This window comes from Microbispora sp. NPDC049633 (genome assembly GCF_040675265.1).
In the GTDB taxonomy this organism is placed as follows: domain Bacteria; phylum Actinomycetota; class Actinomycetes; order Streptosporangiales; family Streptosporangiaceae; genus Microbispora; species Microbispora maris.
Genome location: NZ_JBFAOO010000050.1, coordinates 1 through 44,812 on the forward strand (window position 1 = coordinate 1; position 44,812 = coordinate 44,812).

At 71.1% G+C, this 44,812-nt stretch carries 46 protein-coding genes; 21 read left to right on the top strand and 25 right to left on the bottom strand.

Going from position 1 to position 44,812, the window contains the following annotated elements; all coding sequences use genetic code 11:
• Positions 1-589 precede the first annotated feature (589 nt).
• Complete coding sequence (locus AB0J39_RS15700) at positions 590-1,450, top strand: aminoglycoside phosphotransferase family protein (protein ID WP_363464712.1); 861 nt, start codon at positions 590-592, stop codon at positions 1,448-1,450.
• 156 nt (positions 1,451-1,606) lie between these two features.
• Here the strand turns inward: AB0J39_RS15700 and AB0J39_RS15705 are convergent, their stop codons facing one another.
• From AB0J39_RS15705 to pstS, 5 genes are read right to left on the bottom strand one after another with little or no spacing between them, the layout of a single operon-like run.
• On the bottom strand, positions 1,607-2,311 hold the full coding sequence (locus AB0J39_RS15705; protein ID WP_363464714.1) for a response regulator transcription factor: 705 nt from the start codon (positions 2,309-2,311) through the stop codon (positions 1,607-1,609).
• A 35-nt stretch (positions 2,312-2,346) separates the two neighbouring features.
• Entirely contained in the window at positions 2,347-3,123 is a 777-nt protein-coding gene (pstB, locus tag AB0J39_RS15710; RefSeq protein ID WP_346229642.1) for a phosphate ABC transporter ATP-binding protein PstB, read from the bottom strand.
• 3 nt (positions 3,124-3,126) lie between these two features.
• A complete protein-coding gene (gene pstA / locus AB0J39_RS15715) occupies positions 3,127-4,005 on the bottom strand; it encodes a phosphate ABC transporter permease PstA (RefSeq protein WP_363464718.1) in 879 nt (292 codons plus the stop codon).
• A gap of 20 nt (positions 4,006-4,025) precedes the next feature.
• Positions 4,026-5,006, bottom strand: coding sequence for a phosphate ABC transporter permease subunit PstC (gene pstC, locus AB0J39_RS15720; RefSeq protein WP_363464721.1), 981 nt, complete (start codon positions 5,004-5,006; stop codon positions 4,026-4,028).
• A 3-nt stretch (positions 5,007-5,009) separates the two neighbouring features.
• Positions 5,010-6,119 carry a phosphate ABC transporter substrate-binding protein PstS gene (gene pstS, locus AB0J39_RS15725; protein WP_363464723.1) on the bottom strand — a complete coding sequence of 370 codons (1,110 nt, stop codon included), beginning with the start codon at positions 6,117-6,119 and terminating at the stop codon, positions 5,010-5,012.
• A 163-nt stretch (positions 6,120-6,282) separates the two neighbouring features.
• On the opposite strand from pstS, the gene AB0J39_RS15730 reads away from it, so the two are divergent.
• Positions 6,283-6,741 carry a low molecular weight protein-tyrosine-phosphatase gene (locus tag AB0J39_RS15730; protein WP_363464726.1) on the top strand — a complete coding sequence of 153 codons (459 nt, stop codon included), beginning with the start codon at positions 6,283-6,285 and terminating at the stop codon, positions 6,739-6,741.
• The gene (locus AB0J39_RS15735; RefSeq protein ID WP_363464729.1) at positions 6,728-7,534 is read left to right on the top strand and encodes a fructosamine kinase family protein; all 807 of its coding nucleotides are present in this window, start codon (positions 6,728-6,730) and stop codon (positions 7,532-7,534) included. The genes AB0J39_RS15730 and AB0J39_RS15735 overlap by 14 nt, the downstream gene beginning before the upstream one ends.
• Before the next feature lie 51 nt (positions 7,535-7,585).
• On the opposite strand, the gene hisN is transcribed toward AB0J39_RS15735, so the two are convergent.
• Positions 7,586-8,371, bottom strand: a complete 786-nt coding sequence (gene hisN, locus AB0J39_RS15740) for a histidinol-phosphatase (RefSeq protein WP_363464731.1) — start codon at positions 8,369-8,371, stop codon at positions 7,586-7,588.
• Positions 8,372-8,452: 81 nt separating this feature from the next.
• Between hisN and AB0J39_RS15745 the strand changes: the two genes are divergently transcribed.
• Complete coding sequence (locus AB0J39_RS15745; RefSeq protein WP_363464734.1) at positions 8,453-8,896, top strand: DUF4442 domain-containing protein; 444 nt, start codon at positions 8,453-8,455, stop codon at positions 8,894-8,896.
• A gap of 4 nt (positions 8,897-8,900) precedes the next feature.
• On the opposite strand, the gene AB0J39_RS15750 is transcribed toward AB0J39_RS15745, so the two are convergent.
• The gene (locus AB0J39_RS15750; protein ID WP_363464736.1) at positions 8,901-10,238 is read right to left on the bottom strand and encodes a PLP-dependent aminotransferase family protein; all 1,338 of its coding nucleotides are present in this window, start codon (positions 10,236-10,238) and stop codon (positions 8,901-8,903) included.
• A gap of 161 nt (positions 10,239-10,399) precedes the next feature.
• Between AB0J39_RS15750 and AB0J39_RS15755 the strand changes: the two genes are divergently transcribed.
• A complete protein-coding gene (locus AB0J39_RS15755; protein WP_363464738.1) occupies positions 10,400-11,032 on the top strand; it encodes a LysE family translocator in 633 nt (210 codons plus the stop codon).
• Here the strand turns inward: AB0J39_RS15755 and rsgA are convergent.
• Both rsgA and aroA read right to left on the bottom strand, forming a co-directional pair.
• A complete protein-coding gene (gene rsgA / locus AB0J39_RS15760; protein ID WP_363464812.1) occupies positions 11,029-12,057 on the bottom strand; it encodes a ribosome small subunit-dependent GTPase A in 1,029 nt (342 codons plus the stop codon). The two genes, AB0J39_RS15755 and rsgA, sit on opposite strands and share 4 nt — an antisense overlap.
• Entirely contained in the window at positions 12,054-13,424 is a 1,371-nt protein-coding gene (gene aroA, locus AB0J39_RS15765; RefSeq protein WP_363464739.1) for a 3-phosphoshikimate 1-carboxyvinyltransferase, read from the bottom strand. The genes rsgA and aroA overlap by 4 nt, the downstream gene beginning before the upstream one ends.
• Before the next feature lie 82 nt (positions 13,425-13,506).
• On the opposite strand from aroA, the gene AB0J39_RS15770 reads away from it, so the two are divergent.
• The 3 genes from AB0J39_RS15770 to AB0J39_RS15780 all read left to right on the top strand — a co-directional run bounded on the left by AB0J39_RS15770 (position 13,507) and on the right by AB0J39_RS15780 (position 16,285).
• Positions 13,507-14,256, top strand: coding sequence for an SOS response-associated peptidase (locus AB0J39_RS15770; protein WP_363464742.1), 750 nt, complete (start codon positions 13,507-13,509; stop codon positions 14,254-14,256).
• Between the two features lie 140 nt (positions 14,257-14,396).
• On the top strand, positions 14,397-15,800 hold the full coding sequence (locus AB0J39_RS15775) for a hypothetical protein (RefSeq protein WP_363464744.1): 1,404 nt from the start codon (positions 14,397-14,399) through the stop codon (positions 15,798-15,800).
• Between the two features lie 152 nt (positions 15,801-15,952).
• Entirely contained in the window at positions 15,953-16,285 is a 333-nt protein-coding gene (locus AB0J39_RS15780) for a TraR/DksA family transcriptional regulator (RefSeq protein WP_363464746.1), read from the top strand.
• A 63-nt stretch (positions 16,286-16,348) separates the two neighbouring features.
• Here AB0J39_RS15780 and AB0J39_RS15785 read toward each other — a convergent pair whose 3' ends face one another.
• A complete protein-coding gene (locus AB0J39_RS15785; RefSeq protein ID WP_363464749.1) occupies positions 16,349-17,089 on the bottom strand; it encodes a methyltransferase domain-containing protein in 741 nt (246 codons plus the stop codon).
• 162 nt (positions 17,090-17,251) lie between these two features.
• On the opposite strand from AB0J39_RS15785, the gene AB0J39_RS15790 reads away from it, so the two are divergent.
• The 7 genes from AB0J39_RS15790 to AB0J39_RS15820 all read left to right on the top strand — a co-directional run bounded on the left by AB0J39_RS15790 (position 17,252) and on the right by AB0J39_RS15820 (position 24,070).
• A complete protein-coding gene (locus AB0J39_RS15790) occupies positions 17,252-17,980 on the top strand; it encodes a sigma-70 family RNA polymerase sigma factor (protein ID WP_363464752.1) in 729 nt (242 codons plus the stop codon).
• A complete protein-coding gene (gene rsrA / locus AB0J39_RS15795) occupies positions 17,977-18,243 on the top strand; it encodes a mycothiol system anti-sigma-R factor (protein WP_363464754.1) in 267 nt (88 codons plus the stop codon). The genes AB0J39_RS15790 and rsrA overlap by 4 nt, the downstream gene beginning before the upstream one ends.
• Before the next feature lie 84 nt (positions 18,244-18,327).
• Complete coding sequence (locus tag AB0J39_RS15800) at positions 18,328-19,245, top strand: NAD-dependent epimerase/dehydratase family protein (RefSeq protein ID WP_363464757.1); 918 nt, start codon at positions 18,328-18,330, stop codon at positions 19,243-19,245.
• A 471-nt stretch (positions 19,246-19,716) separates the two neighbouring features.
• Entirely contained in the window at positions 19,717-21,072 is a 1,356-nt protein-coding gene (locus AB0J39_RS15805) for an HD-GYP domain-containing protein (RefSeq protein ID WP_363464760.1), read from the top strand.
• Positions 21,069-22,358, top strand: coding sequence for an HD domain-containing phosphohydrolase (locus tag AB0J39_RS15810; RefSeq protein WP_363464763.1), 1,290 nt, complete (start codon positions 21,069-21,071; stop codon positions 22,356-22,358). Before AB0J39_RS15805 ends, AB0J39_RS15810 begins: the two co-directional genes overlap by 4 nt.
• 133 nt (positions 22,359-22,491) lie before the next feature.
• A complete protein-coding gene (locus tag AB0J39_RS15815) occupies positions 22,492-23,826 on the top strand; it encodes a biotin carboxylase N-terminal domain-containing protein (protein WP_363464766.1) in 1,335 nt (444 codons plus the stop codon).
• Between the two features lie 31 nt (positions 23,827-23,857).
• Positions 23,858-24,070 (top strand): biotin/lipoyl-binding carrier protein, encoded by a 213-nt coding sequence (locus AB0J39_RS15820; protein ID WP_169988150.1) that lies wholly within the window; start codon positions 23,858-23,860, stop codon positions 24,068-24,070.
• Between the two features lie 14 nt (positions 24,071-24,084).
• Here the strand turns inward: AB0J39_RS15820 and AB0J39_RS15825 are convergent, their stop codons facing one another.
• Positions 24,085-24,462 carry a hotdog domain-containing protein gene (locus AB0J39_RS15825; protein WP_363464769.1) on the bottom strand — a complete coding sequence of 126 codons (378 nt, stop codon included), beginning with the start codon at positions 24,460-24,462 and terminating at the stop codon, positions 24,085-24,087.
• Positions 24,463-24,749: 287 nt separating this feature from the next.
• Between AB0J39_RS15825 and AB0J39_RS15830 the strand changes: the two genes are divergently transcribed.
• A complete protein-coding gene (locus AB0J39_RS15830; protein WP_363464771.1) occupies positions 24,750-26,462 on the top strand; it encodes a protein kinase in 1,713 nt (570 codons plus the stop codon).
• 49 nt (positions 26,463-26,511) lie between these two features.
• Here the strand turns inward: AB0J39_RS15830 and AB0J39_RS15835 are convergent, their stop codons facing one another.
• The 4 genes from AB0J39_RS15835 to AB0J39_RS15850 form a co-directional block, all read right to left on the bottom strand.
• On the bottom strand, positions 26,512-28,158 hold the full coding sequence (locus AB0J39_RS15835) for an acetolactate synthase (RefSeq protein WP_363464774.1): 1,647 nt from the start codon (positions 28,156-28,158) through the stop codon (positions 26,512-26,514).
• Between the two features lie 107 nt (positions 28,159-28,265).
• The gene (locus AB0J39_RS15840; protein WP_363464777.1) at positions 28,266-28,442 is read right to left on the bottom strand and encodes a hypothetical protein; all 177 of its coding nucleotides are present in this window, start codon (positions 28,440-28,442) and stop codon (positions 28,266-28,268) included.
• Between the two features lie 12 nt (positions 28,443-28,454).
• On the bottom strand, positions 28,455-29,177 hold the full coding sequence (bioD, locus tag AB0J39_RS15845) for a dethiobiotin synthase (RefSeq protein ID WP_363464779.1): 723 nt from the start codon (positions 29,175-29,177) through the stop codon (positions 28,455-28,457).
• Between the two features lie 25 nt (positions 29,178-29,202).
• Positions 29,203-29,931, bottom strand: coding sequence for a GntR family transcriptional regulator (locus AB0J39_RS15850; protein ID WP_142565677.1), 729 nt, complete (start codon positions 29,929-29,931; stop codon positions 29,203-29,205).
• Positions 29,932-30,592: 661 nt separating this feature from the next.
• Between AB0J39_RS15850 and AB0J39_RS15855 the strand changes: the two genes are divergently transcribed.
• A complete protein-coding gene (locus AB0J39_RS15855) occupies positions 30,593-32,056 on the top strand; it encodes a PAS domain-containing sensor histidine kinase (protein ID WP_363464780.1) in 1,464 nt (487 codons plus the stop codon).
• A gap of 238 nt (positions 32,057-32,294) precedes the next feature.
• Here AB0J39_RS15855 and AB0J39_RS15860 read toward each other — a convergent pair whose 3' ends face one another.
• Positions 32,295-32,549, bottom strand: a complete 255-nt coding sequence (locus AB0J39_RS15860) for a WhiB family transcriptional regulator (RefSeq protein WP_346229614.1) — start codon at positions 32,547-32,549, stop codon at positions 32,295-32,297.
• A 281-nt stretch (positions 32,550-32,830) separates the two neighbouring features.
• Positions 32,831-33,823: a diacylglycerol kinase family protein gene (locus AB0J39_RS15865; RefSeq protein WP_363464783.1), complete on the bottom strand. Its 993-nt coding sequence runs from the start codon at positions 33,821-33,823 to the stop codon at positions 32,831-32,833.
• Between the two features lie 87 nt (positions 33,824-33,910).
• On the opposite strand from AB0J39_RS15865, the gene AB0J39_RS15870 reads away from it, so the two are divergent.
• Complete coding sequence (locus AB0J39_RS15870; protein ID WP_363464786.1) at positions 33,911-34,321, top strand: hypothetical protein; 411 nt, start codon at positions 33,911-33,913, stop codon at positions 34,319-34,321.
• Positions 34,322-34,418: 97 nt separating this feature from the next.
• Here the strand turns inward: AB0J39_RS15870 and AB0J39_RS15875 are convergent, their stop codons facing one another.
• The 3 genes from AB0J39_RS15875 to sodN form a co-directional block, all read right to left on the bottom strand.
• Positions 34,419-35,219 (bottom strand): RNA polymerase sigma factor SigF, encoded by an 801-nt coding sequence (locus AB0J39_RS15875; protein ID WP_363464789.1) that lies wholly within the window; start codon positions 35,217-35,219, stop codon positions 34,419-34,421.
• Positions 35,219-35,644 (bottom strand): anti-sigma factor, encoded by a 426-nt coding sequence (locus tag AB0J39_RS15880; protein ID WP_363464791.1) that lies wholly within the window; start codon positions 35,642-35,644, stop codon positions 35,219-35,221. The genes AB0J39_RS15875 and AB0J39_RS15880 overlap by 1 nt, the downstream gene beginning before the upstream one ends.
• A 214-nt stretch (positions 35,645-35,858) precedes the next feature.
• On the bottom strand, positions 35,859-36,260 hold the full coding sequence (sodN, locus tag AB0J39_RS15885; RefSeq protein ID WP_169988168.1) for a superoxide dismutase, Ni: 402 nt from the start codon (positions 36,258-36,260) through the stop codon (positions 35,859-35,861).
• A gap of 84 nt (positions 36,261-36,344) precedes the next feature.
• On the opposite strand from sodN, the gene AB0J39_RS15890 reads away from it, so the two are divergent.
• Positions 36,345-36,659: a S24 family peptidase gene (locus AB0J39_RS15890; protein WP_363464794.1), complete on the top strand. Its 315-nt coding sequence runs from the start codon at positions 36,345-36,347 to the stop codon at positions 36,657-36,659.
• A 25-nt stretch (positions 36,660-36,684) separates the two neighbouring features.
• On the opposite strand, the gene AB0J39_RS15895 is transcribed toward AB0J39_RS15890, so the two are convergent.
• Positions 36,685-37,212: a CGNR zinc finger domain-containing protein gene (locus AB0J39_RS15895; RefSeq protein WP_363464797.1), complete on the bottom strand. Its 528-nt coding sequence runs from the start codon at positions 37,210-37,212 to the stop codon at positions 36,685-36,687.
• A 296-nt stretch (positions 37,213-37,508) separates the two neighbouring features.
• Here AB0J39_RS15895 and AB0J39_RS15900 point away from each other — a divergent pair, with 296 nt between their 5' ends.
• Together AB0J39_RS15900 and AB0J39_RS15905 are read left to right on the top strand one after the other, a co-directional pair.
• The gene (locus AB0J39_RS15900) at positions 37,509-38,672 is read left to right on the top strand and encodes an NADP-dependent malic enzyme (protein WP_363464799.1); all 1,164 of its coding nucleotides are present in this window, start codon (positions 37,509-37,511) and stop codon (positions 38,670-38,672) included.
• Between the two features lie 183 nt (positions 38,673-38,855).
• Positions 38,856-40,262 (top strand): hypothetical protein, encoded by a 1,407-nt coding sequence (locus tag AB0J39_RS15905; RefSeq protein WP_363464801.1) that lies wholly within the window; start codon positions 38,856-38,858, stop codon positions 40,260-40,262.
• 28 nt (positions 40,263-40,290) lie between these two features.
• Here the strand turns inward: AB0J39_RS15905 and AB0J39_RS15910 are convergent, their stop codons facing one another.
• From AB0J39_RS15910 to AB0J39_RS15925, 4 genes are all read right to left on the bottom strand, one after another.
• Complete coding sequence (locus AB0J39_RS15910) at positions 40,291-41,388, bottom strand: hypothetical protein (protein WP_363464804.1); 1,098 nt, start codon at positions 41,386-41,388, stop codon at positions 40,291-40,293.
• Positions 41,389-41,555: 167 nt separating this feature from the next.
• Positions 41,556-41,840 (bottom strand): hypothetical protein, encoded by a 285-nt coding sequence (locus AB0J39_RS15915; protein ID WP_363464806.1) that lies wholly within the window; start codon positions 41,838-41,840, stop codon positions 41,556-41,558.
• A 68-nt stretch (positions 41,841-41,908) separates the two neighbouring features.
• The gene (locus AB0J39_RS15920; protein WP_363464808.1) at positions 41,909-43,090 is read right to left on the bottom strand and encodes a hypothetical protein; all 1,182 of its coding nucleotides are present in this window, start codon (positions 43,088-43,090) and stop codon (positions 41,909-41,911) included.
• 286 nt (positions 43,091-43,376) lie between these two features.
• Entirely contained in the window at positions 43,377-44,504 is a 1,128-nt protein-coding gene (locus AB0J39_RS15925) for a trypsin-like serine protease (protein WP_363464810.1), read from the bottom strand.
• Positions 44,505-44,812: the final 308 nt, after the last annotated feature.

The following is a 44,812-nucleotide window of genomic DNA, read 5'->3' on the forward strand; positions in this document are numbered from 1 at the left end:
ACCGGGGACGGTGTGGGAGAGTAGGACACCGCCGGACAATCTTTCATACGGTAGGGCCATCCCGTTTGGGGTGGCCCTTCCGCATTTCCAGACCCCTTTTTTTTCTTGCCCGGGTCACTGGCGGGGTGTGGGTATGCGGGTTTCAGCCCCGGCCGATGACGGCCGGGGCTTTCGCGTATCCAGAGGCGGGCGAAAAGGGGCAGGGGCAGGTGCAGGGTCGGCAGGGCCGGCGGTGGTGGGCCAGGCCGATCCCCCAGCCCAACGATGTGGGGCGTGAGCGTCGGGGGAGCGGAGCGGGCGGGAGGGAGGACCGCAGCGAAGGCCCAGCGAAGCGGGCTTCGCGAGGACCGGACCTTCCGGCCGGCGCAGTGACCAACCCCCAGCCACACCCCAGTCCCCCCACCCGCACACATCCAAAAGAGCTGGACGTGAGCGTCGAGGGATCGAACCACCAACCGGCCCAGTGACCAACCCCCACCCACACCGCCAACTCGCATCCCACCCCAACACACGTCCTAGCGGCACCCGTCCCCGTCCAGCCGCCCCTGTCGTACGGCCGGGTCGGGTGTGAATGGCTAGGGTTACGGGAGTGACCGAGGAGATCATCCGGTTGTTGGCCCGCCATCTGCCCGGCTACGAGATCGGCAGTGTCGAACGGTTGGGCGAGGGACAGGACAATGCGGCGTACGAGGTCAACGGTGAGTTGGTCGTACGGCAGAGCAAGATTGACGAGGCGGCCGACCGTGGGGAAGCGGTGCGGCGGGAGGCGGCGTTGCTGGCTGCCGTGGCCGAGTTGTCTCCGGTGCCCGTGCCGCAGCCTGTCTTCGTGGACGAGGAGGCGGGCGTGCTGGCGTACGGCAAACTGCCGGGGCGTCCGCTGAACCTGCACCCGGTCAGGGAGCCGATGCGCCTGGCGGCTCCTTTGGGCGATTTCCTCAGCGGGCTCCATGCGGCCCCGGTGGAGCGGATGGAGGCGTTCGCACCGCGGGACATTTATCCGCTGAGCGAACTGCTGGAGGAGGCCGAGGGGCACTACCGGGAGATCGCGGCTCATGTGCCGCCGGGAGCGCGGCGGATGGTCGAGGACTTTCTCGGCACCCAGGCCCCGCCGGAGCCCGGCGTTCCGGCGTTCTGCCACAACGACCTGGGCGCCGAGCATGTGCTGGCGGAGGCCGAGACGAGCACCGTGACGGGAGTCATCGACTGGACCGACGCGGCCATCGCCGATCCGGCGTACGACCTCGCGCTCGTCTTCCGGGATCTCGGTCCGGAGGTGTTCGAGCGGACACTGGCGCACTATCACGGGCGTCTCGACGATGCCGGGCATGCACGTGTTCTTTTCTATGCCCGATGCGCGCTGCTTGAGGACGTCGCGTATGGCCTCCGCTCGGCAGGTGCTCGGGCCTACGCGGACGCCGGTCTCGCCCACCTCGAGCGCACCTTCTCGTGACGCGCACCTTCTCGTGACGCGCACCTTCTCGTGACGCGCACCTTCTCGTGACGCGCACCTTCTCGTGACGCGTGCCCTCCCGTGACGCGTGCCCTCCCGGACGCGCACCCTCCGGAGACGTCTTCTTGTGACGCGCGTCGCCACGTGAGACGGTGCTCACCCGGTGACCAGGCGGTACCCCACGCCGCGGACGGTTTGGATCATCGTGTCCTCCACGTCGCCGAGCCGGTGGCGCAGGCGTTTGACGTGTACGGCGATGGTGTTGGTCGACATCCCGTCGGTGGAGTGCCAGACGTGGCGCATGATCTGCTCGCGGGTGACGGTTCTGTCGGCGTTGCGCATCAGGTAGTGCAGCAGCTCGAACTCGCGCAGGGGCAGGTGCACCACGCGTCCGCCGACCTTCACCTGGTATGCCGTGACGTCGAGCTCCACGTCGCCGATCGTGAGCACGGTCCGATGGCCGTCCTGCCGCTGGAAGGCCGCGTGGACGAGGGGGAGCAGCTCGGGCACGCGGTACGGCCTGGCCACGCAGGCCGTCGCGCCCGCCTCCAGGGCCTGCAGCGCCTGCCCGGCGTCGCCGCCGAAGTCGATGCCGAGCAGGACGGGCACGGACCGCGCGAGCCGTACGGCGCGGACGAAGTCGACGGGTCCGACGATGGGGAGGGAGGCGCAGATCAGCACGGCGTCGGGCCGGAGCGCCCCGGCCTGCAGCAGCGCCTGGGCGCCGTCCGGTACGCCGGTCACGTCGACGCCCTCGGCCTGCATGGCGGCCGAGAGCTGTCGCACCAGACCCGCGTCCGGATCGGCCACCAGGAGCATGGGCGCCGTCCGAGTGTCCCCCTCCACTGCGGGTGCCGTCACCCGGTCCCTCCAATGCTGTCAGCCGGGAGCGGTCGTCAGCCGAAACGGCCGGTGATGTAGTCCTCGGTCGCCTTCTCGGCCGGATTGGTGAAGATCTTCGAGGTCTCGTCCATTTCCACGAGCTTGCCGGGCTGCCCCTGGGCGGCCAGGTTGAAGAACGCGGTCCTGTCGCTCACCCGGGCGGCCTGCTGCATGTTGTGGGTCACGATGACGATCGTGTAGTCCTGCTTGAGCTGCGAGATCAGGTCCTCGATCGCCAACGTCGAGATCGGGTCCAGGGCCGAGCACGGCTCGTCCATGAGCAGCACCTGCGGGCGTACCGCGATCGCGCGGGCGATGCACAGGCGCTGCTGCTGACCGCCGGACAGGCCCGCGCCGGGCTTGTTCAGCCGGTCCTTGACCTCGTTCCAGAGGTTGGCGCCCTTGAGCGACTCCTCGACGACGCCCTCCAGCTCCGACCGGGAGTGACGGCCGTTGAGCCGCAGGCCGGCCGCCACGTTGTCGAAGATGGACATCGTGGGGAAGGGGTTCGGCCGCTGGAACACCATGCCGATGGTCCGCCGGACCGACACGGGGTCGACGTCGGCGCCGTACAGGTCCTGCTCCTCCAGGCGCACCTTGCCCACGACCCGTGCGCCGGGGATGACCTCGTGCATCCGGTTGAGGGTCCGCAGGAACGTCGACTTCCCGCAGCCGGACGGGCCGATGAAGGCCGTCACCGACCGCGGCTCGATGGTCATCGAGATGCCCTCGATCGCCTTGTGCGAGCCGTAGTAGGCGTCGAGGCCCGCGACCTCGATCTGCTTGGCCATTCCTTACCTCCTCCTCGCGGGCGAACGCCACCAGGTGATGAGGCGCGCGACCAGGTTGAGCAGCATGACGATCAGGATCAGCGTGAGCGCGCCGGTCCAGGCCCGGTCGATCGCGGTGTCCGTGGGACGACCGGCCTGATCGAAGACGTACAGCGGGAGCCCCATCTGCGGCCCGTTGAACGGGTCGTTGTTGATGGAGTCGGTGATGAAGACGGTCAGCAGCAGCGGCGCGGTCTCGCCGGCGACGCGGGCGACGGCCAGCATGACGCCGGTCACGATGCCGGTGAACGCCGTGGGCAGGACGACCTTGACGATGGTGCGCCACTTGGGCACGCCCAGCGCGTACGACGCCTCGCGCAGCTCCCGGGGCACCAGGCGGAGCATCTCCTCGGCGGACCTGACCACGACCGGCATCATCAGGATCGACAGGGCGAGCGCGCCGGCGAAGCCGGAGAACGGCATGCCGAGCACGAGGATCCAGAAGGCCAGGACGAAGAGCCCGGAAACCACGGAAGGGACGCCGGTCATGACGTCCACGAAGAAGCTGATCGTGCGGGACAACCGTCCGCCCTCGCCGTACTCGACGAGGTATACGGCGGTGAGCAGGCCGATCGGGACCGCGATGAGCGACGCGAGCAGGACCTGTTCGAGCGTCCCGATGATGGCGTGGTAGGCGCCGCCGCCGGCGTCGCGCGCCCCGATGTTGCGCATGGAGTGGGTGAGGAACTCCATGTCGAGGCGGCCGATGCCGTTCTTGACGACGAGCCACAGCACCGACAGCAGCGGGATGACCGCGAGCGCGAACGCCAGGTAGACGAGCACCTGGACGAGCCGGTCCTTGACCCGCCGGACGGCGGAGATGGGCTGGATTCCGGTTCTCATCTGAATTTCGGTCTGTACGGTCACGCTGCGGCCCTCGAGTACTCCTTGCGGCGGGCGATGACGAAGCGGGCGGCCGTGTTCACCAGCAGGGTGATGACGAACAGGACGAGACCCGAGGCGATCAGCGCGCCGCGGCCCACCTCGGTCGCCTCGCCGAAGCCGTTGGCGATGTTGGCGGCGATGCTGTTGCCGTACGGGCCGAGGATCTGGAACGTGATCTTGAACGTCGCGGGGAAGATGAGCGCGACCGCGATGGTCTCGCCCATCGCGCGGCCGAGGCCGAGCATGGCGGCGCTGATGACGCCGGGCCGGCCGAACGGCAGGACCGACATCCTGATCATCTCCCAGCGCGTCGCGCCGAGCGCCAGCGCGGCCTCTTCCTGCATCTTGGGGGCCTGCAGGAAGACCTCGCGGGAGATCGCGGCGATGATCGGCAGGATCATGATCGCGAGCACCAGCGACGCGGTGAGCATGCTCTTGCCGACGATGGTGTCGCCGCCGAACAGCGGGATCCAGCCGAGGTAGTCGTTGAGGAACTTCGACGGGCCGAGCATGAACGGCACGAGGAAGGCGACGCCCCACAGGCCGTACACCACGCTGGGGACCGCCGCGAGGAGGTCCACGACGTAGCCCAGGACCGAGGCGAGCCGCCGGGGCGCGTAGTGCGAGATGAACAGCGCGACGCCGACCGCCACCGGGGTGGCGATGACCAGCGCGAGCAGCGAGCTCAGCACGGTGCCGAAGGCGAGTGCCCCGATGCCGAAGACCGGCTCGGTGGCGTTCGGCTGCCAGGTCAGCTCGGTGAGGAAGCGGGACGTGTTCGCCTGGAGGGCGGGGACGGCCTTGACGACCAGGAACACCCCGATCGCGGCCATGATCGCCAGAAGGACGACACCGGCCCCGGTCGAGGCGAAGCGGAACGGGCCGTCGCCGCGGCTGCGCCGGAAGGCGGACCGGCGCATGGCCGGCCCGCTCTCCCTGGTTCTGGTTGACGTCGCCATCTGTTAGGCGATCGCCGCGACCGCGGTGCGGACCTTGGTGAGCAGGCTCGACGGCAGCGGGGCGTAGCCCAGGCTGGTCAGCGCCTGCTGGCCCTCGTCGCTGGCGGTGTAGGTGAGGAACGACTTCACCAGCTTCGCGTCCTCGGCCGCCAGGCCCTTCTCACAGGTGATCTCGTACGTGACCAGCACGATCGGGTAGGCGCCCGCGGCGCTGGTGGCGTAGTCGATCTTCAGCTTGAGGTCGTTGCCGGTGCCCTCGATCTGGGCGGCCTCGACGGTCTTGCCCGCGCTCTCCGGCGTGAGCTCGACGAACTCGCCGGAGCCGTTGGCGACCTTGGCCTTCTGGAGCTGGGAGTTCTCGGCGAAGGACAGCTCGACGTAGCTGATCGCGCCCTCGGTGCTCTTGACGCTGGACGCGATGCCGTCCGAGCCCTTCGAACCCTGGCCCTGCGCCTCGGCCGGCCACGCCTTCGCGGGCTCGTACGGCCAGTCGGCGGTGGCCGCGAGGAACTTGGTGAAGTTGTCGCTGGTGCCCGACTCGTCCGAGCGGTGGAACGCCTGGATGGCGGTCGAGGGCAGCTTGGCGTCGGGGTTGTCCGCCTTGATGGCCGGGTCGTCCCACTTGGTGATCTTGCTGTTGAAGATGCCGCCGATGGTCTTCGGCGAGAGCTGCAGGCCGTCCACACCCGGCAGGTTGTAGACGACGGCCACCGGGCCGGTCACCATCGGCAGGTTGATCGCCTTGCCGGTCTTGCAGCGCGCGTCGGCCTGGGCGGGCTCGCCCTTGTCCTCCTTCAGGGCCGAGTCGGAGCCGGCGAACGCCACGGTGCCCTGGATGAACGCCTGGACGCCGGCGCCGGAGCCGCTCGGGTTGTAGTTGATGCTGACGCCGGGGTTCGACGACTGGAAGCTCTTCTTCCACTCCGCGATGGCGTTCGCCTGGGCCGAGGAACCGGCGGCGTTGATGGTGCCCTGGAGGGTGTCGTCGCCCTGTGCGGGAGCGGCGGCGCTGGAGGTGCCCCCCGCCGTGCTCGTGTTGTCATCGGTCCCGCATGCGGCGAGCGAGAGCACGCCGGCGATGGTGGCGGCGGCGAGCCGGCCTGCATACTTCACGGTTGTTCCTCCCCTTGTCTCTCAACAGCAGGGACGGTAGGGAGCCAAGGTGACCTAAAACCTTGGTAAAGGTGAACGCGTAATGAACGCCCCCGGTCGCTCTCGTATGGCTTCGCGAGAGATAACGAGCAGGTCACGGGCGTTATGGGAGAGGATTGAGTTCATGAAGCGTGTATGTCTGGTCTGCATGGGGAACATCTGCCGATCGCCCATGGCCGAGGTCGTGCTGCGCCGTACGCTGGCCGAACGCGGGCTCGATGTGGAGGTGGACAGCGCCGGCACCGGAGGCTGGCACGCGGGAGAGCCGATGGACGAGCGGGCCCTGGCCACGCTGGCCGGCCACGGGTACGACGGCTCGTCCCACCGGGCCCGCCAGTTCGACCGGGCGTGGTTCGCCGAGCGTGACCTCGTTCTCGTCATGGACCAGGACAACCTGCGCGCCATACGGCGGATCGCGCCGCCGGACGCCGACGTGCGGCTGCTGCGGTCGTTCGACCCGGCCGCCCCCGACGGCGCCGAGGTGCCCGATCCCTACTACGGGGGACCCGAGGGCTTCGCCGAGGTGCTGCGCATGGTCGAGGCGGCCTGCGAGGGGGTGGCGAAGTACCTTGAGGATCACTAGGAACCTCGGCGGCGGGCACGCCTGGACCCTGCACGAGGGCGTGCTCGACGACGGCCGCAGGGTCTTCGTCAAGAAGAGCGGGGCCGCGTCCGCCGTGCTGGAGAGTGAGGCGGCGGGGCTGCGCTGGCTGGCCGAACCGGGGGTGGTGGCCGTTCCCGAGGTGATCGCCGAGGACGGCGGCACGCTGGTGCTGGAGTGGATCGACACCGTCCCCGCCACGGCCGGGGCCGCGGAGCGGTTCGGCCGGTCGCTCGCGGCGCTGCACGCCGCCGGCGCCGCGGGCTTCGGCGCTCCCTGGCCCGGCTACATCGCCGAGCTCGCCATGGGCAACGAGTCCGCGCCGGACTGGCCGTCGTTCTACGTGTCCCGCCGGGTGCTCCCGTTCGTACGGCTCGCGCGTGACCGTGGGGCGCTGTCGGCCGCCGACGTGGAGCTGGTCGAGGAGGCGTGCGGCCGGGTGACGGAGGTCGCCGGGCCGGCCGAGCCGCCGAGCCGGATCCACGGCGACCTGTGGAGCGGGAACCTGCTGTGGTGCGCGGACGGGGTCGTGCTCGTCGACCCGGCCGCCCACGGCGGGCACAGGGAGACCGACCTCGCGATGCTGGCGCTGTTCGGGGCGCCGCACCTCAACACGATCCTCGCCGCCTACCGCGAGGCGGCGCCCCTCGCGGACGGCTGGCGTGACCGCGTGCCCCTGCACCAGCTCCACCCGCTGGCCGTCCACGTCTGCCTGTTCGGCGAGGCGTACCGGGGCAGCCTTGTCACCGCCGCGGGCGACGTCCTCGCCCTGTGACCGTCACCGATAGAAGGCGTTCACCCACGCGGCCCGGAACTGGAGGAGATGTCAGCGAGGGGACAGGCGCTTGAGAACCTCGTCGTGGAGCCGGCCGTTGGTGCAGACGAGATTGCCACCATCGAGCGGCGGAGTGCCGTCGAGGGAGGTGCAGGAGCCGCCGGCCTCCTCGACGATGATCGTGAGGGCGGCCATGTCCCACGGGGACAGTTCGGGCTCGGCGGAGATGTCCACCGCACCCTCGGCGACCATCATGTGCGACCAGAAGTCGCCGTAGCCGCGGGTGCGCCAGCACTCCCTGGTCAGATCGAGGAACGGGTCGAGCCGCCCGGCCTTCTCCCATTCCTCCAGGTCCGAGAAGGAGAAGGAGGCGTCATCGAGGCGGCCGACCGAGGACACCTCGCAGCGCGTCGCCTTGCTCATGCTGCGCCCGGTCCACGCGCCGCTCTCCTTGGCGGCCCACCAGCGGCGGCCGAGCGCCGGGGCCGAGACGACGCCCACGACGACCTTGCCGTGTTCCATCAGCGCGATCAGCGTGGCCCACACGGGGACCCCGCGCACGTAGTTCTTCGTGCCGTCGATCGGGTCGACGATCCAGGAGCGCATGCCGTACCCGGTCATGCCGAACTCCTCGCCGACGACGGCGTCGCGGGGGCGGGCACGGCGCAGCGTGCCGCGGATCGCCTCCTCCACGGCCCGGTCGGCGTCGCTGACCGGGGTGAGGTCGGGCTTGGTGTCGACCTTGAGGTCCACGGCCTTGAAGCGGCGCATCGTGAGGTCGTCGGCGGCGTCCGCCAGTAGATGCGCGAGGTGCAGGTCGTCGCGGTACTCCGTCACAGGCCCAACGTATCGTGCCGCCACCTGATCACATCAGAGGAAGGATCGCTCCGGACCGTACCTGCCGGTAACATCCCGGCCATGGACATCGGCGCCTTCATGCTCGACAGCGTCCCGTTCGCGCGGCTGCTCGGCATCACGTTCGACACGATCGGCTCCGGTACGGCGGTCGCCCGCCTGGCCGACCGGGCGGACCTGCACAACCACGTGGGCGGCCCGCACGCCGGCGCCCTGTTCACGCTGGCCGAGACCGCCTCGGGCGCGGCCATGCTGTCGGCCTTCGGTGACCAGCTGTCCAGGGCGGTGCCGCTGGCCACCGAGGCGTCGATCCGCTACCTCAAGCTCGCCAAGGGCGAGGTCACGGCGGCCGCCACCCTGCGGGCCGAACGGGAGGCGGTCGTCGCCCGGCTGGACGCGGGGGAGCGGCCCGAGTTCGAGGTCGGCGTCGAGATCCGCGACGCCGGCGACGTCGTCGTGTCGGAGCTGACCGTCTCCTGGACCCTGCGCCCCAACCGCCGGAGCTGACGCGTCACTCGGCGAGGACGTCGTCCGGGGAGGAGCGCGCGAGCCCGGCGAGGGTGGCGAGGGCGCTTTCCAGCGTGTGCGCGGGCGGTGAGGCGAGGCCGAGGCGGACGGCGTTCGGCGTGCGGTGGTCGCCGACGGCGAAGGCGGCCGCCGGAGTGACGGCGATGCCGTGCCGCGCCGCGGCGGCCACGAACGTGTCGGCCCGCCACGGCGGGGGCAGCTCCCACCAGCAGTAGTAGGACCGCGGGTCGGCGCGGACGGCGAACTCGCCCAGGTGACGCGCCGCGATCTCCTGCCGCGCCTCGGCGTCCCGCCGCTTGCCCCGGCTCAGCGCTCCCACCACGCCGTCACCGGCCAGCCGGACCGCCGCCTCCAGCGCGAACCGCGGCGGCGCCGCACCCATCGAGTGCAGCGCCGCGGTCACGGCGGAGGCCGCGGCCCCGGGTACGACCGCGAACCCGACGGTCAGCCCGGGCGCGAGCCGCTTGGACAGGCTGTCGACGAGGATCGTGCGCTCGGGCGCCACGGCGGCGAGCGGGGGCAGGTCGTCCCGGAGGAACGACCAGATGCCGTCCTCGATCGCGGGCACGTCCAGCCGTGCGAGCACGGCCGCGAGCGCGGCGCGGCGCTCGACCGGCATGCTGACCGACGACGGGTTGTGCAGCGTCGGCTGGAGATAGACGGCCCTGAGCGGAGCCCCGCGCGCGGCGGTCTCCACGGCCTCGGGCACCAGGCCCGCGTCGTCGACCGGCAGGGGGACGAGGGTGACCCCGAGCCGGGTGGCGATCGTCTTCACGACGGGGTAGGTGAGCTCCTCGACGCCCAGCCGTGTGCCCGGCGGGACCAGCGCGGCGACGACGGCCGCGATCGCCTGGCGTCCGTTGCCCGCGAAGAGCACCCGCGCCGGGTCCGGGCGCCAGCCGGGGCGGGCGAGCAGGTCCGCGACGACCTCGCGGGCGACGGAGGTGCCCGCCGCGCCCACCGGCCGCATGGAGGCCTCCAGCACGTCCGGGCGCAGCAGTCGCCTGATGCCGTCCTCGATCAGACGGGCCTGCCCGGGGATGACGGGATAGTTGAGTTCGAGGTCCACCCTGCTGCCGCTCGGTTCGGCCAGAGCGGTCCCCGGACGCCGGGCGGAGGCGCGGACGAAAGTGCCGCGGCCGACCTCGCCGACCGTGAGGCCGCGGCGGGTCAGCTCCGCGTAGACGCGGGCCGCGGTGGAGCCGGCGATGCCGCGCCGACGGGCGAAGTCCCGCTGCGGGGGCAGCCGGTCTCCCGGTCTCAGCCGCCCGGCCGCGATGTCCGCGGCCACCTCGTCCGCCAGCTCCCGGTAGCTCTCCACCGCCGCCTCCTCACCGCCGCCTCACAGTGCCACGGTGACGCATTCAAACACGATATTGCTCCGAGAACAATATGAATTATTGCCCTGATAACGCAAGGAGGATTAGCCTGATAAAGCCGTCCGGACCGGTGTGAATGACCCGCGAAGAGAAAGCGATATCGATGGTCGAAACCCACGCGGTCCTGGGCGTCGTGTCCGTGGCGCTCGGAATGGTGCTGTCCCCGGGCCCGAACATGATGTATCTGGTCTCCCGCAGCATCAGCCAGGGACGCCGGGCCGGGATCATCTCGCTGGCCGGAGTCGTCGCGGGATTCCTCGCCTACCTGACGGCCGCGAACCTCGGGCTGGCCGTGCTGTTCGCCGCCGTTCCGGAGGTCCTCGCCGCGATCCGGCTGGCCGGGGCGGGTTACCTGCTGTGGCTCGCGTGGAAGACGATCAGGCCGGGCGGCGCGTCGGTGTTCAGCGTGCGGGAGGTGCCGGACGATTCGCCGCTCCGGCTGTTCACCATGGGACTGGTGACGAACCTGCTCAATCCGAAGATCGCCATTCTGTATGTCTCCGTCATTCCGCAGTTCGTCGATCTCGGCGCGGGACACGTGCTGTTCCAGGGCGTCGTCCTCGGCCTCTTCCAGATCGCGGTGGCCTCGACGGTGAACCTGTCGATCGTGCTGGCCGCCGGAAGCGTCGCGGGTTTCCTGGCGCGCCGGCCGGAGTGGCTGCGGGCCCAGCGGATCGCCATGGGGAGCATGCTCGGAGTGCTCGCAGTAATGCTCGCCCTCGGCGGATTGCTCTAGTCCTCGTCGGCGGAGCCCTCGCGGCTGGCGAGCAGCCGCCGCAGGGACTCCAGCCGCGTGGGATCGGCGTGTCCCTCCGCCACGTAGCGGTCGAGAGCGCACTCGTCGCCGAGGTGGGTGCAGCCCTTGGGACAGCCGGCCGTGGCGTCCACCAGGTCGGGGAAGGCGGCGAGCACGGTCTCCACCGAGATGTGCGCGAGCCCGAAGCTCCGTACGCCGGGGGTGTCGATGATCCAGCCACCCTCCGGCAGTTCGAGGGCGACCGCGGAGGTGGAGGTGTGCCTGCCGCGCCCGGTGACGGCGTTCACGTGGGACACGGCCCGGCGGGCGTGCGGAACCAGCGCGTTCACCAGGGTCGACTTGCCGACCCCCGAGTGGCCGACGAGGACGCTGATCCGGTCCGCGAGCGCCTCGCCCAGGTCGTCGAGCGGGCCGCCCTTGCGGACGACGACGTACGGCACGCCAAGGGGCTCGTACAGCGCCACGAGGTCGCCGGCGGGCGCCAGGTCGGCCTTGGTGAGGCACAGCAGCGGCTCGATGTCGGCGTCGTACGCCGCGACGAGCATCCGGTCGATCATCCGGGGACGTGGCGGGGGGTCGGCGAGCGCGGTGACGATGACCAGCTGGTCGGCGTTGGCGACGATGGGGCGCTCGATGTCGTCGACGTCGTCGGCGCTGCGGCGCAGCATCGAGGTGCGCTCCTCCACGCGCACGATGCGCGCCAGCGTGTCGGGCTGCCCGGTGACGTCGCCCACCAGCGCCACGCGGTCGCCCACGACGATGCCCTTGCGGCCGAGCTCGCGGGCCTTCATCGCCACGACGAGCATCCGCTCGCCCCTGCGCTTCTTCGGTGTGGCGGAGCGGGGGACGCCCTCGCCCACCAGACAGGTGTAGCGCCCGCGGTCGACGGCCACCACGAAGCCCTCGACCGCCTCGCTGTGGGCAGGCCGGATCCGCGTCCGGGGCCGTGAGCCCTTGCCCGGCCTGACCCTGACGTCGTCCTCGTCGTACTGCCGCTTTCTCAGCGCCCGCGCCCTTCGGAGTGCCCCGATCCCAGGTGGTCCTCGCTGCCCAGCATCGCGGCCCACATGCGGGGGAACTCGGGCAGCGTCTTGCCGGTCGTGGCGATGTCCTCGACCTCGACGCCCGGCACGACCAGGCCGATGACCGCGCCCGCCGTGGCCATGCGGTGGTCGGCGTAGGAGTGGAAGTCGCCGCCGGTCAGCGGCCGGGGGTGGATCTCCAGGCCGTCGTCGGTCTCCCGGGCGTCGCCGCCCAGCCGGTTGATCTCCGTGGCGAGGGCGGTGATCCGGTCGGTCTCGTGCCCCCGGATGTGCGCCACGCCCCGGATGCGGGACGGCCCGTCGGCCAGCGCGGCCAGTGCGGCGATCGTGGGGGTGAGCTCGCTGACGTCGCGCAGGTCGGCGTCGATGCCGCGCACCCTGCCTTCACCGGTCACCCGCAGGCCCTCCGGCACCCGCTCGACCCGCGCGCCCATCTCGGCGAGCAGCCCGCGAAGCGCGTCGCCGCCCTGCGTCGTCTCCTCCGGCCAGTCGGGCACGACGACCGAACCCCCGGTGACCAGGGCCGCCGCCAGGAATGGCGCGGCGTTGGACAGGTCGGGCTCGACCGTGACGTCCCTGGCCCGGATCGGGCCGGGCTGCACCCGCCACACGTCGCGCTCGGAGTCGTCCACCTCGACCCCCGCCTGGCGCAGCATCTGCACCGTCATCTCGATGTGCGGCATCGACGGGACGGGCGGGCCGCTGTGCCGTACGGTCACGCCCTTCTCGAAGCGCGCGGCGGCCAGCAGCAGGCCGGAGACCATCTGCGAGGAGACCGAGGCGTCGAGGGTGACCTCGCCGCCCGGGATCGGACCGCGGATCGTGAACGGCAGCGCGTCGTTGTCCACCGCCGCGCCGAGCGCCCGCAGCGCGCCCAGGATCGGGCCCATCGGCCGCTTGCGCGCGTGCGCGTCGCCGTCGAAGAAGACCGGCCCGTCGGCCAGCGCGGCGACCGGGGGCACGAACCGCATCACCGTCCCGGCGAGCCCGACGTCGACCGACGCCCCGCCGCGCACGGGATGCGGGGTCACCGACCAGTCCACGCTGTCGGCGCTCTCGTTGGACGGCGTCATCTCGGCGCCGAGCGAGCGCAGCGCGGCCGCCATCAGATCGGCGTCGCGGCTGCGCAGCGCGAGCCGTACGGTGCCGGGGGCGTCGGCCAGCGCGGCGAGCAGCAGCGCGCGGTTGGTCACCGACTTGGAGCCGGGCAGGCGGACCGTCGCGCGGACCGGCTCGGCGGCCACCGGGGCGGGCCAGAGCGGTGCGGCGGCGTTCTGGTGGGCGGCGTGCGGCTCGGCGCCGCCGGACGCGGACTGCGGAGAGGCCATGTCCGCAAGCTTAGTGTGCGCGTGCCCGACCGGACCGTCTCGGAGAACGCGTTCGCTCCCCGGGAGTGGCAGTCTTGGTGGCATGTGCGGGAGGTACGCGTCGGCGCGCAAGAAGCAGGAGTTGCTGGAGGAGTTCCAGGTCGAGCTGGACGGTGTGCCCGACCAGGAGCTGCGGCCCGACTACAACGTCGCGCCCACGAAGAACGTCTACGCGGTCATGTGCCGCGTGCCCAAGGACGACGGCGGCGAGAGCCGGGGCGACGAGCCCGTCAGGCAGCTCCGGGTGGTCCGATGGGGGCTCGTGCCGAGCTGGGCCAAGGACCCGTCGGTGGGCTCGCGGATGATCAACGCCAGGGTGGAGACGGTGGCGGAGAAGCCGTCCTACCGCAGGGCGCTGAAGTCCCGGCGCTGCCTGATCCCGGCGGACGGCTACTACGAGTGGATGCCGCTCGAGGGCAAGAAGAAGCAGCCGTTCTTCATCCACCCCGCCGACGGCGGCGTGCTCGCGATGGCCGGCCTCTACGAGTTCTGGAAGGACCCCACCCGCGCGGACGACGACCCGCTGAAGTGGCTGTGCACCTGCACGGTGATCACCACCACGGCGGCGGACAAGCTGGGCCGTATCCACGACCGGATGCCGATGATGGTCGAGCGCGAGCGCTGGGAGGAGTGGCTCGACCCGCGGGTGACCGACCCCACGGGGCTGCTGGTCCCGGCCGGGCCGGACCGGCTGGAGGCGTACGCGGTGTCGGACGCCGTGAACAGCGTCCGGCACAACGGCCCCGAGCTCATCGAGCCCCTCGAAGGAGACGACGTCCCGCGGCTCCTCTGACAGGCCGCGAATCCGAGAAAACCACGCGTTCGTCCTATCGGGGACAACGTGTTGATCGGGGACATGTCCGGACGTACGCTCCGGTGGCGCTTTGCACGACATGTACGTGACCCGCCACTCCCAGTTACCAGGAGCGTCGCATGTCCCTGACGAACGACCTCACGCGCACACCGGCCGAGCCGAGGACGGTGACCTTCGGAACGGTCAACGCGACCGCCGACTACAAGGCGCTGCGTGCCCTCCCCGCGGACAAGTACCCGGAGTACTTCAACCGCGTCTACACGCTGTTCACCGGGCTCGAGTTCGACGTCTGGTCGCATATCGCGCAGTACGAGGGCGAGGACAAGCAGTGGCTGGCCCACGCCCTCTACCTGTACGGCAGGAACAAGGACGCCCTCCCCGCCGGCTTCGACCACACGGCGGCGGTGGCCCGTCTGATCAACCGGGCGACCCAGCGCACCGCGATGCCCGGCGCCCAGGACGACGCGTTCGAACGCGAGGTGCTCCGGGCCAGTGGATGGGTGTCGGCGATGATCGTCAGGGACCTCGTCCCACCGGACCAGGGCGAGACCGCGAAGCTGACCTCGATCTACAACCCCCCGGGCCAGGACCGGGGGGTCGACGGCAGGCAGCAGGTCGGGCCGCTGCGCACGGACGTGCTCAAGGAGCTGGTCGACGTGCTGGCGAAGGTGGTGGACGAGCAGCTCCTCCACTGGGTGCGGCCCAAGAACACGCCCGCCGAGCCGGAGTCGCTCGACCATCTCAGGCGCATCGCCGACTATCTCCAGAAGTACGTGGCCCGCGTTCTCGGGCCCTACGCGGACGCCCGGGAGGACGGGCCGTACTTCGACGGCTTCCGCTACTCCGAGCGCCTGCAGAGCACGTGGGAACTGCCCGCGGGGCCCGCCCAACGGCTGAACTGGATGACGAACAGAGCCCAGGCGGTCGGCTGGGACAAGGAACGGGGCGCGCTGCTCGCCAAGGCGAACTACGACGGCACCCGTGGCGGCGACCAGGAGACGCTGCGCCGCGTTCTGCGCGAGCGTCTGGAGTCCGACGAGTCCCTGAGCAGAAGGGTCGACGCCATGGTCAAGCTGACCGCGGCGCACAGCGGGGGCGAGGGCAGGATCTCGGTGCAGCCGATCTTTCCCAGTGCCGCCTGGGGGACGAAGGCCGACTGGCGCTGGCGGGTGATCAGGACCCTCGCCCATGAGCTGATGCACCGGCTCGCGCATCCCGACTTCACCGCCACGGCGGGCAGGATCCGGCACGGGCAGATAGTCTCCGAGGGCTTCGTCGACCTGCTGGCCCTCGACGTCTACACGCGGCTGTGGGGCCTGGTGTCCCAGTCGAGCGCCGCCACCGAGGTCCTGCTGAAGGGCGTCGGCGCGACCAAGGCGCCCGACGGGTCGTTCCTCAAGGTCGGCTACGGCGAGGCGGGAACGTCGGCGGCGGCGGTCCGCGACCTGATGGGCGACGACCGCGTCAGGGCGGCCTTCTTCCTCGGCGCGACACACCTCATCGGGCTGCCCTCCGCGCAATGAGCGCGTACGGGGATCTCCAAGGGGTGTAAGCGGCGCGCGAAGTGGGCATCCGTTCGGGAAAGCGGCCGCACGTGAGGTGATCGGCCGCTGACCGACCAGGAGACCGGGGGCTCCTGGACGGGTGAATCCCCCACTCCCGGAGGTGCGGATCCGTGGACGTCGCGACCGTGCGTATGCGCCTGGAAGGCATGCTCGCCGAACTCGACCGGTCGATCAGCGTGCTGCGCGGGGACCCGGTCGCCGGGCACGACAGGTCCCTCGCGGACGCGGGGGCCGACCTCACCGACGCCGACCGGACCCGGGCCATGCTCGACGCCGCGTCCCGGCAGCGCACGGCCGTGCTCGCCGCGCTGCGGCGGCTCGACGACGGCGGTTACGGCCGCTGCGTCGACTGCGGCACCCTCGTTCCCGAGGGCAGGCTGGAGGCGCGCCCCGAGGCGGCCCGCTGCGTGCAGTGCCAGTCGCGAACCGAGCGCCGCCGCTGAGCCCTGCTTACTGAGCCCTGCTTACTGAGCCCTGCCGCTGGGCCCTGCCGCTGATGGGGCCGTTCACAGAGGCTTGCGCGCGCTGGCCACCAGGTGGATGCCGACCGTGTCGTCGTCGTCGGCCTCGGTCTCGAGTTCGGTGCGGACAAGCCAGGACAGCGACTTGCTCTCCGTGCTCAGCACGTGGTCGACGGTGGAGGGGGACAGCACCGTGCGCGGGCGCACCCACTCCACCTCCAGGCCGGCGCCGGTGATCAGCTCGCGTATCTGCTGGCTGGTGAAGCAGCGGGTGATGCTGCCGTCGGGCCAGGGGATGAGCATGACCTCGCCCGTCTGGCACAGGTGCGCCCAGTAGTTCTGCTCGGCCAGGATCGCCATCCCGAGGACCAGCGAGTCGACGCACAGCAGCGCGCGCCCGCCGGGCCGCAGCACCCGGGCCACGTCCTCGATGACGGACTCCGCCATGATCTCGACCGACAGCACGCGCTCCTCGGCGACAACGCCGTCCACGCAACCCTCGGGCAGGAAGGCGAGGTTGTCGGCGCGCACCTTCTGTATGCGGTCGGAGGCGTCGCGCAACCACGGTTCCGCGGGTCTGCGGAAGTCCATGACCTCGATCACCCGGTGGCCGGCGCGCGCCGCCTGGACCGGCCACCGCCCCCGCCCGCCGGACAGGTCCAGCAGGAGGCCGGGCCGGTCGGGCAGCCACTGGCGCAGCTGCTCGGCGACGACCGCGTGGTAGAAGGTCCAGTACGGCCCGAGTGTGCCCGAGCCGTTGAGTTCGTTGGCCGGTATAGGCAGCACGAGCGGCTCCTGGACTCTGGCTGCCCCGCACATGGGTGTGAGACAGCGAAACTCGGTTTCCGGGCTACCAAGCCGGTGCTTACTTTTTTCCCCGCACCGGGTCGTTCGTCACCTCAATCTGCACCGGGAACAGACTCTACGCCCGCCCTGTTGCAGTTGGGCATGAAGACGTTGGTGCTGCCAGAAGGCCTCGACGGGCTGGACCTCGCCGGGCCGGTATCCTCAGCTGGGTACGGTGTCCTTAAGGGGGTGGGTCCGGTCTCCAAGACAGCCGAGGAGACTCTGGAGCAGCGCAGCGAGCGGTTCGAGCGCGACGTGATGCCGTTTCTCGACCAGCTGTACTCGGCCGCGCTCCGGATGACCCGAAACGCAGCGGATGCGGAGGATCTCCTCCAGGAGACCTTCGCCAAGGCCTTCGCCTCCTTCCACCAGTTCCAGGAGGGGACGAACCTCAAGGCCTGGCTCTACCGCATTCTCACCAACACGTTCATCAACAGCTACCGGAAGAAGCAGCGGGAGCCCAAGCAGGCGGGCACCGAGGAGATCGAGGACTGGCAGCTCGCGCGGGCGGAGTCGCACACGTCGAGCGGGCTGAAGTCGGCCGAGATCGAGGCGCTCGAGCACCTTCCCGACAGCGACGTGAAGGACGCTCTCGCCGCGCTCCCCGAGGAGTTCCGCATCGCCGTCTATCTGGCGGACGTGGAGGGCTTCCCGTACAAGGAGATCGCCGAGATCATGGGCACGCCCATCGGGACCGTGATGTCGCGCCTCCACCGGGGCCGTCGGCAGCTGCGCAACCAGCTCGAGGACTACGCGCGTGAGCGCGGTCTCGTGCGGCCGGACTCCCGCGGCGCGGGTCTCGGCGGGACGCTTGGCGAGGAGGAGCGATGAGCTGCGGGAAACACCACGACACCCCGTGTAGCGAGGTGCTCGACCGGGTGTACACCTACCTGGACGGTGAGCTGGACAACGACCGCATCTCCGAGATCAGGAAGCACCTCGACGAGTGCGGCCCCTGCCTGGAGGAGTACGGCCTGGAGGAGGCCGTCAAGCGGCTCGTGGCCAAGCACTGCGGGTGTGACCCCGTCCCGCGGGACCTGCGCGCCAAGGTGCTCAGCAGGATCGAGCAGGTCCGCGCCGAGATGGTGGAATAGCCCGCGGCCCACGGGAGGCGTGACCGGCCCGCGCCGGGGCAATGCTCGTTAGGATCTTCCGTACAGGCCGGGAAGGACGGGGACATGCGGGCACTGGTCACGGGCGGGGCGGGGTTCATCGGGTCCACCCTCGTCGATCGGCTGTTGTCGGACGGCCACGAGGTCGCGGTGGTGGACGACCTGTCGTCCGGGCACGTGCGCAACCCCGACGCCTCCCTGCACGTCATGGACGTGCGCGACCCCGCGCTCGCGGAGCTCGCCGAACGCTGGCGGCCGGAGGTCGTCTGTCACCTCGCCGCGCAGATCAGCGTGCGCAGGAGCGTCGCCGACCCGCTGACCGACACCAAGATGAACGTCGAGGGCACGGTCAACGTGCTCGAGGCCGCCCGCCGCGCCGGGACCCGCAAGGTCGTCTACGCGTCCTCCGTCGCCGTCTACGGCAGGCCGGCCGTGATCCCGGTCCCGGGAGACGCCCCTGTCGATCCCCGCTCGCCGTACGCCGCCTCCAAGCTCGGCGGCGAGCTGTACCTCGCCACCTACCGGGCGCTGTACGGGCTCGAATACACCACGCTCGTGTTGTCGAACGTCTACGGGCCGCGCCAGTCGCCGGAGGGCGAGGCCGGGGTGGTCGCCATCTTCACCGACGCCCTGCTGGCGGGCAGGCCCACGGTCGTCTACGGCGACGGCTCCCAGACACGCGACTACGTCTTCGTCGAGGACGTGGTGGACGGCTTCGCCCGCGCCTGCGGGCCGTACGGCGACGGCCGCCGCTTCAACCTCGGCACGGGCGTGCAGACCACCGACCGTGAGCTGCACGCGCTGGTCGCCGCGGCGGCCGGAGCCCCGGACGAGCCCCGCTTCGAGCCGGCCCGGCTGGGCGACCTCCCCGCGATGGCCGTCGACCCCGCTCCCGCGTACGAGGCCCTCGGCTGGCGTCCCCGGCACGACCTGCCCACCGGGCTCAAGGCCACCGTCGAATGGGCCCGCCAGGCGCTCGTCTGACCGGTGAACCGGTGAACTCCCGCGACACGACCACGAACGGCACGGTGCGGACCGGCTCGTACGGGTCGTGGCGGCCACCCGGCCGGACGGCCCCGGACCGACGTGGACGACGTCGTCCGCAGGTTGATGGCCCGGCTTGCGCGGGGAGATGGCGCGTCATGAAAGGGCGCTGACAAACTGGTGCAATTGCACGCGGTGTGATGGCTTGGTTACGGTTTGGCTGCGATGGTCGCGACATCCCGGACCGGCCGTCGGCCCTTCTGTAGCCTGAATCCGACATCGACGTGGAGGCGGCGCAATGCTAGGGAAGACCGTCGTCAGGCTGATAGTGGCGCTGGCGCTGCTCACTCCGGTGGTCGCTCTGGCCGGTCTCGCGGCCGGCACCCCGGGGATCTCCTGGACGTAGTCACTGCCCGTGGGCCGGCCCGGCAGGGCCGGCCCACGGGTCCGATCCGCATTCAAGGTGGCGCAATGCGGGAACTGCCGTGGCCCGCCAGGGTCTACTTCGTCGCGCTCGTCGGAACCGCCGGCCTCGTGATCACGCGCGGTCTCCTCGCGCATCGCGGGCTCGCGCCGGAGGACTGGTCGGCGCTCCTCGTCCTGGCGTTGCTCTTCCTGCTCTGCGAGTCGGTGCCGACGCTGCTCAACGTGCCGCACGTCGCGGTGTCGGTGAGTTTCTCCGCCGCGCTGGCCGCCGTGGTGCTCGTCGGCGCGGAGGGCGCGGCCCTGGTCGGGCTGGCCGCGGTCGTGAGCGTGCGCCCCGGACTCGCGATGGTGAAGCGGCTGTTCAACGGCGCGCAGTACGCCCTGTGCGGATACGCCGCGGGGTGGGCGTACGAGAGCGCGGGAGGCCGGGCCGGGCTGCCCGAGCCGGCCGACTTCCCGGGCATCCTCGTGCCGTACGCCGCGGCCACGGGGGTCTTCGTGGCCGTCAACTTCGCGTTGACGGCGGTCATCCTGCGCCTGGCGTCCGAGGTGCACAAAGACCAGGTCTCGCTCCGCGCGATGGTGCAGTTCCTGAGCTCCTACGTCGGCTTCGCCACCTTCGGCCTGCTGATCGCGGCCCTGTGGTCGACCGTGCAGTCGATCTCGGCCGTGCTGGTGCTGCTGCCGCTGTTCGTGGCCCGGTGGGCGCTCGGGCACTACCACGCCGAGCAGCGCGCGTACGACGCGACCATCGCGGCGCTGTGCCAGGCGGTGGAGACGAAGGACTACTACACGCGCGGGCACTGCACCCGGGTCTCCGCGGCGTCGTCGATGATCGCCGAGGAGATCGGGATGGGCACCGAGCGGCTGCGCGCGATCCGGTACGCCGGGATGCTCCACGACGTCGGCAAACTCGGCGTGCCGACGAAGGTGCTGCAGAAGGACGGCCGCCTGACCGAGGAGGAGTACGCCGCGATCCAGCTCCATCCGATGCGCGGACTGGAGATCGTGCGGGGCATCGACTTCCTCGACGAGGCGTTCGCCGGGATCATGCACCACCACGAACGACATGACGGGAAGGGCTACCCGATGGGGCTGGCCGGGGCGGAGATCCCCGAGTTCGCCAGGATCATCGCGGTGGCCGACGCGTTCGACTCCATGACCTCCGACCGCTCCTACCGCAAGGCCAAGCCGATCGACTTCGCGGTGGCGGAGCTCCGCAAGAACGCGGGCACGCAGTTCGACCCCGACATGGTCTGCGCGTTCGTCAGGGCGCTCGACCGGCACGGCTGGCATCTCGCCCAGCCGGTGCAGGTCCCGCCCGACGATCCCGCCGTGGAGACCACCGTCAAGGACCACGACGACCCGACCACGCCCATCCAGGTGGTGTCGGAGCGGTGAGGGAGCGTCGGCTGACGGCCAGGCCGGTGGGGCTCGACTCGGGCCAGCTCCTGCTCATCTGCGCCGCCGGGATGCTGACCGTGGCGGGGATCGCCCACACCACGGCCCAGGGGCTGACCGACCCGCGGGTCGCGATCGGGTTCGGCGCGCTCATCGCCGCCGGGGAGCTGGCGCGGCTCACGATGCCCGGCAACCGCGAGGTCGCTCCGATCTCCACCGCCGCCTCGCTCGGGTACGCCCTCCTGCTCGACGTGGGCGGACGGCCGGCGCACCATTCGGCCCTGCAGGTCGTGGCGGTGATGTCGGTCGGCATGATCGCGGGAGGGTTGCCGCATCTGGCGGTCGGCCGGCCGCCGCGGCTCGACGCGATGGCCCGGCGGCTGCTCGCCGGGTCGCTGCTCGCCTTCGCCTACCGGCCGCTCACCGGCCCGCTGGGGGAGCTCGCGGGGGACACGGGCGACCGGAACGGCAACTGGTGGCCGGCGCTCGGCGTGATGGCGGTGCTCGTCACGGTCATGCTCGCGGCCGACGTGGTGATCGCGGCCATGCACCGGGCCGACCAGGTCAAGACCGCGTTCGGCGTCGCCGTGCGGGACGAGATCAGGATGGCCGCGCCGCTCGGCGCCGCCGTCGGGGCGTCGGGCATCCTGCTCGCGCTCGCCTCGCACAGCATGGACATGACCGCGCTGCCCGCGTTCGCCGCGCCGCTGCTCGTCACACAGGTGGCCTTCCGCAAGTACGCCGGCATCCGGGCGACCTATCTGCAGACCGTGCGCGCGCTGAGCCGGGTCACCGAGGTCGGCGGATACGTCGAGCCGGGCCACTCGCGCCGCGTCAGCCAGTTGTCGGTCGCGATCGGCCGGGAGCTCGGCATGGCGGAGCCGCAGCTGCTGGAGCTGGAGTACGCCGCGCTCATGCACGACATCGGCCAGCTGTCGCTGCGCGACCCGATCCCCGGCGGCGCGACCGTGCTCGCCGACCCGGCGCAGGCGCGGCGGATCGCCGAGCTGGGCGCCGAGGTGATCAGGAAGACCGGCGTCCTCCACGGCGTCGCGGAGATCGTCCGGCGGCAGTGCGACACGCTCGGCGAGGCCCCGCCGACGGCCAGCCGCATCATCAAGGCCGCCAACGCCTACGACGACCTCGTGGGCGGCTCGACCGACAGGGACCGGGCGGCGGCGGCGCTGGAGCGGCTGCGCCTCGACGGCGGCTCGGCCTACGACCCCGGAGTGGTGGAGGCGATGGCGCGCGTCGTCGACCGGCTCGTGCTCGTCGCGCGCTTGTAGCAGACGTCGCACCGGAGCGCGTTCACCGCCGCGCCGACGCCGCCGATGTTGTGGCGACCCTACAGAATCGGCCCCCACGTTCAGTCGGAAGGGTCGGAGGGACGGAGCGGCGGGCCACCCTAGAGTTGGCTGCGTGTTCGACTCAGTTCTCGTCGCCAATCGTGGCGAAATAGCCCGGCGGATCATCCGTACGGTGCGGGGCATGGGCCTGCGCGCGGTCGCGGTCCACTCCGAGGCGGACGCCGACCTGCCGTTCGCGCGTGAGGCCGACGACGCCGTGCTCCTCGGTCCCGCGAACCCGGCCCAGAGCTATCTGGACATCGACAAGGTCCTCCAGGCCGCCCGTTCGACGGGAGCGCGGGCGGTCCACCCCGGATACGGGTTCCTCGCCGAGAACGCGGCGTTCGCCCGCGCGGTGATCGACGCCGGCCTCGTCTGGATCGGCCCGGACCCCAAGGCCATTGAGCAGATGGGTGACAAGATCAACGCCCGCAACCTGATGGAGGCGGCGGGCGTGCCGGTCGCCGCGGGGACCAGGGAGCCGGTGTCCGACCTCGCGCAGGCGGAGCGGGCCGCGCGGGAGATCGGATACCCCGTGATGGTCAAGGCGGCCGGCGGGGGCGGCGGCATCGGCATGGGCGTGGCGCGTGACGACGCGTCGCTGGCAAAGGCGTTCGAGCAGGCCTGCCGGGCGGCCGCCCGTTTCGGCGGCGAGCCGGCCATCCTGCTCGAGCGCTACATCGAGCGGGCCAGGCACGTCGAGGTGCAGATCCTGGGCCTCGCCGACGGCACCGTGGTCGCCCTGGGCGAACGGGACTGCTCGGTGCAGCGGCGCCACCAGAAGGTCGTGGAGGAGAGCCCGTCCCCGGGCGTGACCCCCGAGCTGCGCGAGCGGATGCTGGCGGCGGCCGTACGGGCCGGAGAGGCCGTGGCCTACCGCGGCGCGGGCACGGTGGAGTGCCTCGTCGACGCCGACGCCCAGGACTTCGTCTTCCTGGAGATGAACACGCGCCTCCAGGTGGAGCACCCCGTCACCGAACTGGTCACCGGCCTCGACCTCGTCGAGCACCAGATCCGCGTCGCGGCCGGGGAGGTCTACCCGGTCGAGCCGCGGGTGAGCGGCCACGCCATCGAGTTCCGTGTCTACGCCGAGGACCCCCGCAGGTTCCTCCCCGGGCCTGGCAAGATCGGAGTGTGGGAGGAGCCGGTGGGCGAGGGGGTGCGCATCGATTCGGGATACACGGCGGGCAACACCGTCACGCCGTTCTACGACCCGCTGATGGCCAAGCTCTGTGTCACCGGCGCCACCCGCGAGGAGGCACTGGAGCGGGGCCGGGAGGCCGTCGCCGGGTTCCGGATCGAGGGCCCGAAGCACAACCTGCCGTTCTGCGCCGAGTTGCTGGACCACCCCGAGTTCGTGAGCGGGGACTACGACACCGGGCTGGTCTCCCGGATGAGAAAAGCCTGATCTGCTGCATTCATGTTGAGGGGAGTTCCGGGTGGCCGAGGTGCGCGCCGAGATGGTGGCGAACGTCTGGAAGATCGTCGTGAGTGAGGGCGAGGTCGTCGAGGAGGGCGACACGCTCGTGATCCTGGAGTCGATGAAGATGGAGATCCCGGTCCTCGCCGAGGACGCCGGGACCATCGCCAAGCTCCAGGTGAAGGAGGGCGACGTCGTCCAGGAGGGAGACCTCATCGCCGTCATCGAGTAGTCCCCGAGGGGGGTTCAGAGGCGGGACAGGAACCGCTCCCGGTCGACGACGACCCGCTCGATCGTGCCCGCGGCGACCAGGGCGCCGGTCTTGTCGACGGCCCTGACGGAGAAGACGAGCCGCCTGCCGTCCACCTCCGTGAGCTCCACGCCGATCTCGACGTGCATCCCGACCGGGCTGGGCAGCCGGTGCTCGAGCAGCACCCTGGTCCCCACCGTGGTCTGCCCGGGCTCCAGGTGCTGCTGGACGGCTTTGACCGTGGCCCCCTCGGCGAACGACAGCAGCCGCGGCGTGCCCAGCACCGGCACGTCGCCGCTGCCGACCCGGATCGCCGTGTCCTCGCGCTCCACCATGATGAGGACCTCGGCGTGCAGACCTGGAGCAAGACTCATGCGGGCCAGCCTATTGGGTCGTGATTTCCCGGTGCCCGTGGAGAACGCAGGCAACTAAACGGGGCGGGGATGCGTCTTAATCGGGGGTGGGGACTCCGCGATGCTTTCCGGGCGACGGAGGCGGGCAGCGGTTAGGGTGATGCACAGGTAGGCTCGACTTCCGACCCCCGAGCCTGGATCCCGTACGCGTACAGGGTTCCGTGATGCTGTCGTTATCTACCCGCGACGCGAACCTGCTTTGTTGGACACCTTCGGGGGTCGAGTGACTTAGGGGGTACGGGGCGCAAATGGTGGCCCAAGGCACGACCCTGGCTGGGCGCTACCGCTTGGACGCCCGGCTCGGCGCCGGGGGCATGGGCGAGGTATGGCGTGGCGAGGACACCGTCCTCGCGCGCACCGTCGCCGTCAAGGTGCTTCTCCCCGGTCGCCTCGACGACCCTGGATTCGCCGTCCGCTTCCAGGGCGAGGCCCGGGCGATGGCGACCGTCAACCACCCCGGCGTCGTCGACGTCTACGACTACGGGGTCACCGATGTCCCCGGCGACGGCTCCACCGCGTACCTGGTCATGCGGTTCGTCGACGGCGAGCCCCTCGACCGGCTGCTGACCCGCCTCGGCCGCATCGGCGCCGAGCCCGCGATGGAGCTGATCGCGCAGGCCGCGTCCGCCCTCCAGGCCGTGCACGAGCGGGGCATCGTGCACCGGGACGTCAAACCGGGCAACCTGCTGGTGCGTTCCGACGGCACGCTGGTGCTCACCGACTTCGGCATCGCCCGCGCCGACCAGGGGACCCGTCTCACCGACGCCGGGATGGTGCTCGGCACCGCGGCGTACTGCGCGCCGGAGCAGGCCGAGGGCGCGCCGGTCACCCCCGCCGTCGACATCTACGCGCTGGGCGTCGTGGCGTACGAGTGCCTGGCCGGGCAGCGTCCCTTCGACGGCGACTCGCCGGTGACGATCGCGCTCAAGCACATCCGGGAGGAGCCGCCGCCGCTGCCGCCGCACGTGCCGCCCGCCGTGCGGGCCATCGTCGAGCGGGCCATGTCGAAGGACCCGGCGCTCCGCTGGCCGTCCGCCGCCGCGATGAGCCACGCGGCCCGGCAGTCGGTGCTGCCTCCGGGGGCCGTGCCGGACGCGGCGCCCGCCTACGGCCCGCAGGGGCCGGCCGGAGCGGCGTACGGCCCGCAGGGCCTGCCCCCGGGCCCGGCGGCCACCACGGGCATGGGGGTCACGCCGCCCTCCACGGGGGCGGCCACCCAGGCCCACCCGCACCCGACCGGACCGGAGCCCATCCCGTCCACCGGCCACACCTACCGGGTCACCCGTGAGGCCTGGAACGACGCGCCGGCCGTGCCGCCGGCGACCGTCGCCACGCCGCAGCAGGGCACGCGTACGGCCCGGCGCGCGGCGCAGCGGTCCAAGAGAGGCAAGGGGATGCCCGTCGCGGCCGGGGTGGCGGGGTTCGCCGTCGTCGGAGGCCTGGCCGTGCTCGGCATCAACATGGCCTCGGCGGGGTCCACGACCCCTCCGTCGCCCGCGCCGTCCCTGACGCTGATCTCCCCGTCGCCGACCCCGTCGCCGACGCGGGCCGTTCAGCGGCCCTCCGCGAGGCCCACGCAGGAGGTGCCGGTGTCGCGGCCCAGCCCGTCCAGGAGGAAGCCGAGCCCGTCGCCGAGCCCGACTGCCAGCGCGTCGCCGAGCCGCTCCGCCTCCCCGACGCCCTCGCCGAGCCCGACCGAGGGCATGGTCAAGGTGCCGCAGCTGAAGAACCTGCCGGAGAGCTCCGCGAACGCGCGGCTCAGCATGGTGGGTCTCGTCCCGAAGGCCGCCTACGAGGGCACGGGGGAGTGCAAGGGCGTGGTCGTCAGCCAGAAGCCGGCGGCGAACACGCCGGTGAAGGAGGGCACGACGGTCACGTTCGTGGTGAAGAAGACGTGCCCGTCGCCCTCGCCCAGTCCGTCGCCGAGCCCGGCGGCGACCCGCACCCCCGTGGCGAACTGAACCCCGCAGGAGCGGAGCCCCGCGCGACCACGCGGGGCTCCTGTCAGGGTCACACCCCGGTCGTGTTGCGCGGGTAGGCGATCGCCGGGTCCGTGGCGATGTTCACCAGATAGGGCACGCCGGAGTCGAACGCGCGGCGCAGCGCCGGGCCGATCTCGCTCGGCGACGTGACGAGCTCCCCACCGCCGCCGAGCGCGGTGACCACCTGGTCGTAGCGGCACTGCGGCTGGAGCTCGGCCGCCACGTCGTAGCCGTACAGCATCTGCATGGGGTGCTTCTCCAGGCCCCACATGCCGTTGTTGCCGCAGATCATGACGACCGGCAGGCGGTGGCGGACCAGCGTGTCGACGTCCATCAGCGAAAAGCCCGCGGCGCCGTCGCCGAGCAGCAGCACGACCTGCGAGGACGGCCTCGCCAGCCGGGCCGCGATGGAGTAACCGAGTCCGGTGCCGAGGCAGCCGTACGGGCCGGGGTCGAGCCAGTTGCCCGGCCGCCGCGGCTCGACGTACTTGCCGGCGTAGGAGACGAAGTCGCCGCCGTCGCCGATGACGACCGCGTCGTCGGCGAGCACCTTGTTCAGCTCGCCGTAGATGCGCATCGGGTGGATCGGGTCGGCGTCCGACTCCAGCAGGGGCGCGTCCTCGGCGATCGCCGCCGCCGCGGTCTCGCCCAGCCTGCTCACCCACGGCTCGTACGCCTTGGGGTTCACCCCGGCGGCCCCGCAGGCCGCCGACAGGCCCCAGAAGACGACCGACAGGTCGCCGGCGGCCGAGCCTGACAGGCCGGTGTGCGTGGCGAGCTGGGAGGGCGCGTCGGCGATGTGGACGACCCTGGCGAGAGGCGCACCCTCCTTGCCGCCGAACCAGCCGTACGCGAGCCGGAAGTCGAGCGGGGTGCCGACCACGATGACGAGGTCGGTCTGGCCGAAGGCGACGCCCCGGGCGCGGGTGACGAGCAGGTCGTGCCCGGCGGGCAGGATGCCCCGGCCCTGCCCGTTCGGCACGACGGGCAGCCGCCACTCCTCGGCGAAGTCCCGTGCCGCCTCCTCGGCGCGCTCCATCCAGACGTCCGAGCCGAGCACGAGCACCGGGCGCTCGGCCTCGGCGATCAGCCGCGCGATGCCGGCGAGGGCCTCGGGGTCGGGCTCCAGCGGCGACGGGGTCAGCGTCTCCGAGACGTACTCGGGCGACGGGGAGAACAGGTCGTCCATGTGGAAGTCCAGGAACACCGGGCCGCGGTGCGGAGCCAGGGCGGTCCGGAACGCCATCTCGACGTCCTGCCCGATGGAGTCCGCGCCCGACCCGGTGAAGGCGAGCTTGGTGATGGGCTCCAACAGCGGCGGATGGTCCATCTCCTGCAGGGCTCCCGAGCCCCAGCGCGAGCGCGGGGCGCGCCCGCCCAGCACGACGAGCGGTGAGCCGTTGGAGTGGGCGGTGGCGACCCCCGAGACGCCGTTGGTGACGCCGGGGCCGGCGGTGAGCACGGCGAGGCCGGGCTTGCGGGTCAGCCGGGCGGTCGCCTCGGCCGCGAACACCGCGCTCTGCTCGTGGCGCACGTCCATGATGCGCATGTTCTGGTGGACGGCCCCGTCGTACAGGGGGAAGACGTGCCCGCCGGACAGCGTGAACATGGTGTCCACGCCGTAGGCCTGGGAGACGGCGACCGCGATGTCGCCTGCGTGTTTGGGGGACTCCATACCGTGAAACCTACCAGTCGGTCACATATGGGAACAGATGGATGGCCAATGCCCTCCAGCCTCAGGAGAACGTCGGTCACCTCCGCTGATGCCCGATGCCGTCCCGGCTACTCCGCTCGCACGGCCTGGGATTCCAGCCGACCGCCGTCCGGGCGCACGCCGACGGTCTTCAGAGGGCCTGGGAGAGCCCCCTTGACGGGCATCTTGAGGTCGGCGAGCGGCTCCAGGTCGCGCTCCGGCGCGCGGCCCGATGCGGTCGGGTAGTTGCCGATGTCGGTCGTCACGCGGCCTTCCCGTCATAGGGGCAGCCTGAGGGTCGAGCGGAATCCGGCCGGGTCGAACATGCCGCCGAGCGCGGGAGCCAGTCCGGCGCGGGCGGCGCGGGCGAACGCCTCCCGGCCGAGCGCGCCCGCGCCCTCCGGCAGCGCGCCCGACAGCGGCCGGGCGGCGAGCATCTCCAGGTCGGCGACGTTCGACCGCTCGGCGACCCCCGGGTCGGCCGGCCAGGACCCGATCACCACGCCCGCCAGGTCGAGGCCCCTGCCCGCCATGGCTTCGAGCGTCAGCGCCGTGTGGTTGAGCGTGCCCAGCGCGGCGCGCGCCACCACGAGGACGGGGGCGCGCAGCCGCCGCGCAAGGTCTGCGAGTGTGCCGCCCTCCTCGTCGTAGCGGACCAGCAGGCCCCCTGCGCCCTCGACGAGCACCAGCCGGTGCGACTCGGCCAGTTCCTCGATCCGGGCCGCCGCCGACGTGAGCGACACCGGCGGCAGGCCGCGGACGCGGGCCGCCGCGGCGGGGGAGAGCGGGTCGGGATAGCGCGTCATCTCGAAGGTCGTCGTCACTCCCGACAGGCGGATCACCTCGTCGAGGTCCCCGGGCTCCCCGGCCGCCACCCCGGTCTGGGCCGGCTTCACCACCGCGACCGTCGCGCCCCGCTCCCCGGCCAGCACGGCGAGCGCCGCCGTCACCACCGTCTTGCCGACCCCGGTGTCCGTCCCGGTCACGATGAGAACACTCATGCCCGGGAGGGTAGAGCCTTCCTGCTTACGGGCGGCGGAGGCGGGTGACGAACTTGTAGCGGTCGCCGCGATAGAGCGACTGGGCGTACTCGACGGGGTTGCCGTCGGCGTCGAAGGCGTGCCGGGTCAGCAGCAGCATGGGCAGGCCGACGTCCACCCCCAGCACCTGCGCGTCGTACGGCGTGGCGAGCACGGTCTCGATGACCTCCTCGGCGTCGGTCAGCCGTACGTTGTAGGCGTTGTGCAGGGTCTCGTACAGGGACGAGTGCACCTCCAGCTCGCGCCGCAGGCGCGGGAACCGCCGGGCGGACAGGTGCGTGGTGTCGATCGACATCGGCTCGCCGTTGGCCAGGCGCAGGCGGTGGATCCGCAGGACCCTGCCGCCGGGGTTGATGGCCAGCCGCCGTCCGAGCGCCTCGTCGGCCGTGATGTAGCTGATGTCGAGGATCTTGGTGTCCGGCTCGAGGCCGACCGTGCGCAGGTCACCCGTGTACGACGTGAGCTGGAGGACCTGGGCGACCTTGGGCTGGGCGACGAAGGTGCCCTTGCCCTGGATGCGCAGCAGCCGCCCCTCGACCACCAGCTCCGACAGCGCCTGCCGAACCGTCGTCCGGGAGGTCTCGAACCGCACGGCCAGGGCGCGCTCGGGCGGGAGCGCGCTGCCCGCGGGCAGGCTCTTGGTGAGCTCCAGAAGACTGCGCTTCACGTCGTAGTACTTCGGAACCCGGGGAGAGTCCTCGCTGTGCTCCGTCACCTGTCCACCCTCAACTCGGCCATATCGCCCAACTCAGGCAATATCGTCAACTCGGCCACAGCGGTGAGCGCACCCCGGACCACCGCGAGATCATCGGACCTTAGATCGGCCCCCGCGGTCAACCGCGGACAGGACCGGCCCCGAGGCACCGATGGTGGGCGGAAGCATCCCACGCGGACGCCCCGACGCGCACCCAGGGCTCCCACACCGGGCGCGAGCGGGGGCGGGCCGGGCACGACAGGTCCCACGGCGGCCGCCGGACCGGGTGTCCTCAGGCCGGGTTCGCGAGCCGGGGCGGCCGGCTCCCGGTTCCGCTGCCGGCCACGTCCGGGCAGGTCAGCGATGATTCTCCGGACGTCCACGACATCCGGGGCGGCGCCGGCGCGGGCCGGGGCGCGGCCGGTGCCGGCGGTGAACGACCGGACCGTGTCCAGGAGCGCGCCGGCCGGCTCGGGGGCACCCGGAACGGCGCCGCCCCCAGCCCGCGCCGACCTCGGCAACGTGACGGTTCTCACACTCTCCCCGCACCCGGCGAGACCCGCCGCCCCGATCTCGGCGGCGGCCGCGCGGACTCTGTCCGCAGGCCCTGTCATGAGGTGCATCTTGCCAGGTGACGATGGTCGATTCGCTTTCGACCCGGACGGCGGCGCATCATGCACTCGTGCCGACTCTCAGCGACCTCGTGTCGCGCCACACCGCGCTCGATTCCGCCGACGTCGACTGGATCCACTCGCTGGTCTCGGACTGGCAGCTGCTCGCCGACCTGTCGTTCGCGGACCTCATCCTGTGGGTTCCCGACCAGGGCGGCACGAGGTGGGTGGCGGTGGCCCAGATGCGGCCGACGACCGGCCCGACCGTCTACCACGACGACGTCGTGGGCATGTCCGTCGCCGCCGGGGAGCGGTCCCTCATCGACGTGGCCTGGAGCGAGCACCGCATCTGCAGGGAGGGCGACCCCGACTGGTCCAGCGGCGTGCCGGTGCGCGAGGAGACGATCCCTGTGCGACGGGGCAAGGACGGCCCGATCATCGGGGTCATCCAGCGCTCGACCAACCTGTCGTCGGCGCGCACCCCGTCCCGGCTGGAGCTGACCTATCTGCAGAGCGCGTCCGACCTGGCGCAGATGGTCGCCGACGGCAGGTTCCCCTTCGCGGAGGAGGAGCCGATCCTGGTCAGGTCGCCCCGGGTGGGCGACGGCCTGCTCCGCCTGGACAAGGCCGGGCGGGTCACCTACGCCTCGCCCAACGCGCTGTCGGCCTACCGCAGGCTCGGCCTGCACGCCGACCTCGTGGGGGCGGACCTGGGGAAGACGACGGCCGACCTGTGCTACTCCGACGAGCCGATCAACGAGGACCTGATGGTCGTCGCCAGCGGCCGGGCCCCCCGGGAGACCGAGGTGGAGAACGGCGGCACGGTCGTGCAGCTACGGGCGATCCCGCTGATCGTCGGCGGCGGACGCATCGGTGCGCTGGTGCTGATCCGCGACGTGACCGAGTTGCGCCGGCGCGAGCGGGAGCTGCTCACCAAGGACGCGACGATCCGCGAGATCCATCACCGGGTCAAGAACAACCTGCAGACCGTGGCCGCGCTGCTGCGGCTCCAGGCGCGCCGGCTGAACAACCCCGAGGGCCAGGAGGCGCTTAACGAGGCCGTACGGCGGGTCGGCTCGATCGCGATCGTCCACGAGATCCTCGCCCAGATGCCGGAGGAGATGGTCGAGTTCGACGACATCGCCGACCGGGTCGTCGCGATGACGGCGGAGGTGGCGCTCGCGCAGGTGGGGATCAAGCGGGTCGGCAGCTTCGGCGTGCTGCCCGCCGCGGTCGCGACCCCCATCGCCATGGTGCTCACCGAGCTGCTGCAGAACGCGGTCGAGCACGGTTTCGCCCACTGCTCGGGAAACGTGCAGATCGTGGTCGCCCGGGACGCCGACCGGCTGGAGTTCACGGTGGCCGACGACGGCAGGGGGCTGCCCGAGGACTTCGACCTGGAGGCAACCGGCAGCCTCGGGCTTCAGATCGTCCGTACGCTGGTCGTCGGCGAGCTGTCGGGCAGGCTGAGCGTCGCGGGGAGAGAGGGCGGGGGCACCGAGGTCAGCCTCAGCATCCCGGTGCAGTCCGGCTGATATCTCCCGCCGGCTGATTTCCCGTCGGCGTCTCCGTTCACGGAACGCGGGACGCGCCACAGGGGACCCGCTGTGCGGGACCGTTGTGGGGGATGCCATAGTGGACGCGATGTCTTGGTGGACGGACGGCCCTATGGGCGGGAGGCTCCTCGGCCGTCCCGGCCGGGGCCGGATGCCCCGCGATTCGGTGAATGCCATGCCCGGCATTCACCGAAGGCGTTCGCGTGCGGCGGGGGAGTCAGACGGCGGCGCGGGCGCGGGCGCGCGCGTTGCGGCGCTTGAGGGCGCGGCGCTCATCCTCGCTGAGCCCGCCCCAGACTCCGGCGTCCTGGCCCGACTCGAGGGCCCACTTGAGGCAGGACTCGGCGACCGTGCATCGCCCGCATACCTGCTTGGCCTCTTCGATCTGCATGAGCGCCGGACCAGTGTTCCCGATCGGGAAGAACAGTTCGGGGTCCACGTCACGGCAGGCAGCGCGGTGGCGCCAGTCCATGCGTTCCACTCCTTCGTAAAGTGGAGCCACCGTGGCTCCTCGTCAACTTTGTGATTTCTTTCACTAGCTGCTGCGAACAGCGACCCGGATCCTGGGTGAGGGGCCGGGTATGTCCGCGCGATCGCCGGGGCTCCTTACGGAGGCTGTGGTCTCCGTAAAGGTCCTACGTTCCGACGTCGTGTTCAGCTTTTCAGCCGTACCAACACCACACAAGAGGTTTGGGACAAGGTTTTGCCCGTCGTGGCTGTCGGATGCGTCACACTATGACTACATGTAACAGGTCAGACGAGAACTTGTAACGCGTCCGGGATAGCGCGGAAGATCACCCACTCGTGTTCCCCCAGGTAGTCGCCGTCGAGCTGGAAGGCGACCGGGCGGGAGGCGAGGAGGGTGAACTCGGCCTCGTCATGGATCTGAACGAGGTGTTTACCGCGCGGCAATCCCCGGTGTTCGCCGATGATCTGCCGGACGAGCGTGAGCATGGCCGGCAGGCTCATCCTGCGGAGCCCGAGCATGTCGAGCCCCGTCTCGAATCCGGCCCACGGCGTCGGGTTGATCGGACGTGTGCCGGCGTACGTCCACGGCGACGTGTTGGACACGATCGCCATGAAGATCCGATCCTCTGGCGGCCGGCCGGGACGGGTCAGCCGGATCGCCGGCCGCCGGCGGTCCGTCACGAAGAAGTGGCGAACCGTCGTGTTCACGTAGAGGGCGGGCAGGGCGCGATGTCCCGCGCTCCGCAAGCCCTCGACGGCCCGGACGACTTCGGCGTCGTATCCCAGCCCAGCACAAAATGTGAAATATCTGGACCTTTGCTGGTCAGGTGGCGCATCTGCCCCCGGATCCGGACCCGAAACCTCGTCATGCCAAATCGCCTGTCCCAAACCTATGGTGCGGCGGCGTCCTTCCCGCAGCGCCTCCAGGACGGCACCGGTCGCCTCGACCGGGTTGTTGGGCAGGCCGAGGGCGCGGGCGAAGACGTTGGCGCTTCCGCCGGGAATCACGATGAGCGCGGGCCGGTCGCTCGCGCCGCCGTCGGGACGGGCGTCCAGCAGGCCGTTGACGGTCTCGTTGATCGTGCCGTCGCCACCGAGGACCGCCACCGCGTCGAAGCCCTTGGCGTGCGCGGTGGCCGCGAGCGCGGTCGCGTGGCCACGGTACGCGGTCTCCTCGACCGACAGATCGACGGCGGCGCCGAGCGCCCGGATCAGCACGTCCCGGGTGCGCCGGTGCGTCGAGGTCGCCTTGGGATTGACGAGGAGGAGTGCCCGCATGCCTGAAGGTTAACGAACGGTTTACCGCTCGCGCCGGGTGACGCCTGCTCAATGGGGTGAGCGCCACTGCGGGTAGGGTTGGGCGGTGTGATCAGCAGTTCCGTGGGCCGTCCCGGCACACTCACCGTGGCCGCCGCAGTCCTGGCCGCAGAAGGCCTGCTCGCCCTCGTCCTGGGCGGCTACGTCGGCGTCGAGACCGTCGTCGGCGAGCCCACCGACGTGATCACCAGCATCGCCGTGGCCGGATTCGGCGTGCTCGGCGGTGCTGCGCTGCTCTGGGTGGCGCGGGGCCTGTGGCTGGTGCTGCGCTGGAGCCGGGGCCCGGCCGTGGTCACGCAGATATTCGCGCTTCCGGTGGCGATCAGTCTCATCCAGTCGGCGCAGTACGCCTTCGGCGTTCCGCTCATCGCCGCGGCGGCGGTCGCCCTGGTCACGCTGCTCGCGCCGGCCTCCACACACGCCCTGATGGGCGAGGACGGCGCACCCGGCGCGTCCTGAGCCGTGCGATCGGTGACCGGGCGCCGCCGGGGGGAGCGCGGCGTCGCGGTCGTCTGCCTGGCGATCGTCCGATCGTCCGGGCTCGGATGGGTTCCGCTCAGTCCTCGGCGGTGAGGCCCTCGCGGAGCTGGGCCAGCGTCCGGGCGAGCAGCCGGGACACGTGCATCTGCGAGATCCCCAGCTCGGTGGCGATCTGCGACTGCGTCATGTTGCCGAAGAACCGCAGCAGCAGGATCCGCTTCTCGCGCGGAGGCAGGCGCTCAAGCAGCGGCTTGAGCGACTCGCGGTACTCCACGCCCTCCAGTGACTCGTCCACGATGCCGAGCGAGTCGGACACGGCGGGCGCGTCGTCGTCGCCGGAGTCGGGCGCGTCGAGCGAAACGGTGGAGTAGGCGTTGGCCGACTCCAGGCCCTCCAGGACCTCCTCCTCGCTCATGCCCAGATGGGCGGCGAGCTCGGCGACCGTGGGCGCGCGGCTCTCCCGCTGCGACAGTTCGCTTATTGCCTTGGTGAGCGAGAGCTTCAGCTCCTGGAGCCTGCGCGGCACGCGGACCGCCCAGCCCTTGTCGCGGAAGTGCCGCTTGATCTCGCCGACGATGGTCGGAGTGGCGTACGTGGAGAACTCCACGCCGCGGGCGAGGTCGAACCGGTCGATCGACTTGATCAGCCCGATCGTGGCGACCTGCGTGAGGTCGTCGAGCCACTCGCCGCGGTTGCGGAAGCGGCGGGCCAGGTACTCCACCAGAGGCAGGTGGAGCTCGACCAGCTCGTCGCGGATGCGCTGCCGCCTCGGGTCGTCCGGCGAAAGCTCCGACAGCTCGGCGAAGAGTGTGCGGGCGCGTACGCGGTCCGGCACCGCCGAGTCGCCGGAGGTCATCGCACTCGTCCTTTCCGTCATCACGACGGCCTCGCCGAGCTCCGGCGCTTACGCAGCACGATCGCCAGATGATCGGCGTGGTCGGAGATCGCGTCCACGTCGTCGGCCAGCGCGGTCAGCACCATCCAGGCGAAGTCCTCCCGGTTGGGCGAGCTGACGCCCAGCGTGTTGACCTCGACGCGGACCGTCATCTCCGGGCCCGTGAGCTCGAACTCCGCGAGGAGATCCGTTCCGGGCACGGCGTGCCGCAGCAACATGGCGCACGCCTCGTCGACGGCGATGCGCAGGTCCTCGATCTGGTCGAGGGTGAAGTCGAGCCGTGCGGCGAGCCCGGCGGTGGCCGTGCGCAGCACGGACAGGTAGGCGCTCACGGCGGGCAGCCGGACACTCACAGCATCGCGAATCCCGGTCAGATCCACCGCAGGCGTCTCGGTTTCCTCGGTCACGTTCCTCCTCGCCTCTTCAGCCGGCTGAGTGCCGCTGACTGCAACCTACCGCCACTCGAGCGGTGCCGCCCCGGGCGGACGCGCTGATTGTGGCGATCCTTGGAGGTACCTGCACGTAAATTCCGTGCTACCGAATATGGAGTTTGTATGGGGCCCTGGGATGATCTGGCCCCGCGCGGCCCTGGAGGCCGTGCGGGGCCCGAGGTTCCGAGGCTCAGGCGGCCTTGGTCTCCCAGAAGATCTTGGCGATCTCGTCGATCTTCGCGAGGAGATCGTCGGCCAGGGCGGGGTCCACGGTGCCCTTGGCCCCGGCGGCGCCGGCCAGCTTCGTGGCGTCCCAGAAGAGCTGGTGAAGCTGGGGGTACTGCTCGAGGTGCGGGGGCTTGAAGTAGTCGGTCCACAGCACCCACAGGTGATGCTTGACCAGCTCGGCCCGCTGTTCCTTGATGATCAGCGCGCGGGTCCTGAAGACCGGGTCGTCGTTGTCGGCGTACTTCTTAATGATCGCCTTCACCGACTCGGCCTCGATGCGGGCCTGGGCCGGGTCGTAGACCCCGCACGGCAGGTCGCAGTGGGCGGACGCCTCGTGCCGGGGTCGCAGCAGTCGTGCGAGCATCGGAATCCTTCCTTAGGAATGCTGGTGACAGCACTGTTCCAGGACCGACCTTACTCGTCTCGAAATCACTGTGCGGAGGGGGATGTGCTCACCGCCGTGTGCGTGTCCGGCGATTCGATGCTGCCCGCGTTGCGGCCCGGGGACTGGCTGCTGGTACGGCGCGGCGCCCCGATCCGTCCCGGCGACCTGGTGGTCGCCAGGCGGCCGCACGGGCTGATCGTCAAGCGGGCCTTCCGGCTCACGGGCGACGGCTGGTGGCTGGAGAGCGACAACCAGTCGGCCCCGGGGCGCCGGGACAGCTGGGACTTCGGCGCGGTGCCCGAGGAGGACGTCGTGGGCAGGGTCGTGCTGCGTTACTGGCCCAGGCCGGCGCTGCGCTTCCCCACGCCGGCCGCCTGACCGCGCCCTTCTTCGGGCCGGCCCGTCAGGCGCCCCGCTTGCGCGCCCGGTAGGCGGCCACGTTCGCCCGGCTGGCGCACCGCTCCGAGCAGTAGCGGCGCGACCGGTTGGAGGAGGTGTCGAGATAGGCGTTGCGGCATGGCGCCGCCTGGCACATGCCGAGCCGGTCCACGCCGAGCCGGGTCACGACGCTGGCCAGGCCCATGACCGACCCGACCGAGAGGGCGTCGGCGACCCGGCCGCCCTCGGTCAGGTGCAGGTGCCAGGGCTGGCCGTCGTGCCCGGAGATCTGCGGATGCACGGGATGGCGGACCAGCAGCCCGTTGAGCCGCTCGACCACCTCCACGTCGTCGCCCTCCGCGGCCGCCGCGAAGACCCCCGCGAGTTCGTCGCGCAGCTCGCACAGCGCGTCGATGTCGCGGCGGGTGAGACGCGCGGCCGCCTCCGTACGGCCCGTCTCCTCCAGGAGGGCCCGCAGGGAGAAGGGGTTTTTGAGTTCGCCGCCCATGTTGACCAGCTGTACGGCCAGCTCGGCGTAAGACGTCAAGTCCACTGGGACGCCCAAATACGTAAGAGATCACCGGCAAAGCCGAGTATTACATGCCCGATGGCCTGGGGGAACACCTGAACGTGCAACGATATGTGACCCGATCCGGCCGGGGCGCGTGTCACATCCTGTGGCACAATCAGGGAACGGGTGACCCCCGTACCCCCTCAAGAGACGACCGTCAACGACGACGGCCTCCGGCGGCTACCGAAGCCAGGGCTCTCGTTCTCTTGACGGCGTCTACCGAAGGAACTCGTCCTTTCGACACTGGGGTCGCTGTGACCGTCACATCTTCTTCTTCCTTGGCATCTCTCGACCTGGATCCCGCTTTCGCCCTGCACCGCGGCGGCAAGCTGGAGGTCCGCTCCACCGTCCCGGTCCGCGACGCCGACGACCTGTCGCTCGCGTACACGCCCGGGGTCGCCCGCGTCTGCACCGCCATCGCCGACAACCCCGACCTGGTCAACGACTACACCTGGGTCTCCAACGTCGTGGCCGTGGTCTCCGACGGCACCGCGGTCCTGGGGCTCGGCGACATCGGACCGGCCGCCGCCATGCCCGTCATGGAGGGCAAGGCCCTGCTGTTCAAGCAGTTCGCCGGCGTCGACGCGGTGCCCATCTGCATCGACTGCACCGACGTGGACGCGATCGTCGAGACCGTGGTCAGGCTCGCGCCGTCGTTCGGCGGCATCAACCTCGAGGACATCAGCGCTCCCCGCTGCTTCGAAGTCGAGGAGCGCCTGCGGGGGCTTCTCGACATCCCCGTCTTCCACGACGACCAGCACGGCACGGCGATCGTGGTCCTGGCCGCGCTGCGCAACGCGGCCCGCCTCACCGGGCGCTCCCTCGGCGAGTTGCGCGCGGTGGTGGCCGGCGCCGGAGCCTCCGGCGTCGCCGTGTCGCGGATCCTGCTGAACGCCGGGATCGGCGACATCGCGGTCTCGGACTCCAAGGGCGTCATCCACACCGGTCGCGAGGACCTGAACCCGGTCAAGCGGGCGCTGGCCCGCGACACCAACAAGCTCGGCCTGTCCGGGTCGACCGAGCAGGCGCTCGCGGGCGCCGACGTGTTCGTCGGCCTGTCCGGGTCGACCGTTCCGGAGCACGCCATCGCGTCGATGGCGCGGGACTCGATCGTTTTCGCGCTGTCCAACCCCACCCCGGAGGTGGACCCCGCGGTGGCGGGCAGGCACGCCCGCGTGGTCGCCACCGGGCGGTCCGACTACCCCAACCAGATCAACAACGTGCTGGCCTTCCCCGGGGTCTTCCGCGGCGCGTTCGACGTCCGCGCCACGACGATCACGGAGAACATGAAGGTGGCGGCGGCGGACGCGCTGGCGGCCGTGGTCGGCGACGACGTCACCGAGCACTACGTCATCCCCTCGCCGTTCGACGCCCGGGTCGCCCCCGCCGTGATCGCCGCCGTCGCGCGGCAGGCCCGGGAGGACGGCGTCGCCCGCAAGTAGTCCTCCGGCCACCACCGGACGCCCGAGGGCCGCGAGCCGCGTGAACGCGCGGTGCGCGGCCCTTCGTCTTCTCCCTGTCAGGGCGCGTAAACATTTGGGAATGCCTTTAAGTCCTCACGGTTAGTGCTATAAAGAAAGCTCTCCGTAACCAAATCGGCTATTGCCTGTCCCGGTTGGAGAGCGATGCGACCTGACCCCAACCGCCTGCTCCAGCAGCACCTCACCGAAGCCGGACTGTCCCGCAAGGGGCTGGCCCGCCGGCTCAACGGTCTCGGCCTGGCCCGGGGGCTGCGGGGGATGCGGTACGACCACGGTTCCGTGCTGCGCTGGATCGGCGGCCGCAGCCCGCGCGAACCGGTTCCCGGCCTGCTGGCGGAGATCTTCTCGCTGCGGCTGGGGCGGCAGGTGTCCAGGGAGGACATCGGCATGCCGCGTGGAACGGTCCCCCTCGATCTGGGACGGGAGTTCCCCCATTCGTGGGAGGAGGGTGTGGCAAGCGTGACAGCACTGTGGAGGGCCGACGTCGAGCGGCGCAGGTTCCTGCTCGACTCCACTTTCGCCCTGGGAGCGGGTTCGGCGGGCATCGTCCGCTGGCTGGCGGCGCCCGACGGGGAGCGGCTCTCCGCGAACGGGCCGCGCCGCGTCGGGCCCTCCGACGTGGCCGCCATCCGCGAGGTCACCCGGTCGTTCGGCGAGCTCGACAACCGGTTCGGCGGCGGCAGCATCCGCGGCCCGGTCGTGCGCTACCTGCACACCGCCGTGACGCCGCTGCTGCGCGAGGGCGCGTACGGCGAGGCCACCGGGCGCTCGCTGGCGACCGCGGCGGCCGAGCTGACCCGGCTGGCGGGATGGATGGCCTACGACCTGGAGCAGCACGGGCTGGCCCAGCGTTACCTGATCCAGGCGCTCGGCCTGGCGCGCGGCGCGGGCGACCACGCCCTGTGCGGCGAGATCCTGGCCGGGATGAGCCACCAGGCCGTCTACATCGGGCATGCCCGGCATGCTCTGGAGCTGGCCAGGGCGGCGGTGGCGGCCGCGCGGCGCTCGGGGGTCGGGTCGCTGCTGGCCGAGGCCCGGGTGCTGGAGGCGCACGCCCTGGCCCTGCTCGGGGACCGCACGGCCTGCGGCGGCGCGCTGCACGAGGCGGAGGTCGCCTTCGACCGGCGGACGCCGCAGAACGAGCCCGGCTGGATCGGCTACTTCGACGAGGCCTACCTGGCCGCGAAGTCGGCCCACTGCCTGCGCGACCTCGGCGACGGGGCGCGGGCCGTACGGCAGGCCCGGCGCTCGCTGGTGATGGACGGGCGCTACGTGCGCGGCAAGATGTTCAACCTCTCGCTGCTCGCCACGGCCCTCATCCAGGAGGGCGAGCTGGAGGAGGCGTGCCAGGCGGCGTCGTCGGCCCTCGATCTCGCCGAGAACATCCAGTCGGCGCGCACGCGGACGTACGTGGCGGACATGTGCCGCCGGTTCGCGCCCTACGCCGCGGAGCCGCGGGTGGCGGAGCTGCTGGCGCGCGGCCGGGGCCGTGCGGGGACCAGGCAGAGCACGAGCACGCATGCCGCGGACAGGGAGGCGGTCGGCGTCTGAGGGCCGCCCCGCCGGGGCGCCTGGCCCCTCAGCCGGCGCGCCGGGCCGCGCTGTAGACCTGGAACAGCTCCCCGTCGAAGTACGGCGACAGGCCGGTGCCCGCGCCGGAGAGCCCGATGGTCAGGCCGTTCAGGTACCCCAGGCCGCGTACGCCGCGGTAGGCGGCCAGCCACGGCGACCCGGAGGCGGCGGCGAAGGCCGAGCGCACGGCGACCAGTTCGTTCGCGCTCCTGGACAGGTCCTGGGCCAGGAAGGGCCTGCGGTACGCCCGGGTGAGCCCGTTCGCGGGACGCGCGGAGGCCCGCAGGGAGTAGCCGAAGATGGCGAGCGGCCGGTCGACCGGCAGGTTGTAGGCGAGGCCCTGCCCGCCGACCTTGTCGCCGAGACGCCCTACGGGGAGCAGCCGGACGCCGGTGTAGCCGGTCGCGGTGCGGTACTTGGGGCCGCCGGAGAACGCGGCGTACTGCGCGGCGTCGCGCAGCGCGACGCGTTTGGGCAGCACGCCGGCGTGGACGCTGACGAACGCGTAGTCGCGGTCCAGGTCGCGGTACCTGGTGAAGTCGCTGTGGGCGAAGGCCTGGCCGCCGGCGTAGACGCCCCAGGGCGTGCCGCCGCCGGCGAAGCCCGGGATGAAGATCCAGTTCCGGTGCGGTGTGGCGGTGGAGCCCGCCGTGGACCGCGCGGCGTACACGCAGTGCCCGGCCGTCGCCACGAGATTGCGGTGGTCGGACTGCACGGACGTGCCCGCGCACCAGTGGGGGCGGCCGTCCGGGCCGACGTAGAAGACCTTGCCCGTCGTCCTCGGCAGGTTGACGTTTCTCGAGGGGCCGGTGGCCCGCCTGACCCCGGCGGCGGCGGGCACCACGCCCCGCACGCCGTCGGGAGCGGCGCCGTCGGCCGCGACGGGGGTGGCCTCGATCCCGGCCGGCGCTGACGCGGGAGTCGCGTCGGCGAGCGGGCGGCCGCCGTCCCTCAGCCAGTAGGCGAGCACCGAAGCCACCTTCGCGCCGGAGGCGAGGGGCGTCGTCACGGTGATCTCGTAGCCGTGAGCGGGTGCCGCCGCCCCGGTGACGAGCAACGCGGTCGTCGCCGCCGCACCCCACAGCGGGGGGAGGATGCGCTTCAACGGATCTCCTTGCTGTGTGACGTCTCCCGCGCCCCACACGTGAACGGGCTGCGAAGGAACATACAGCGATGGGGATCAAGTCGGGAAAACAACGCGGACGCTCGTCGTTCTCCCCGGAACGCCGAAGTGCCCCGCCGCGGCGCGGCGGGGCACTTCCTGGGGGGTGCTCAGCCCTGTGTCGTGAGGCTCGGAGCCTGCTGGGCGAACGTGATGACGATGTCCCGGCCGTCGGCGTAGCTGACCACCGGCCGCTGCAGCCTCTCACCCGCCATGCGGGCGGCCGTCTGCCACAGATCCACCATCTCCGGGCTGTCGGCGGTGATCCTGAACCGGCCCTTCGTCATGAGGTGTTCGGCGACGAGCAGCGAGAAGTTGGCCTCGCCACGCACCCTTTCCTCCGCGTCGAGGGGGGTTCGCCGGGAAGCGGGCTGCATTCCGGAAGGGTGGGTCATCGCTGATCTCCTCGTGATCGCCGTCCGCTCAGCATGCCACCCGAGGGGCGGCGCCGGGCGTCCGCGACTCAGGCGATGGAGCCGGACCAGTTGTTGGCGGCGGCCTTGTAGACACCGTAGGTCTCGCCGTCGAAGTACGGAGAGACGCTGGTGTCGATCCGCTTGTTGCCGTCGGTGTCGGAGACGCCGCTGGTGACGCCGTTGAGGTAGCCGAGCCGCTTGGCGCTGCTGTACCTCAGCAGCCACGACGAACCCGAGGAGCCCTGGCCGGTGAAGGACGACTTGACGCCCACGAGCTCCTCGCCCTTGACCGAGGGGGCCTTGGCGGCGAAGGTCTTGCCGTACGACCACTTGAGGGTCTGGCCGGTGAAGGCGTGGTTGCCGTCCGGGTGCGACCCGCTCGGGTAGCCGAACACGTAGACCGAGCTGCCGATCTTCTGGTTGTAGGCCAGGCCCTGGCCGCCGACGTTGGTCTCGAGCCGGCCGACGTCGGTGAACTTGACGATGTAGTACTTGCCGCCCCGGCTCTTGCGCAGGAAGCGGTCGTACTTGAGGTAGGTCTTCCTGTCGACCTGCTTCCAGTTCCACTCGGCGATGTTGCGCAGGTCGCCGCCGCGCCCCGCCTTGATGCCGTTGTAGACGGTCACGAAGGCGTAGTCGCGGTCGCCGTCCTCGTAGACGTCGAAGTCGTAGTGCGTGTAGGCCGTCTTGCCGACGTAGATGCCCCACGGCGCCTTGCCCTGGTAGTAGCCGGGGATGAAGACCCAGCGGTCCAGGGTGGCCTTGTTCGTCTTGGTGTCGTAGACGCAGTGCCCGGCCGTGGCGACCAGGTTGCCGTACTTCGACTGGACGGAGGTCGCGCTGCACCAGTGCGGCCTGCCGTCGCCGCCGCGGAAGAAGACCTTGCCGGTGGTGCGCGGCAGGTTGACGTTCTTCAGGGAGCCGCCCGACTTGCCGCCGCCGGTGGGCGAGACGGTGCCGGGCTTGCTGTCGGCGGACGGCCCGCCGGTCGAGACGTGCTTGGCGCTGACCTGGCTCTCGTACCCGTACGGGGTGGCGTGGACCAGGTTGGAGGCCTTCTGGTTGAGCCAGTAGGCGATGACGTTCTTCGCGGCGATGCCGCTCGCGGCCAGGGAGTCGGAGGCCGTGTCACCGGCCGCCTGCGCCGGGACCGCGATGGTGGCCCCGATGAGGCCTGCCGCGGCCACACCCCCGATGGGGACGATCAGACGGTTGACTCGGGTGTTCATAGAGCTCCAGGTGCTGTCGTGGCACGCCACATGCGTCCCACCCGTGTGTAAAGGGCTAGTAAAGACAGTACCTCTCGCCTTTATTCGATTTTTACGTGGTTTTGGGGGCACATCGGCCGTGACTTTTCCGTGACGCATGACAGCACTTGTCAGGACCGAGACCGTCTCGTGACATCAGTGCAGGTCCACTCGGATGCCTTCCGTGTCAAATCACGTACTGTGCGCAGCCGGATCGGATGGCAAGGTGTGACGTGAATCACATCGAGACCCCTCGCGGCGGGGAGAGTCAGCCCGTGCCCTGCCTGCTCGCCTGGGCGTACACCCGCTGCGTCAGCTGGTTGAAGTACGGAGTGGAGACGGCGTCGAGGCGTCCGCCGCCGCTGAGATTCCAGGTCAGGCTGGTGATTCCGGTGAGGTAGCCGGTCCGCTTGGCGGCGTCGTAGCCGATCACCCACGGGCCGCCGCTCGCGCCGGCGGTGAACGGGCAGCCCGGCAGCCGCACCCCGTGTTCGAGCTGCCATGTCGGCGCGCTGACGAACTTCTTCTCGGTGGTGCCGTCGCAGGACTTCACCGTCTGGCCGGTGTACGGGCGGCTGCCGTCGGGGTGGGCCCCGGCCGGGTAGCCGAAGACGGAGATCGGTCGTCCGGTCGGCTTGCCGGAGGCGAAGCGGAAGGCGCCCACCTTGTCCTCCAGGCGGCCCACGTCGACCGGCCGGTACTTGAGCCTGCCGTTCTCCACGTACGGCTGCCAGGTGAAGCCCCGGTGCACGGTCACGAAGGCGTAGTCGCGGTCGAAGTCGCCCTGACCGGCGAAGTCCTCGTGCATGTAGAGCGTGTGGCCGACGAAGATGCCGGAGGGGGCGACGCCGTCGTGGTAGCCGGGGATGAAGACCCAGTTGTCCACCGTCTTGTCCTGGGCCAGCGCGTACGCGCAGTGCCCGGCGGTGGCGACGAGGTTGCGGCGGGCGGAGTGCACCGCGGAGGCGGAGCACCAGTACTCCTTGTCGCCGACCTTGAAGAAGACCTTGCCCACCATCGGCGGGGAAGCGGCGGCAGGGGGCGCCGCGCCGCGCGGCGCGACCGCGCGCGGTGTCGCGCCCGCCGGACCCACCTCGACCAGGGAGGGGGTGCTCTTGGTCGAGGGCGACGGCTTCGTGCTCGGCACGTAGCTGCTCGCCTGCTTGAGCCGCTCCGGGCTCCAGTACGCCGCCACCCGTTGCTCGTCGGCCTGACGGGGGGCGAGGGGAAAGGCGCTGACCCCGTTCTTGCCGATGCCCGCCGCGGCGGAAACCGTTGTCGTGGTGACGCTGGACGCGGCGGTCGCGGGAACGGCGGGGCCCTGACTCCACAGCACGGCGACCGCACTCGCGGCGGCGACGACGCCACCGGCGGCGAGTGTCAGCTTCCTGGTCACCGTGGGACCTCTCGTTGTGGAGATATGGATAGTAGAGGGTGATTTTTCCAGATCCACACGGTTGTGGCATCCCTTCTTGCCCAGCTCGTTATGAATCCAGCGGAACCGATGTGGTCTGTGGTACGTCAGATTTCTTTGCGGTCCGGAGTGGGCGCTTGCCCCCGGGGGCTCCCTTGAGAACGCTGGTCACCAGCGGAAACGGGGGGATCGCATGAAACCGCTGCTTGTTGTCCTGGCCGGTGCGGCGCTGGCCGCCGGCCCCTCCGCCCAGGCATGGGCGCATCCCGGCGCGGCCGGCGACGACGGAA

Excerpts from the sequence above, each read along its gene's own strand:
- pstB (WP_346229642.1), bottom strand. The coding sequence starts at position 3,123 with ATGGCCAAGCAGATCGAGGTCGCGGGCCTCGACGCCTACTACGGCTCG.
- pstA (WP_363464718.1), bottom strand. The coding sequence starts at position 4,005 with ATGAGAACCGGAATCCAGCCCATCTCCGCCGTCCGGCGGGTCAAGGAC.
- pstC (WP_363464721.1), bottom strand. The coding sequence starts at position 5,006 with ATGGCGACGTCAACCAGAACCAGGGAGAGCGGGCCGGCCATGCGCCGG.
- AB0J39_RS15730 (WP_363464726.1), top strand. The coding sequence starts at position 6,283 with ATGAAGCGTGTATGTCTGGTCTGCATGGGGAACATCTGCCGATCGCCC.
- AB0J39_RS15745 (WP_363464734.1), top strand. The coding sequence starts at position 8,453 with ATGGACATCGGCGCCTTCATGCTCGACAGCGTCCCGTTCGCGCGGCTG.
- AB0J39_RS15755 (WP_363464738.1), top strand. The coding sequence starts at position 10,400 with ATGGTCGAAACCCACGCGGTCCTGGGCGTCGTGTCCGTGGCGCTCGGA.
- aroA (WP_363464739.1), bottom strand. The coding sequence starts at position 13,424 with ATGGCCTCTCCGCAGTCCGCGTCCGGCGGCGCCGAGCCGCACGCCGCC.
- AB0J39_RS15770 (WP_363464742.1), top strand. The coding sequence starts at position 13,507 with ATGTGCGGGAGGTACGCGTCGGCGCGCAAGAAGCAGGAGTTGCTGGAG.
- AB0J39_RS15775 (WP_363464744.1), top strand. The coding sequence starts at position 14,397 with ATGTCCCTGACGAACGACCTCACGCGCACACCGGCCGAGCCGAGGACG.
- AB0J39_RS15790 (WP_363464752.1), top strand. The coding sequence starts at position 17,252 with ATGAAGACGTTGGTGCTGCCAGAAGGCCTCGACGGGCTGGACCTCGCC.
- rsrA (WP_363464754.1), top strand. The coding sequence starts at position 17,977 with ATGAGCTGCGGGAAACACCACGACACCCCGTGTAGCGAGGTGCTCGAC.
- AB0J39_RS15800 (WP_363464757.1), top strand. The coding sequence starts at position 18,328 with ATGCGGGCACTGGTCACGGGCGGGGCGGGGTTCATCGGGTCCACCCTC.
- AB0J39_RS15805 (WP_363464760.1), top strand. The coding sequence starts at position 19,717 with ATGCGGGAACTGCCGTGGCCCGCCAGGGTCTACTTCGTCGCGCTCGTC.
- AB0J39_RS15825 (WP_363464769.1), bottom strand. The coding sequence starts at position 24,462 with ATGAGTCTTGCTCCAGGTCTGCACGCCGAGGTCCTCATCATGGTGGAG.
- AB0J39_RS15830 (WP_363464771.1), top strand. The coding sequence starts at position 24,750 with ATGGTGGCCCAAGGCACGACCCTGGCTGGGCGCTACCGCTTGGACGCC.
- AB0J39_RS15835 (WP_363464774.1), bottom strand. The coding sequence starts at position 28,158 with ATGGAGTCCCCCAAACACGCAGGCGACATCGCGGTCGCCGTCTCCCAG.
- bioD (WP_363464779.1), bottom strand. The coding sequence starts at position 29,177 with ATGAGTGTTCTCATCGTGACCGGGACGGACACCGGGGTCGGCAAGACG.
- AB0J39_RS15860 (WP_346229614.1), bottom strand. The coding sequence starts at position 32,549 with ATGGACTGGCGCCACCGCGCTGCCTGCCGTGACGTGGACCCCGAACTG.
- AB0J39_RS15865 (WP_363464783.1), bottom strand. The coding sequence starts at position 33,823 with ATGCGGGCACTCCTCCTCGTCAATCCCAAGGCGACCTCGACGCACCGG.
- AB0J39_RS15875 (WP_363464789.1), bottom strand. The coding sequence starts at position 35,219 with ATGACGGAAAGGACGAGTGCGATGACCTCCGGCGACTCGGCGGTGCCG.
- sodN (WP_169988168.1), bottom strand. The coding sequence starts at position 36,260 with ATGCTCGCACGACTGCTGCGACCCCGGCACGAGGCGTCCGCCCACTGC.
- AB0J39_RS15905 (WP_363464801.1), top strand. The coding sequence starts at position 38,856 with ATGCGACCTGACCCCAACCGCCTGCTCCAGCAGCACCTCACCGAAGCC.
- AB0J39_RS15915 (WP_363464806.1), bottom strand. The coding sequence starts at position 41,840 with ATGACCCACCCTTCCGGAATGCAGCCCGCTTCCCGGCGAACCCCCCTC.
- AB0J39_RS15920 (WP_363464808.1), bottom strand. The coding sequence starts at position 43,090 with ATGAACACCCGAGTCAACCGTCTGATCGTCCCCATCGGGGGTGTGGCC.